Below are 54,573 nucleotides of genomic sequence, written 5' to 3'. Positions count from 1 at the left end.
GGCCGACCCGGCGTCGTTGCCGGTGATCGACGACAGCCCGCTTTCCGCCTGCACCAGAAGGTCATAGGCCTTGAGCCTGGCATAGGGCCCTTCGTCCCCGTAGCCCGAAATCGACACGGTGATCAGCCGCGGATAGGTCTCGCGCAGCTTTTCCATCCCGTAGCCCAGCCGGTCGATGGCACCGGGCGCAAGGTTCTGCACGAAGACATCGGCCGACCCGAGCATTCCGTCCAGAACCGCCCGATCCGCATCCTCCCGCAGGTCCAGGCAGACCGATTCCTTGCCCCGGTTCAGCCAGACGAAATACGCGCTCTCCCCGTGGACGAGGTGGTCGTATTCGCGGGCAAAATCCCCTTCGGCGCGTTCGATCTTGATGACGCGCGCCCCGGCTTCGGCAAGGCGGCCGGTCAGGTAGGGGGCGGCGACGGCCTGTTCGATGGACACGACAAGCAGTCCGCTCAGGTCTCCGGGCATGGGGGGTCCTTTCTGTCTTTGCGGTCTTAGAGCACGAAACGCTGGTCATCGGGAAATACGACATGCCGAAGACGGGTATCGGAAAATCGAATAACAGACGTGGTCTGACCCGCCAGCTATCGTAACCGTCTATGGCGCCTTTCGGGAATGGCTATTGGACGGCTGGCACCCGCCGTGATCTGACCGGGACATCAGGAAAGGCTTCCCATGGACAAGATCGCATTCCCCCTATTTCTGCCCGGCCTGCGGATGGACCGGTTCGACAAGGCCGCAGCTTCGGGTGCGGATGCGGTCATCGTCGATCTGGAAGACGCCGTCGCCCCGGACCAGAAGGCAACCGCCCGCGATCAGGTGGTTGCGGCCCTGAAGGGCACGACCCCGCCGGTGCCGGTCATTCTGCGGATCAACGCGGCCGGGACGGACTGGCACGCGGCCGACCTGAGGGCCTGCGCCGACCTGCCGCTGCTGGCGATCATGCTGCCCAAGGCCGAGGACCCCGTGATCTGCCAGTCCGTGGCCCATGCCACGGGCCTGCCCGTCATCGCGCTGATCGAAACCGCCCTCGGGCTGCACAACGCGGTCGAGGTCGCGAAGGCCAGCGCGCATATCGCCTTCGGGTCGATCGACTATGCCGCCGACCTTGGCATCGCCCACGACAGGCAGGCGCTGGCCCATGCCCGGTCAACGCTTGTGCTGGCCGCGCGGCTGGCAGGGCAGGGGGCGCCCTGGGATGGGGTGACGACAGATCTGAACGGCGAGGCGACGATCGAAGGCGATGCGCAACACGGCCTTGGGATGGGGTTCGGCGGCAAGCTTCTGATCCATCCGGCGCAGATCGTCCCGGCGCGTCGCGGCTTTGCGCCCGGTGACGCAGAACTGGCCTGGGCCCGCCGGGTGATGGAGGCCGCAGCCCAAGGCGGATCGGCGGTCAAGCTGGACGGCGCGATGGTCGACGCCCCGGTCATCAAGCGCGCACAGGCGGTGCTGGCACGGGCGCAATAGGCCCCGCGCGTCGGCCTATTCGGCGGCGCTTTTCAGGCTGGCCATCAGGCTGTGCACGTGTTCCACCTGAATCGCCACATGCGCGCGCAGCGCCTGCATCGCGACATCCGCCTGCCCCTGTTCCAGCGCCTCGACGATGGCTTCGTGTTCGCGCATCGACTGGGCCATACGCCCCCGTAGGCGCAGCTGGTGACGCCGGAAGGGCTTCAGCCGCCGGTGCAAGGCCTGCGCTTCTCCGGCAAGGAAGCTGTTGCCCGACTGCTGGTAGATGATCATGTGGAAGCGTTCGTTTTCCCGATAATAGGCATCGGGATCCTGCGCTTCGATCGCGGCCATGCAGCGCCGGTTCGCGTCATGCAGATCGGCCAGCGCCGCGTCGGTGATCCGCTTTGAGGCCAGCCGACCACAGACACCTTCGATCTCGGCCATGGCTTCGAACAGCTCAAGCAGTTCGACCGGACCGGGTTGCCGGACAAAGGCCCCGCGTCGCGGGATCAGCTCGACAAGACCCGACCGGGACAAGCGTTGCAGGGCCTCGCGCAGAGGGGTGCGCGACACACCGAACTGGTCGGCCAGACGCACTTCGTCAAGCCGGTCGCCATTGGCGAAGGTGCCGTCGAAAATCCGCTCCTCAAGCTCTTCGGCGATCGTATCTGCGCGTCTCTGTTCCATAAACTTTGTATACAGCAGAAGGGTTTTGCTCTCAACAACACAATTCTTGTATACAAAATATTTGACATAAAAAACACGATGTGATGGTCTGACCACATGACCGGGCCTGCCCGGCCATATCTTTGGGAGGAAAAAATGAAAACGTTGCTGAAAACCGCGGTCGCAGTCTGTGCGCTGGCCGCCGCCGGGACGGTTGCGAATGCCACCGAACTGCGCCTGTCACACCAGTGGTCCAACAAGGACGTCCGCCATCAGGTCGCCCAGATCGTCGCCGATGAAGTCGCCGCCGCCGATGTCGATCTCGAGATCAAGATCTTCGGGTCCAAGTCCCTGTTCAAGCCGCGCGAACAGTACAAGCCGCTCAGCCGTGGACAGCTGGACATGACCGTCCTGCCGTTGTCCTACGCCGGTGGCCAGCAGCCCGCCTACAACCTGACCCTGATGCCCGGTCTCGTGAAAAACCACGACCATGCCGCGCGCCTGTCGAATTCCCCCTTCATGGAGAAGCTGGAAGAAAAGATGGCGGCGGACGACGTGATGGTGCTGGTGCACGGCTACCTTGCGGGCGGTTTCGCGGGCAAGGACAAGTGCATCACCTCGCCTTCCGACGTTGACGGTCTTCAGACCCGCGCGGCCGGCAAATCCTTCGAGCAGATGCTGGCCGGTGCCGGCGCCTCCATCGCCTCCATGGCCTCGTCCGAGATCTACAACGCGATGCAGACCGGCGTTCTGCAGGCGGCAAACACCTCGTCCTCGTCCTTCGTGTCCTACCGGATCTACGAACAGGTCGCGTGCTATACCCCGGCCGGCGACGTGGCGCTTTGGTTCATGTACCAGCCGCTGCTGATGAACAAATCCACCTTCGACGGGCTGACCGAAGAGCAGCAGGCAGCGCTTCTGAAAGGCGCCGAAAAGGCCGAGGCCTTCTATCTGGAAGAAGCCAAGAAGCAGGACGCCGAATCCGAGCAGGTGTTCCGCGACGCAGGCGTGGAAATCGCCACGATGAGCGCCGAGGAATTCGAGGAATGGCGCACGCTGGCCAAGGAAACCTCGTACAAGGCCTTCGTAGAAGAGGTCGCGGACGGGCAGGAACTGCTCGACCTTGCACTGTCGGTCGAATGACCTGACCCGGCGGGATGGGCCTGCGCCCGTCCCGCCCTTTCAAATTCCCCAAACTGACAGGAGGCGTCCGTGGCTGGCCACAGTTCCGCCGTTGCGTCCCATACCGGGAACAACCCCTTTCTGCGCATCGTCGCGGGCCTTTCCACCCTGGCCGGATGGTGTTCGGCGGCCATGATCGTCGCGGCCGTCGCGATCACCTGCCAGATGATCATCGTGCGCTTCGTGCTGAACGGATCGACGATCTGGCAGACCGAGGCGGTGATCTACCTGGTGATCGGCGCCACGCTGGTGGGTCTTCCCTACGTGCAGCGCCTGCGCGGCCATGTGAACGTCGACCTGATCCCGCTGTCGCTTGCCCCGCGTGCCCGGTTCTTCATGGCGATCCTGACATCGGTCCTGTCGATCGCCATCGTCGGGGTGATGCTGTTCTATGGCTACGACTACTGGCACTTCGCCTTTGAACGTGGCTGGAAATCCGACACGGTCTGGGGCGTAAGGCTTTGGATTCCTTACCTGTCTATCCCGGTCGGCTTTGGCCTTCTGCTGCTACAGCTGATCGCCGACCTCGTTGCCGTGCTGATCGGCGTCGATAAACCCTTCGGGCTGGAGTAACCGCAATGGATCCGCTTCTTCTCGGTGGCATCGTTGCCATCGCCACCATCCTTGTGCTTTTTTCCGGCGTCTCGGTGGCCATGGGCCTGCTGATCGTATCCGCCGGGTTCCTGATCATCTTCGACGGCCCGCGATCGCTTGAACTCATGCCCGAGATCTTCTTTGGCAAGCTCGACAACTTCGCGCTGCTGTCGATCCCGATGTTCATCATCATGGGCGCCTCGATCGCCTCGACCCGGGCTGGTGCTGACCTCTACGAGGCGCTGGAACGCTGGCTGACACGCATCCCCGGCGGCCTCGTCATCTCGAACCTCGGGGCCTGCGCGCTGTTTGCAGCGATGTCGGGATCCTCGCCCGCGACCTGCGCGGCCATCGGCAAGATGGGCATCCCCGAAATGCGCAAGCGCGGCTATCCCGATGGCGTCGCCGCCGGGTCGATTGCGGCGGGCGGCACCCTCGGGATCCTGATCCCGCCGTCGGTCACCATGATCGTCTACGGCATCGCGACCGAAACCTCGATCGGGCGGCTGTTCCTGGCGGGGGTCATTCCGGGCCTTCTGCTGGTCGGGCTGTTCATGGCCTGGTCGCTTTATTCGACATGGAAATCCGGGGACGCGACGCGCCTTGGGTCGGGCAGCTACACCTGGGCCGAACGGTTCGAGATCCTGCCGCGCGTCCTGCCTTTCCTCGCGATCATCCTGGGCGTTCTTTATGCCATGTACGGCGGCATCGCGACGCCGTCCGAGACGGCGGCGGTCGGTGCGCTGCTCTGCCTGGTGATCGCCATCGTGATCTACAAGCTGTGGCATCCCCGCGCGATCTGGACCGTGCTGCGCGACAGCACCAAGGAATCGGTGATGATCCTGTTCATCATCGCGGCGGCGGGGGTCTTTTCCTACATGCTGTCGTCGCTGTTCATCACCCAGGCCATTGCCGAATGGATCGGCACGCTGGACGTGAACAGGTGGGTTCTGATGGGGGCGGTGAACATCTTCCTGCTGATCGCCGGGTTCTTCCTGCCTCCCGTTGCGGTGATCCTGATGGCGGCACCCATCCTGCTGCCGATCATCACCACCGCCGGGTTCGATCCGATCTGGTTCGCCGTCGTGCTGACCATCAACATGGAAATCGGACTGATCTCGCCTCCGGTCGGGCTGAACCTCTATGTCATCAACGGCATCGCGCCGGACATCTCGCTCAAGACAATCCTGATGGGATCGCTGCCCTTCGTGGCCTGCATGGTGGTGGCGATCATCCTGCTCTGCCTCTTCCCGGGGCTGGCCACCTGGCTGCCGAATGTCGTCATGGGGACCGCGATATGACCATCCTTGCCGATCTTTTGTCGACCGTGTTCGAACGGCGTTATCGCCGCGACACGCCCATGGCCCCGGACGGCCGTCCGCTGACGGAAATGGCGACGGATCTGGTCGGGTCCGACGGGGAAATGACCGGGCTGGCCCTGGCGAAAGAGATCCTGTCGCGCTTCGATGGCTTGCCGGATGACGAGAAGCTGGAGTTCTTCCGGTTCATCGCGACAGCCATGAACATCGACCCCGAGGCCGTTCGGTCCACCCTGGACGACTATGAACGCGCGCCATCCAAGGCCAGCTATCGCGCCTTCGCCGAGGCCGCCGAACCCCGCAGGCAGGAACTGATCCGCCGCCTCAACCGCGTCCCCGGCGCGACCGGGGCATTGGTGAACATGCGGGCGGATCTGCTGAGGCTGGGTGTGAAGGAACCCGAACTGGCCGCGCTGGACCTTGATTTCCGGCATCTCTTTGCCTCGTGGTTCAATCGCGGCTTTCTTGTGCTGCGTCCGATCAACTGGGAAAGCCCGGCGCATATCCTGGAAAAGATCACCCGCTACGAAGCCGTCCACGCCATCGACGACTGGTCCGACCTGCGCCGCAGGCTTGAACCGTCGGACCGGCGATGCTTTGCCTTCTTCCACCCCTCGATGCCCGACGAACCCCTGATCTTTGTCGAGGTCGCGCTGACCAAGGGCATTCCCGGGTCGGTGCAGGCGCTGCTGGCCGAAGATCGCCAGGCCATGCCCGCCGCCGAAGCCGATACGGCCGTTTTTTATTCGATCTCGAACTGCCAGGCGGGGCTTGCCAGCATCTCGTTCGGGAATTCGCTGATCAAGCAGGTGGCAAGTGACCTGTCGGCCGAACTGCCCGGCCTTTCAACCTTCGTCACCCTGTCGCCGATCCCCGCGCTGACCCGCTGGCTTGAGCAGGAGGGCATCGCCCACGACCCGACCGACGCCGAGGCGATGAAGGCGCAGGCCGCGCATTACCTGCTGAACGCGAAGGGGCGCGGCGGCCTGCCGTTCGACCCGGTTGCGCGGTTCCATCTGGGCAACGGCGCCATCGTTCACGCCGTCCACGCCGAGGCCGATACCTCGGACAAGGGACGCGCGCAGTCGGGCGGCACGATGGTCAACTACCTCTATGACCTGCCCCGCGTGGAAGAGACCCACGACAACTTTGCCACCACGCACGAGGTCGTCGCGACACCTGCCGTCAAGACGCTGGCACAGGCGGCCGCACGGCCCGCCGCAGAAGAAAGGTAACCCCATGGCGAACCCCCTTTACGACACGCTTTTCGGTGGCCACCAGGGCAAGACCGCCCCCTTCCTGCATCTGCCCGACGGCGGCACCGTGTCTTACGCCGACTTCCTGGCCATGGGTGCCCGCATCGCCAACGTGATGACCGGGCTGGGCCTTGCCGCAGGCGATCGCGTCGCCGTTCAGGTCGAGAAATCCCCGCAGGCGCTGGCGCTTTACGCCGCCTGCGCGCAGGCCGGTCTGGTGTTCCTGCCTCTCAACACCGCCTACACGGTCGAGGAGCTGCGGTATTTCATCGAAAACAGCGGCGCGTCCCTGATCGTCTGCGACGCCCGCAGCAAGGACGCCCTGTCGCCGATCGCGACGGATCTGGGGGCCCGGATCGAAACGCTGAACGCCGACGGCGGCGGGTCGTTGACCGACCAGGCGCAGACCCAGCCCGCGACCTTCGACACGGTCGACCGGACGGGTGATGATCTTGCGGCCTTTCTTTATACATCCGGCACAACGGGCCGGTCGAAGGGGGCGATGCTGACGCAGGACAACCTGCTGTCGAACGCCCAGACGCTGGTGAAGGAATGGCGGTTCACCTCCCAGGACGTGCTGCTGCATGCCTTGCCGATCTTCCACACGCATGGGCTTTTCGTCGCGACGAACATCACGCTTGCCGCGGGCAGCAGCATGATCTTCCTGCCGAAATTCGACCTCGACGTCATGATCGACCGGATGCGGGACGCCACCGCGATGATGGGTGTGCCCACATTCTACACCCGCCTTCTGGGCGACGACCGCTTTACCCGCGATCTGACGGGGCACATGCGGCTCTTCGTGTCGGGGTCGGCCCCCCTGCTGGCGGAAACCCACGTCCAGTTCGAAGACCGCACCGGCCATCGCATCCTGGAACGCTACGGGATGACCGAAACCAACATGAACACCTCGAACCCCTACGACGGCGAACGGCGGGCCGGGACGGTTGGCTTTCCGCTGCCGGGGGTCGAGCTCAAGATCACCGATCCAGACACCGGGGCCGCGCTGCCACAGGGCGAGATCGGCCAGATCGAGGTGCGCGGTCCGAACGTCTTCAAGGGCTATTGGCAGATGCCCGAGAAGACCGCCGCCGAACTGCGCGCGGACGGGTTCTTCATCACCGGCGATCTGGGGCGCATCGATGCCGATGGCTATGTCCACATCGTCGGGCGCAACAAGGATCTGATCATCTCGGGCGGGTACAACATCTATCCCAAGGAAATCGAACTGGTGCTGGACGACCAGCCCGGCGTGCTGGAAAGCGCGGTGATCGGCGTGCCGCATCCCGATTTCGGCGAAACCGTCCTTGGTGTCCTCGTGGCCGCCCCCGGTGAAACCCCCGACACCGACACCATGATGCAGGCCGTCCGCACCACGCTGGCCCGGTTCAAGCACCCGCGCGATCTGGTGATCGTCGACGAACTGCCCCGCAACACCATGGGCAAGGTGCAGAAGAACATCCTGCGCGACGCCTACAAGGACAGGTTCGCGGGCTGATCCGGGATCTTCGGTTTTAGGGGGGGATCTGGTAGCGGAGGAGGGACTTGAACCCCCGACACGCGGATTATGATTCCGCTGCTCTAACCAACTGAGCTACTCCGCCAGACCGGGGCCGTTTAGGCCAAGCACGAAGACAGGTCAAGCGGGAAAACCCCGGTTTTCCGACAGGATGCCTCCCTTGTCCTTCCGCTGGCCCCGGCGCATGATCCCCCCGCTTGTGAGGAGAGCCAGATGATCGACCAGCTTCGGGCCATAGTCGGCGCCGCCAACGTGCTGACCGGCGCGGATACCGCATCCTATGCCGTTGATATTTCGGGACAGCGTGAAGCCACGCCAATTGCTGTGGTCCGGCCCGCGACCACGCAGGAGGTCTCGGAGGTGGTGAAGCTGGCCAATGCCACGCCTTTCCCGGTGATCCCCGTCGGCGGTCGCACCGGCCTGTGCGGCGGTGCGATCGGAGAGGCGGTGATCCTGTCCTTCGAACGCATGTCGAAGATCCGCGAGATTCGCGCCGAGGCGCAGCTGGCCGTGGTCGAAGCCGGGGCGATCCTGTCGGACATCCACGATGCGGCGGATGCCCGGAACCTTGTCTTCCCTCTCAGCTTCGGGGCCAAGGGGTCGGCCCGTGTCGGCGGGTTCCTGGGCACCAATGCCGGGGGGTCGAACGTCCTGCGCTACGGCAACACCCGGGATCTTGTCCTCGGGATCGAAGCCGTGCTGCCGACCGGAGAGATCGTCGACCTGATGAGCGGCCTGCACAAGAACAACTCGGGCTACGACCTGCGCCACCTGTTGATCGGGTCGGAAGGAACGCTTGGCATCATCACCGCCGCGACGTTGAAACTGCATCCCAAGCCCGGGGCCTATGCCACCGCGATGGTCGGCATGCAGAACCTGTCCGACGCCCTGCCGCTGCTGAATGAAATTCAGCGCGAAACCGGCGGGCAGGTCGAGGCCTTCGAATACATGCCGCAAAGCTACATCGACGATCACGTCGCCCTGAACCCGGCGCACAAGGCCCCCTTCGACGGCCCGCATCCAGTCAACATCCTGATCGAGGTCGGCGCGCTGGCCCCCAAGGATTGCGCTCCCGATGACACCGGCGAGATCCCGATCGTCAGCCACCTTGAGGAAATCCTTGTCCGCTATCTGGAAGACGGTCTGATCGACGACGCCATCGTCGCGCGCACCGAAGCGCAGCGGAAGGACATGTGGGCCCGCCGCGAGGCTGCCGCCGAAATCGCCTATAGCCGGGGTGCGCGCCTGACCAATGACGTCGCCGTGCCGCTGGACAAGGTCGAAACCTTCCTGACCCGCGCCGATGCCGCCCTGCAGGAGGTCGACCCGGGCGCCTCGACCTCTGTGGTGTCGCACCTTGGCGACGGCAACGTGCATTACACCGTCTTCCCGACCACCGGGTCTGATGAGCTCAAGGAGCGGATCATGGAACGGGTCGAGGATATCGTGCTGACCCTGGGCGGATCGTTCAGCGCCGAACACGGGATCGGCACGGCCAAGCTCAGCTCGATGATCCGGCGCAAGGACCCGGCCGCGCTGGCGGCGATGCGCGCGATCAAGGCGGCACTGGATCCGAACGGAATCATGAACCCGGGCAAGCTCGTGCCCGCAGGGGGGGCAAGCTGATGCTGACCAACTTCTCGACGACGCAAGAGACCCGGAAGCGCGTAACAGAGACGCAATCGGGTGTCGTCGCCTCCCAGCACAGCCGCGCGGCCCGGGCGGGGGCCGAGGTGCTGAAGGCCGGGGGTGATGCCATCGACGCGGCCATCGCCACGGCCTTTGTGCTGGGCGTGGTCGAGCCGTGGATGAGCGGCCCGGGCGGCGGCGGCGCCATGGTGATCTGGCGTGAAAAGGAACAGCGTGCCTATGCGCTGAACTTCGGGATGCGGTCTCCGGCGGCGCTGGATGTCGCGGACTATCCGCTGACCGGGCAGGGCCGGGTGTCCGACCTCTTCCCCTGGCCCGCCGTCAAGGACGACCGCAACGTCCACGGCGCCACCGCCATCGCCGTCCCGGGCCATGTCGCCGGGATGGAGGCCGCGCATCAGCGGTTCGCCACCATGCCCTGGGCCGATTTGCTGGAGCCGGCGATCGCCATGGCCAAGGAAGGCCCGCTCGCCGACTGGTATTCCGCGCTGCTGACGACATCCTCGGCCCGGCTGATCGCGCAGGACCCCGACCTGGCAAAGATTTTCCTCGACGAGGGCACCTGGCCCAAGATCGGCGGCTGGACGGCCAGCGGGCAGCAGCACCTCGATTTCTCGGGCATGGCCGCCACGCTGGAGCGGCTGGCATCCCACGGCGCCCGCGATTTCTACGAAGGCGACATTGCCCGCGCGCTGGTGTCGGATGTGCAGGGCAAGGGCGGCAGCCTGTCGTTGCAGGACCTCGCCGATTACCGCGCGGGGGTCTTTGAACCGGTCAGCATCGCCCGTGGCGGCGCGACCGTGTACACAACGCCCGGCCTGACCGCCGGCCCGAACCTTGCCGATTATTTCGACCGTCTGCCCGTCAGTGCGACCCCGGACATGCCCGCCATGGCCGCCGCGCTGAAGGCGGCCTATGACCACCGCCTCGCCACCATGGGCCACGATGGCGAAACCCACACAAGCCCGGGCTGCACCACCCATTTCTCGGTCGTGGACCGCGAGGGCAACATGGTCGCCGTGACGCAGACCCTATTGTCGATATTCGGGTCGCGCGTGCTGTCGCAATCGACCGGCATCCCGATGAACAACGGCATCATGTGGTTCGACCCGGAACCGGGCAAGCCGAACTCCCTCGCTCCCGGGCAGCCCTGCCTGATGAACATCTGCCCGGCGATTGTCAGGGACGAAACCGGCGGGTTTGCCGTCGGGGCGTCTGGCGGGCGCAAGATCCTGGGCGCGGTGGCGCAGCTGTCGACGATGATGACGGACGCGGGCCTGACGCTGGAAGACGCCTTTCACCACCCCCGCATCGACATCGCGGGCGACACGCTGATCGCCGATGCCGCACTACCCCAAGGCACGCTCGACACGCTGGCCGCGCAGCATGACACGCAGGTGCGCCCGAATGCGGTCTATCCCTTTGCCTGGGCCTGTCCATCGGCCGTGCGGCGGGTGAACGGCCGGAATTCCGGCTGTACCGAGGTCATGTCGCCCTGGGCCGATGCGATCAGCGAAGACGACGTCTAGGGCAGGGGATCGGTGCGGTAGAGTTTGACCTTCAGCCCGCCGTGATCCACCGCCCGCCCAGTCGGCAGAAATGGCAGCCCGGTCGCCTTGGCCAGCCCGCCGTCGTCGGTGATGATGCCCACGCGCCAGCCGCTGAAACGGGTCATCAGAACCTCGCCCATGGTACCGTGCAGGGCGAACAGCATCTTGCGATTACCGATCCGCCCGCCATAGGGCGGGTTGATCATGACGAGGCCCGGCGCGCCCTCGGGCGGCATCAGGTCGCTGATCGGCGCGCGGGCAAAGGTGCAGTAGTCGGCCACCCCGGCACGTTCGGCATTCTTCTGGCTGTTGGCCACGGCGCCGTCGTCCCGGTCAAAGCCATAAAACCGCAGATCAGTGTCTGTTTTGGTGTCCCGACGCAGCGCGGCAAAGGCATCCGCATCAAAGCTTGCGAGATCCTCGAAGGCGAACCGCCGCGACCGCCCCGGCTGCATCCCAAGCGCGATTTCCGCCGCCTCGATCGGGAAGGTCCCGGACCCGCACATCGGATCCACCACCGTTTCGGACCCCGTGAACCCGCACTGTCGCAGGAAAAGCGCGGCCAGCGTTTCGCGCATCGGCGCCTTGCCGACCGCCGCCTTGTGCCCGCGCTTGTGCAGCGACTCGCCCGTGGTATCGAGGCTGAAGGTCACCAGGTTGTCCTCGATCCGCACCATCACGCGCAGCTTGGCATCCTTGGTGACCGGCGCGCCCAGTTCCTCGGCGATCGCCGTCGCAACCCGCTGCGCCGCCGCGCGGTCGTGATAGATCTTGGATCCCTTGCAGGTCGCCTCAACGCTGACCGGAACGTCCGGGCGCAGCACGTCGCCCCAGGGAAACTTGCGCGACCGCTTGTCGAGCTGCGCAAGATGCACCGCCGGGAACCCGCCGATCCGCACAAGCACCCGCGTCGCGCCCCGCAGATCCAGGTTGGCCCGCCAGACGTCGGACCAGGTGCCAGAGATCTCGACCCCGCCCGACACAGCCTTGGCACCGGCGAATCCCGCCGCCGCGGCCTCGTCCTTCAGGACAGGCTCAAGCCCGGGGTTGCAGACGAGGAAAATGTCGAAGCTGTCGGTGGTCATGCCGCTGCCTAGCCGGAATCGCGGCCACAGGCGACAGGAAAGCGTCGGAAGGCCCGGCCACGGGATCGAACTGGCAAGAGGTCAAAACAGAGGTCGCTGGCGCTAAAGGGGCGCCGGACAACGGACCGACGCCCCAATCCACTGACTGAACTCAATCAGCTTTGGCGGCGCCGCACAAAGCCCAGACCGCCCACTGCCGCGCCCAGCAGGAGGACGCTTGCCGGAAGGGGGACCGGCGATGCGGTTGCTGTAAAGTCATCAATGAAGACGCGGTCGTATCCACCCGCGACGGAGGTTGATGGTCCAAAGATATTCGGAAGCAAGTTGAATCGCGTGAACGCCGTGTCCGAGATGATCCCGATAAAGTCGAACGACGTGAACTGCAGAGCCTGACCCAATGAAGTTCCTGACGAGTCGTACAACTCTGCGCCTTCAATGGAGCCGCTCAGGATTTTAAAGCCCATTGCGATGGTGTCTCGGTAAAGCACCCCTTCAAGTATGCCCACGTTATTGACGGTCGAGGGATCACCGGTGTCGCCGATGTAGTTGTTGATGTTCACAAGTGCAGGGTTGGTCGCGCCGATCGTATTGAAATTGACTTGGTCCGGAAAATCCCCGTCCACACCCGGATAGTTGTCGCCATTCGGATCGTTGAAATCGAGGAAGAACGTCGGCCCGGTAACCATGGCGCTGACGGCCGTCTCATATGTGCTTCGATCATTGTAAAGTGTGAACGAAGCAGCCGTGGCCGCGCCGGCAGTTATCGCCAGCGCGAGACTCGAAATCAAAATTGTCTTCATAACTCTCTCCAAATTTTTAGGTGATTGCCACGTCGTGGCCATCTCAGGGTATCCGGAGGTGACGTAAGGGCAACTAGGGTATTCCTGACCTTTTCTGTGAAATCGATGGATGAATGTGAGGTGGATAAATGCCTGCCCGTGGGCTGAGTGAGCACAGCACGACAAGGGGCCCTGAAACGACAAAGGCCGCCCGAAGGCGGCCTTTTGGTCGAAATCCCGAAAGGGATTTGGTGGAGCCTAGGGGGATCGAACCCCTGACCTCTTGCATGCCATGCAAGCGCTCTCCCAGCTGAGCTAAGGCCCCGTAGTGCACGAGTGATTTGACCCGTGCGGCGCTGTCTAGGGGAAGGCGGGGGGCGGATCAAGCGAAAAATCCATGCGCCCCGTTGGCCCCCAGATCAGGCCCTGACTCAGTCGTCGTCGTTGTCCGCAACGTCCGCCAGTTCGTCGAGCGAGACGTTGTCGTCATCGTCGTCTTCTTCCAGCAGATCGTCGTCGATATCCACGTCGACATCATCATCGTCCAGCACGACATCTTCGTCGTCGGCCTCTTTGGCCTTCTTGCTGGCCGCATCTTCCGCGTCCGCGGCGATCATGCGGTTCTTGGTCTCGTCAAACTCGACCACCTCGCCCGTGTAGGGGCTGACGATCGGGGACTGGTTGAGGTCGTAGAACCGTTTGCCGGTGGTGGGGCAAACGCGCTTTGTACCCCATTCTTCCTTGGGCATGTGTGTTCCCTTTCAGATGACATCTCTTGCCGACGATCCGCGTCCCCTGCCATAAGCATCAGTGGGTGTCAAAGGCTTTCGGCCTGACGCCCGAAGCGGCGCAGGCGGGTGGCCTCGCGGATGATGGGGCAGATATGGGCCAGCATGTCCTGCCGGGCAACCCCCCGGTGGAAATCAATCTCAAAAGGTCGGGTCGGGCGCGGCGGATTTCCCTGCGCGTCTCGGCGCTGGACGGGCGCGTGACGCTGACCCTGCCCCGTGGCGTCACGGAAAAGGCAGGTCTGGCCTTTGCGGCGGAAAAGGCCGACTGGCTGCGGCGCAACGCGATGCGCCACGGCGATGTCACCCTCGTGGCCCATGGCGCGGTGATCCCCGTCGAAGGGCGCGCGCTGACCATCGCGCCCGGCGCGGGCCGGTCGGTGCGGATCGACGCTGACCGCATTCTGGTGCCCGGCGATCCCGACCGTCTGCCCGCGCGATTGTCCGGTTATCTCAAGACCCTGGCCCGGGATCGGCTGGCGTCGGCCTCGGACCTTTACGCCGCGCGGTTGGGGCGCAACTACACCCGCATCACCCTGCGCGACACGCGGTCGAGATGGGGCAGCTGTGCATCGGATGGATCGCTGTCGTATTCTTGGCGGCTGATCATGGCCCCGCCCGAGGTGCTGGCCTATGTCGCCGCCCACGAGGTCGCGCATCTGGCTGAAATGAACCATTCCGACCGCTTCTGGGCGCAGGTGGAAAAGATCCACGGCCCCTACAAGGCGCAGCGCAACTGGCTGCGCAGCGACGGCACCGGACTGCACCGCATCAGGTTTGATCCCAGCTGAGGCATCTTGACCTTGCGCGTGGATGTGATCACAAAACCATGCATGTTGATCCAGACCCGTCCCGATCCCTCGCCCGCCGCCCATGAACGCGTCTATCGCGGTCTGCGGACCCGCATCATGCACGGAGAGATTCCGCCGGGCGAATCTCTGACACTGCGCGGCATCGGCAAGGAATTCGGAGTCTCGATGACCCCCGCACGCGAAGCGATCCGGCGGCTGGTCGCCGAAGGCGCACTGACCCTGTCGGCTTCGGGTCGGGTCTCGACGCCCGAGATCACCAATGAACGGATCGAGGAACTGGCCGCCCTGCGGGCCCTGCTTGAGGTCGAGCTGGCCTCGCGCGCGCTGCCCCGGGCCCACATCGCGCTGATCGACCGGCTTCAGACGATCAACTCCACGATCTCGGAAGTGGTCGAGCGCCACGATGCCGTCGGCTATATCCGGACCAATCTGGAATTCCACCGCACGCTGTACCTGCGCGCCCAGGCGCCCGCGATGCTGGCTATGGCGGAAACCGTCTGGCTGCAGCTGGGGCCGACGATGCGCAAGCTCTACGGGCGACTCCACCGCAAGGAATCCCCGCATTTCCATAGGCTTATCATAGCTGCGCTGAAGGCGGGCGACGAACCGGGCCTGCGGCTTGCGGTGCGGTCGGACGTGACGCAGGGCCTGCGGATGCTGCAGACGTGAGGGTCGCGCGTCAGTCCTAGCCCAGGAACACCTGCGCTTCGGGGTAGCGGACGCGCGGCACCATGCGGGTGGCCAGCAGAAAGCCCAGTGTCAGCGGACCGACGCGGCCGATGAACATGATCAGGATCAGCACGATGCGGCCTGTGGTGTCCAACTCTCCGGTCGATCCGCGCGACAGGCCGGTGGTGCCGAAGGCCGATGCGACCTCGAAGATCAGATCGAAGATTTCCCCGTCGTGCGAGATCGAGACGATGAAGATCCCCGACAGCACGATCAGCATCGACACCGCCGTCAACGCCATCACCCGGAAGACGGATTCGAAGCCGATCGACCGGTTGTAGATCCGCAGGTTCGTGCGGCGCCGGAAAAAGGCGACGATGGTCAGAAGCAGCACGAAGAAGCTGGTGACCTTGATCCCCCCGGCGGTCGAGGTCGACCCGCCCCCGACCAGCATCAGCAGGATCACGATCAGCGAGGTGGAATCGTGCAGCCCGCCGATATCGACCGAATTGAACCCGGCGGTGCGCGGGCTGACCCCCTGGAAGAACGACCCCAGGATCTTGCCGCCGAAGCTCAGATCGCCAAGCGTGCGGGGATTGTGCCATTCAAGCACCGCGATCGACACCCACCCCCATAGGATCAGTCCAAGCGTGCCGACCAGCATCAGCTTGGAATGCAGCGACAGCGGCCGCCATTTGCGATGTTCCCAAAGGTCGCCGATGACGATGAAGCCGATGCCGCCGACGATGAACAGGGCCGAGATCGGCAGGATCACCAGCGGATCGTCGACATACCGCATCAGGCTGTCGGACCAGAGCGAGAACCCCGCGTTGTTGAAGGCCGACACCGTGTGGAACAGCGCCGCCCAAAGGCCCTCGGCAACCCCATAGTCCCGGATGAAGGGCACCGACAGGATCAGGACGCCGCCCGCCTCGCAGACCAGCGCGACGCGGAACACCAGCGACGCAAGGCGCATCAGGTCATGCAGCGACGACTGCCCCAGTTCTTCGCGCAGCACCACGCGCTGCGGCAGGCCGACCGACACGCCAAGCGCCGCCAGTAGCAGCACGGCAAAGGTCATCAGCCCCAGCCCGCCCAGCTGGATCAACACCAGAACGACGCATTGCCCGAAGAAGGTCAGGTCGGTCCCGGTGTCCAGCACAGCAAGCCCCGTGACCGTCACCGCCGAGGTCGAGGTGAAGATGGCATCCATCCAGCTGATCGGCCGCGTCGTGGCCCAGGGCGTCATCAACAGCAGGGTGCCCGCCAGGATGAACCCGGCATAGGCCAGCGCCAGCATCTCGGGCGCGGGCATCCGGGTGAACCGCGCGATCCGTTTCAGCATCCGGTCCAGTGACATGGGATCAGATCGAATCCGCGAAGGCACCGAAATTCAGACGGGTGCCCAGCACGATCAGCCGGTCCCCCGGCGCCAGCGTGCAATCGCCCGAGGCATCGCACAGAAACTCGGTTCCGCGCATCACGCCCAGGCAGCGGATGTCGTGCTTGTCCTTCAGGTTCAGCTCGGTCAGGCGCTTGCCGTCCAGTTCCTCGGGCGCCTGCAGATAGAAGACGTGGCTGCCGTTGCCCAGGCTGACATAGTCGCGCACGAACTGGTTGTTCATCACCTGCGCAACGTGGCGACCCATTTCCTCTTCGGGGTGGAACACGCGGTCGACGCCCAGCTTGGACAGGATGCGGTGGTGCGCCCGGTTCACCGCCTTGGCCCAGACCAGTTCGACCCCGATCATCTTGAGGTTGATGGCCGTCAGCACCGAACTTTCCAGGTCTTCACCCATCGAGATCAGCGCCGCATCGCATTCGCCGACCCCGGCTTCCCGCAGGGCCTGTTCGTCGCGACTGTCAAGGATCAGCGCCTGGCTCAGCTCTTCGGCAAAGTTCGACACGATCTTCTCGTCGCGGTCGATGCCGATCACGAACTTGCCGTATCGCACCAGTTCCGACGCGACGGTGCCGCCGAAATTTCCAAGGCCGATGACTGCGAAGTTACGTCGGTTGTGGCGCATGTCCGCCCCCTATGCCCAAGTCGGGCATGGTGGGGTGAAGTGCAGGGGCGTCAAGGGGTCAGCCGCCGATCAGGCGGCCAGACCCTTGGATCCCATCGACAGGAACTTGCCGCGCCGATCCTTGATCAGCTTGTCGCGGGAATGACCGGTGACCTCGCCCAGCATGGTGCCGATCGCCTTGCCGACCGCGTCGTACGACGCCTTGCGGTCGCGGTGCGCGCCGCCAAGCGGTTCGGGGATGATGCGGTCGATCACGCCCAGGTCCAGCAGGTTCTGCGCGGTCAGGCGCATCGCCTCGGCCGCTTCGCGCATCTTTTCCGAATCCTTCCACAGGATCGAGGCGCAGCCCTCGGGCGTGATGACCGAATAGACCGAATGCTCCATCATCGCGACGCGGTTCGCCGTGGCAAAGGCCACAGCCCCGCCGGAACCGCCTTCGCCGATCACCACCGACACCAGCGGAACGCCGATCTGCAGGCATTTCTCGGTCGAGCGGGCGATCGCCTCGGACTGGCCGCGTTCTTCCGCGCCCTTGCCGGGATAGGCGCCGGGCGTATCGACGATGGTGATCACGGGCAGGTTGAACTTGTCCGCCATCTCCATCAGGCGCACGGCCTTGCGGTAGCCTTCGGGGCGCGCCATGCCGAAATTGCGTTCGATCCGGCTTTTCGTGTCATTGCCCTTCTCATGGCCGATCACCATCACCGGCTGGTCGTTGAACCGGGCCAGCCCGCCCATCACCGCCAGGTCGTCGGCAAAGTTCCGGTCGCCCGCCAGCGGGGTGAATTCCTGGAACAGCGCGTCGATGTAGTCGCGGCAATGCGGCCGGTCGGGGTGACGCGCGACCTGGCATTTCCGCCATGGCGTCAGAGACTTGTACAGATCCCGCAGCATGGTCGCGGCCTTGGCGTCCAGCGCCTTGGCCTCGTCTTCCATGTCCACGCCTTCGTTCTGCCGGGCCATCGCCCGCAGCTCGCGCGCCTTGCCTTCGATTTCCGCCAGCGGCTTTTCGAAGTCGAGATAGCTGCTCGGCTCGGTCGTGGGGCGGTCGGATTTGGGTTCGGACATCAGGATACCTCCGGGCTTGGGGGGGTATATGCCTATGGGCCGGGGGCTTTGCAACTCCGCAAGATTTGCCGGACGATCCCGTGCGAGGTCCCGGTTCAGGAAAGGCCCACCATGTCGAACAGCTATGAAACCCGCCTGTTGCGCGTCATCGACCATATCTTCGCCAACCTCGACGGAGATCTGTCGCTGGATGCCTTGGCCGATGTTGCCGCGATGAGCCGCTTTCACTGGCACCGCGTCTACCGCGCCATGACCGGCGAAACCTGTGCCCAGACGGTCCGGCGGATCCGGCTGCATGTCGCGGCCAGTGAACTGGCACGGACCGACGCGCCCGTCGACCGGATCGCACGGCAGGTTGGCTATGATGACCGCGACAGCTTTGCCCGGGCCTTCCAGTCGATCTATGGCATGACCCCGATCGCCTTTCGCGCCCGGGGGGTGCCGACCCCTTTCGTCAAGCAAAAGAAGGACCCGGCGACCATGTACCCCGTCAAGATCCAGGACCTGCCTGCCCGACACCTGATCGGCCTGCCACACCAGGGCGCCTATTTCAGGATATCCGAGGCCTTTTCCCGTCTCGACGTCACCATCGCCGCCCGGGGTCTTTATCCGCAGACACGCGGCATGATCGCGGTGTTCTACGACGACATCTCGGTCGTGGCCGAGCCGGACCTGCGCAGCTTTGCCGCCTTTGAGGTCGCCCCCGATCTACCCTGTCCCGAAGGCCTTGAATCTCGTGATCTGCCCGGCGGACCGCAGGCCGTTTTGACCTATCGCGGGCCCTACGCCAACCTGCCGTCCGCCTACGACTACCTGTTCGGAACCTGGTTGCCGTCCTCGGGGCGCGACCCGGCAGAGGCGCCGTCGTATGAAAAATACCTTAACACCCCGATGGACACAGCGCCCGAAGACCTGCTGACCGAAATCCATCTGCCGCTGGTGTGACGCCATGACCAAGCTGGACGTCAAGAAATCCGGAAAAGCCCTGTATTCGGGTCGAAACGGAGTGTGGGAGGAGATCACGGTTCCGCCCATGCTCTATCTCACTGCCACGGGGCGCGGTGATCCCGATGGCCCCGCCTTTGCCGCCGCGACGCAGGCGCTGTATGCCCATGCCTATCCGCTGAAGTTCGCAGCGAAAGACGCGGGCCGGGACCATGTCGTGCCCCCGCTTGAGGCGCAGTGGTGGGCTGATGATCCCCGTGCGTTCACCACCGCACGCCGGGCCGACTGGCAGTGGAAGGCCATGCTGCGACTGCCGGTTCCGGTGACCGAGGCGATGATTGCGGCGGCCCGCGCAAAGGCGGCGGCAAAGCTGGGCGCGGATGCGCCGGACGTCAGCATCGAAGAGATCGCCGAAGGCCTGTGCCTGCAGTGCCTGCACATTGGGCCCTATGCCGATGAAGCCCCGGTGCTGGCGCAATTGCACGACCGGATCATGCCAGAGCGGGGCCTGACCTTTGGGCTGCCGCATCACGAGATCTACCTGTCCGACCCGCGTCGCACCGATCCGGCAAAGCTGCGCACCATCCTGCGGCAGCCGGTTGTTCCGCTGACCTAGGGGGGGATGGCCTAGTGGAACACGACCGGTGCCAGTGACGCGACCAGCAGAAGCGCCATGCCCCAGTTGAATATCCGCAACCGTGCGGGGTTGGTCAGGAACCGCCGCATCTGCTGCCCAAGCACCGTCCAGACCGACACGCAGGGGATGCAGACGGCCGCGAACATCGCCGCGACGACCAGGATCGCCAGAAGGCTGCGGTCCGCCGCGTAGAAGGTGATCGCCGACAGTGCCATCGTCCAGGCCTTGGGATTGATCCACTGGAACGCGGCCGCCTGCAGGAAGGTGAAGGGGCGGGCGTTGGCCTCGACCTCACCCTCCGGGGCGGTCGAATTTGCGATCTTCCACGCCAGCCACAGAAGATAGGCCGTGCTCGCCACGGTCAGGATCGTGTGCGTGACGGGAAACAGGTCGAACACCTGCATCAGACCAAGGCCGACCAGCACCGTCATCAGGCCGAACCCCACGGCAATCCCCAGCATGTGCGGCAGCGTCCGGCGGTAGCCGAAGTTCGCGCCCGAGGCCATGACCATCAGGTTGTTCGGCCCGGGGGTCAGGGTCGAGACGAGGCAGAAGAGGAACAGCGCGATGAGGATATCAGGTGTCATGGGGATCGTCCTTGGTGTCACGCAATCCTATGTGGCGCAGAGCGGCGAAGGGTTGCATAATCAGCCGACATGTGGCCGCACTTAGCAATGATTGACATCAATGGATGATCTGAACCGAAAGATATTGCGCGAACTGACCCGAAATGGCCGGATCTCGAACCTCGAACTGGCGGATCGGGTGGGGCTGTCGCCCTCGGCCTGCCTGCGCCGGGTGCAGGAGCTTGAACGGTCGGGCGTGATTACCGGCTATCGCGCCGTGCTGGATCCGGTGAAGAAGGGCATCGGCTTCACCGCCTATGTCACGGTCGGCCTGAACGCCCACACCAAGGCCGCGCAAGAGGCCTTCGAGGCCGCCATCGCCCATTCGCCCGAGGTCGTCGAATGCCACAACATCACCGGATCCTGGGAATACCTGATGCGGATCGAGGCGGCGGATCTGGCCGCCTACAAGGCCTTCCATACCGAGGTTCTGGGCACCGTCCCGCAGGTCAGCGCCATCACCTCTTACGTCGTCATGGCATCGCCCAAGGATGACCGTGCCTGATCAGCGGCAATAGGCGGCCTGTTCCCGGATCGCCTGTTGCGCCCCCGTCAGGTCGACCGGCAGGGTCTGGCCTTCGATGGTCAGCATCCGCGCCGACCCGATCCGGGTCAGGAAGGCATCCCGCGCGGCAGCATCGGCAAAGTCGAGCTTGTAGCCAAAGATATTGCCCCGCACGAAATGCGGATCCTTGGTGCGGCCGGTAAAGCTGGACGGCGCGCGCATCTCGGTCCCGTCGACGATCAGGCCAAGATCCTTGCCCGACCGCCGCTTGGGAAAGGCAACCCGTACGGACGGCGCGCCCGCATCGCAGCGGATCGAGAAATATTCACCGACCTCGGACCGTTCCTGCGTCAGGTACATCAGGATGCCGTTCTGCGACGGATCCTTGGATTGCACCCATTTGCCTTCGAACACCTTCATCGCATCGTTCTCGACGATCTCGGCCCGCAGTGGCAGGGCGGCCAGGGTGGCAAGCAGGAAGGGGATCAGAATGCGCATGTCTCTCTCCGGTCGTGGTCCCCCTGTTTTAAGCCGTGATGGGGGGCTGCCAAGGGCAGAGGGGCGCGCAGGGGTCAGAATGTCGTGATCTTTGGCGGTCGCACTCGCCACGAAAAAGCCCGCCGGGGAACCGGCGGGCGTCAGTGTCATCAGCCCGAAGGCTCAGGCCATGGAGGCGATAAGCTCGGCCTGTTTGACGATCACCTCGGCTTGCTTGATCGACGCGATGTCGACCAGTCGGCCCTTGTAGACCACCGCGCCGGCGCCGGTGCGCTGCGCCTCTTCCATCGCGGCAAGGATTTCCTTCGCCTCGGTCACCTTGGCTTCGGGCGGGGTGAAGACCTCGTTCGCCAGGGCGATCTGGTTCGGATGGATCGCCCATTTGCCGACCATGCCAAGCGTCGCCGACCGCAGCGCCTGCGCCTTGAAGCCTTCGGGATCCGAGAAATCGCCAAACGGCCCGTCGACAGGCAGCACACCGTGGGTCCGGCAAGCCGCGACGATGGCGGTCTGGGCCCAATGCCACGGGTCGGACCAGTACTTCTGACTTTCGCGCAGCATGTAGTAATCTTCTTGCGTGCCACCGATGCCGGTCGTCTGCATCCCCATGGAGGCCGCGAAGTCGGCCGCACCAAGGCTCATCGCCTCAAGCCGGGGAGAAGATGCCGCGATTTCTTCGACATGCGCGATGCCGGCGGCGGATTCGATGATGACCTCAAGCTTCAGGCGCTTCTTGCGCCCCTTGGCGGCCTCGATCGAGGAAATCAGCGCGTCTACGGCATAGATGTCCGCCGCGCAGCCGACCTTGGGGATCATGATCATGTCGAGCCGTTCGCCCGCCTGTTCGACCAGATCCACCACGTCGCGATACCAGTAGGGCGTGTCGAGCCCGTTGATCCGCACCGACAAGGTCTTGTTGCCCCAGTCGATGTCGCCAATGGCTTCGATGATGTTCTTGCGCGCCTGCGGCTTGTCGTCGGGGGCCACCGCGTCTTCGAGGTCGAGGTTGATCACATCCGCCGCAGACGCCGCCATTTTCGGCGGCAGCTTGGTGTTCGACCCCGGGCCAAACAGCTGGCAACGGTTGGGACGGGCGGGCGGAGTCGGCTGGATGCGGAAGGACATGACATCTCCTCGGGTAACGATATTTCGTTTTTTCTGGTCTGACAGGTATTAAATTACGCGAGGTAGGGCAACCTGATATTGCGATGCGGCGAAGCTGTTAACCTTCCGCAGGATCGGGCGCTGGACCTGCGCGATCCGCAAGAATTTCGCGCAAGGATGTGATTGCGTCGAATATTTTCCCGGCCACGGCCTTCGCAGCTGCGGAAAAGCAAAGCCTTCCCTCGGGAATCGCGGCAGACTGTCCCAAACGACGGAGCGAACGATGATCGAGACCCCATATCTACTGTTTCTTGGCGATGCGCCGGACAAGCTTGCTGCGAAAGTGGCGCAAGGCATCCGCGACTGGCGTCCCGACAACGCGGTCGGCCAGTTCCGGATGGAGGGCTGCAAGGCCGACATGGGCCTGCCCGACATGACCCTGGCCGAGGCCAAGGCCGCCGGTGCGAAAACCCTGGTGATCGGCGTGGCCAACCGTGGCGGCGTAATTTCCCAGGCGTGGAAAAAGGTGCTGGTCGAGGCGCTGGAGGAAGGCTTTGACCTGGCCTCGGGCCTGCACAACCTGCTGCGCGATGAGCCTGAACTGAAGGCCGTCGCCGAAGCGACCGGCCGCCAGCTGCACGACGTGCGCATCCCGTCGGTGAAATACCCGATCGCGAACGGAGAGAAGCGGACCGGCAAGCGTTGCCTGGCCGTCGGCACCGACTGTTCGGTCGGCAAGATGTACACCGCGCTCTGCATGGATCGCGAGATGAAGGATCGCGGGCTGAAATCCTCGTTCCGCGCGACAGGCCAGACCGGGATCCTGGTGACCGGCGAAGGCGTGCCGCTGGATGCGGTGATCGCCGATTTCATGGCAGGCTCGGTCGAATGGCTGACGCCCGACAACGACGCCGACCACTGGGATCACATCGAAGGTCAGGGCAGCCTGTTCCACGTGTCCTATTCCGGCGTGACCATGGCGCTGATCCACGGCGGCCAGCCCGATGCGCTGGTCCTGGCGCATGAACCCACGCGCGAACATATGCGCGGCCTGCCCGGCTATGCGCTGCCCTCGCTCGAGGCGCTGCGCGACACCGCCCTGCCGCTGGCGCGTGTGGCCAACCCCGATTGCCAGGTGATCGGCGTTTCGGTGAACACCCAGAACATGTCGGACGAAGACGCCAAGGCCTACCTGGCCGAGGTCGAGGACCGCATGGGCCTGCCCGCCACCGACCCCTACCGCTATGGCGCAGGGAAGCTGGTGGATGCGCTTCTGGCGCTCGGGTAACGTGATTTCGGTCGGGGGCGCCTCTGCGCCTCCGGCGGGAGTATTTTCAGCAAGATGAAGGGGACGGGCGTGGAGCTTTCGGTCACGGCGGACACATTTCCTTTGGCAGAGGTCTTTACCATCAGCCGCGGCAGCCGGACGGAGGCGCATGTGCTGAGCGTGCGTGTGACCGACGGTGCGCATACGGGCTGGGGCGAATGCGTGCCCTATGCGCGCTATGGGGAAACGCTGGAAAGCGTGACGGCCGAGGTCGCGGGCCTGCCGTCGTCGTTCGACCGATCCGACCTGGCGGGTCTGTTGCCTGCGGGCGCGGCGCGGAACGCGGTGGACTGCGCGCTGTGGGATCTTGAAGCGAAGCGCGCGGGCAAGCGCGCGTGGGAGCTGGCAGGGCTGGACCGTCCCGGGCCGGAGATCACGGCCTTTACCCTGTCGCTGGCGGACCCGGATGTCATGGAGGCCTCGGCCCGAAAACATGCGCATCGGCCCCTGTTGAAGATCAAGCTGGGCACGCCCGACGACATGGCGCGGCTTGAGGCCGTCCGGCGCGGCGCGCCCAATTCGCGTATCATCGTCGATGCCAACGAAGGCTGGTCAGCAGCGGTCTATGCCGATCTGGCACCGCATCTGGTCCGACTTGGCGTGGCGCTGGTCGAACAACCCCTGCCCGCGGGCGAGGACGAGGCCCTGATCGGGATGGAGCGGCCCGTTCCGGTCTGCGCGGATGAAAGCTGCCATGACCGTGACAGCCTGCCCGGGCTGAAGGGCAAGTACGACGTGGTGAACATCAAGCTCGACAAGACCGGCGGGCTGACCGAGGCGCTGGCCCTGCGCGACGCCGCCCTGGCCGAAGGCTATCGCATCATGGTCGGCTGCATGGTCGGGTCTTCGCTGGCCATGGCCCCGGCGGTTCTGGTGGCGCAGGGTGCGATGATCACCGATCTTGACGGACCGCTTCTGCTGGCCCAAGACCGCGATCATGCCCTGAAGTTCGACGACCGGGGCGTGCACCCGTCCGAACCCGCCCTCTGGGGCTGACCTGCCGACAAGGAGACCCCGATGACCCGCACCGTTTACGTGAACGGAGAGTACCTGCCCGAAGCCGACGCGAAGATCTCGATCTTCGACCGGGGGTTCCTGATGGCCGATGGCGTCTACGAGGTGACGAGCGTGCTGGATGGCAAGCTGGTCGATTTCGACGGTCATGCGAAGCGGCTGGAACGGTCGCTGACCGAACTGGACATGGCCTCGCCCGTGACGATGGACGAACTGCTTGAGATCCATCGCGAACTGGTCCGGCGTAACGACCTGACCGAAGGCGGCATCTATCTTCAGATCACCCGTGGCGCCCCTGCGGACCGCGACTTTGCCTTCCCCGACCCAGAGGAAACGCCGTCGACCATTGTGCTGTTCACCCAGGTCAAGAACCTGGCGAACGCGCCGGCCGCGACCAAGGGCATCAGCGTGATTTCCATCGAGGATCAAAGGTGGGCGCGTCGGGACATCAAGACGGTGCAGCTGCTCTACCCCTCCATGGGCAAGATGATGGCCAAGGCCGCCGGTGCCGATGATGCCTGGATGGTCGAGGACGGTCAGGTGACCGAGGGGACCTCGAACAACGCCTATATCGTGAAGGACGGCAAGATCATCACCCGCCAGCTGTCCAACGACATCCTGCACGGGATCACCCGCGCCGCCGTTCTTCGGCTGGCCAAGGAGGCGCAGATGGTGGTCGAGGAACGCGGCTTCACCATCGAAGAGGCGCAGCAGGCGGACGAGGCCTTCATCACCTCGGCCACGACCTTCGTGCAGCCGGTGGTGAGCATCGACGGTGCGACCGTGGGCGAGGGGACGCCGGGCCGGATCGCCCTGCGCCTGCGCGAGATCTACATCGAGGAAAGCCGCGCCAAGGCGATCTGAGTACGCGCAACGTGCGACGACATGGCCCGGGGTCTGCACACCCCGGGCCTTTTTCGTGTGGGGTGCCGATGCCTCGCCGCCGGGACCGCGAAACCCGCCTTTTCATTTCCGCCTGTAGGAATACTCTTCCACGAAAGGCGCGTTGCGGTATCCTCCCTGCAGGGAGGACATCATGACATACGAAAAGACGACGCATATCCACACGGACGAGGCCTGGCTGGCGAAACTGAGCGAGGAGATCCTGGATCCCGACCTCCCTATCATTGACCCGCATCATCACCTCTGGGACCGGCTTGGCCCCTACTATGCGGACGAACTGCTGGCTGATCTGACCAGTGGCCACAACATCCGGAAATCGATCTTCGTGCAGTGCCGCTATGGCTACCGCGCCGACGGCCCCGAGGAGATGCGGCCGGTCGGAGAGACCGAATTCGCCGTGGGAGTCGCCGAGGATGCGGCCGAGAAGAACCCCGACATCGTGGCCTGTGCCGGCATCGTGGCCCACGCCAACCTGATGCTGGGCGACGGTGTGCAGCCGGTTCTGGATGCGCACAGGCAGGCGGCCAAGGGGCGGTTGCGCGGCATCCGGCATTACACCGCCAGCGGCGGCGACGCCTTTTCCGGCGCGGTGCCGAATTCGCCGCTGCGGATGATGTACGACGATGCCTTCCGTGCGGGGTTCGCCAAGCTTGCCGAAAATGGGCTGAGCTATGACGGCTGGCTCTATCACCCGCAGATCCCGGATTTCACCGACCTTGCGCGGGCCTTTCCCGAAACCACGATGATCCTCGATCACTTTGGCGGACCGCTTGGCATCGGGCCCTATCGCGGCAAGGGCGACGAGGTCTTTGCCGAATGGAAGCGGCACATGACCGATCTGGCGACCTGTCCGAATGCCCATGTGAAGATGGGCGGGCTTGCGATGGACGTCAACGGCTTCGACCTGCACCTCGAACCGCTGCCGCCGTCGTCTGGGGAATGCGCGCGGCTCTGGCGGCCCTATGTCGAGACGACGATCGAGCTGTTCGGCGCGGATCGCTGCATGTTCGAAAGCAACTTCCCCGTCGACAAGGGGGCCGTGTCCTATCCGGTGGTCTGGAACACCTTCAAGCGGATCACCGCAGGCGCCAGCGACGACGAGAAGGCCAAGCTGTTCCACGACACCGCCGCGAAGGTTTACCGCCTTTGAGTCGGTGTTTCAGAAAGTGCAGTCTTTTCAAATGCCTTGTTTAACACCGCGCTAACACCTTCGACCTATCCCTGATTTTGGGTGAAAGACGAGGTGAGTGGATGAGCGCGCAGTCAAATGCGGCGCCAGTCATCATCAAGCGGAAAAAGGTCGTCGGTGGTGATGGACACCACGGCGGCGCCTGGAAGGTTGCCTATGCCGACTTCGTGACGGCGATGATGGCCTTTTTCCTGCTGATGTGGCTGCTGAACGCGACAACGGAAAAGCAACGCAAGGGCATCGCGGATTTCTTCAGTCCGACGATTCCGGTCAACCGGATTTCCGGGGGCGGCGACGGGGCCCTGGGCGGCGACAGCGTCTTCTCGGAAGACACGATGGCCCGCAACGGTGTCGGCGCGACCTCGATGCGGGCGACCGAACAGGACAAGGCGCGGGGCAGCAGCGGAAGCGACGCTGACGCCGAAGAAAAGGCCGCCGCCGAAGCGCAGATGCTTGAGGCGGTGGATGCCCTGCTGGCCGGCCGGTCGGGCGAAAGCGACGTGGCTGAAGGGCTGAAGAAGCACATCGTGACGCGCGTCACCGACGAAGGTCTGGTGATCGAACTGTTCGATCTGCCGGGCGAGCCGCTGTTCGACGGCTCCGGGGCCAAGGCCACCACCCTGCTGGAAGACCTCGCCGCCATCCTGACGCGGGTGACGGGCATCGTCGCCAACCCGCTGGCGATCGAGGGTCACCTGGCGGCCCGCCCCGTGGTCCTGACCAACGCGGCCATCTGGGAAACTTCGGCCGCGCGGGCCAATACCTTCCGCGAGCTGCTTCAGGCGCAGGGCATGGAGGGGGGGCGGATCGCCCGGCTGACCGGACATGCCGATCGTGAACCGGTGGTGCGCAATCCGATGGCCGCACGGAACAACCGGCTCGAGGTCATCATCCTGAGGGAAAACATCTGAGATGGGTCGAAACGCAGAGAATTTTAGCCGTTAGGCCCATCTTAAGGCCCTGCGCCTAGAACTGCAGCCGACGAAATGTCGGTGCAGCAGAAAGGCGTATACATGACCATTTCCTCCTCCCTCAACGCCGGTGTCGCGGGTCTGCAGACCAATGCGACGCGGCTGGGCACGATTGCGGACAATATCTCGAATTCGTCCACCTACGGCTACAAGCGGGTCGAGGCCGACTTTCATTCGATGGTGATCGGCGAAAACGCGGGGGGCTATACCGCCGGTGGCGTTCGGGCGACCACCATGCGGATGATCGATGAACGCGGCCCGCTGGTCACGACGTCGAACGCCACCGACCTCGCGGTACGCGGACGCGGCCTGATCCCGGTCGCCCCGGCCTACCAGGTGGAAAATACCGGGTCCTTCGACGACATGATGCTGACCACGACCGGGTCGTTCCGCGCCGATGAAGACGGCTATCTGCGCACCGAATCCGGCCTTGTGCTGCTGGGCTGGCCGGCTGACAGCGACGGCACCATCCCGCTTCTGCCGCGCGACACATCCGACGGGCTGGCACCGGTCCAGATCAACCCGAACCTCTTCCAGGGTGAACCGACGACCTCGATCACCCTTGGCGTCAACCTGCCTGCGACCGAGACCGAGGCCGGCTCCACCGGCACCGCGCAGCAGCTGTCGGTCGAATATTTCGACAACCTGGGCAAATCCGAATCGGTCACCATCAACTTCACGCCGACCATTCCGGCCACGGGGGCGTCGAACGAATGGACCATGACGATCACCGACAGCGCCCAGGGCGGCGCGCTGATCGGCGAACATACCCTGACCTTCACCGACAGCCGGACCGCCGGCGGCACTCTGGCCAGCGTGGCGGAAACCACCGGCGGCGCCTATGACCCGGCGACCGGCAAGATCATCGTCAACGTCCAGTCCGGGCCAATGGAAATCGACCTCGGCCTGATCGGTGGCACCGGCGGTCTAAGCCAGCTGTCCGACGTCTTTGCGCCGTTGTCGATCAGCAAGGACGGATCGGCCGTCGGCAACATGACCGAGGTCGAGGTGGACGCGAACGGTTTTGTCCACGCCTACTTCGACACCGGGGTGAAGCGCACCATCTACCAGATCCCGCTGGCCGACATGCCGAACGTCAACGGCATGATCGCGATGGATCACCAGACCTATCGCCCCAGCCCGGAAAGCGGCGCCTTCTTCCTCTGGGATGCCGGTGACGGCCCGACCGGCGACATCGTGAGCTTTGCGCGCGAGGAATCCGCAACGGACGTGGCCGCGGAACTGACCGACATGATCCGCACGCAGCGCGCCTATTCGACCAACGCCAAGGTGTTCCAGACGGTGGATGAGATTCTGCAGGAAACCACGAACATCAAGCGCTAAGGGCAGGCGCCCTAGGCGCCTCCCCCCTTCCTTCAGAAAGGTCAGGTCATGAGCATCTCTGCCGCCCTCTCGAACGCCCTCTCCGGCCTCACCGCCTCGTCGCGGTCCGCGAACGTGATCTCCTCCAACGTCGCCAATGCGATGACGGAAGGCTACGGGCGGCGGGACGTGGAACTGACCTCGCGCATCGCCGGGGCGTCGGGTGGGGTGCAGGTGGCCGCGATCACCCGCCATTCGGACCCTGCACTGACCCACGACCTGCGCGCAGCCGACAGCGACCTGAATTACTCCGACACCATCGCGACCTTCCGCACGAGGATGGAGGATATCCTCGGCACGCCCGAAGACAGTTTCTCGCTCTCCGCGCAGGTCGTGAGCCTCGAGAATTCCCTGATCACGGCTGCCAGCCGACCCGACCTTCCCGAACGGCTCAGCGCGGTATTGACCGCGTCGCAGCGGCTGGCCACGACATTCAACGACGCGTCGGGCGGTATCCAGAAGCTGCGCGAGGAAGCCGACGCCGAGATCGACGCCGCAGTGACCCGACTCAACGAGATGACCAAGCAGGTGGACGACCTGAACGATGCCATTTCCCGCGCGCGCTACACCGGCGGCGACACGGCAGGCCTGATGGATCACCGCCAGAAGGTCATCGACGAGATCGCGCAATACGTCCCTGTACGGGAGGTTCAGCGCGAAGGCGGGGCGGTGGCCCTGATGACGCCCGGCGGCGCCTTTCTGGTCGACGGCACAGCCGCAGACCTGAGCTTTACACGCACCAATATCATCACGCCCTACCAGACGGTCGACGCCGGCCAGCTGTCGGGGCTTGAGCTGAACGGCAACCCCGTGGCGACCAGCGGCGGCGTCAGCGCCCTGGGCGGCGGGCGCCTGGCCGCGCTATTTTCCGTCCGCGACGACCTGGCTGTCGAAGCTCAGTCGCGCCTGGACACCGTCGCGCGGGATATGGTGGAACGGTTCCAGCAGTCCGGCCTGGACGCAACCCGTGGCCCCACCGACCCCGGCCTCTTCACCGACGGCGGCGGCGCATTCAATGCGGCTGACGAGGTTGGCATTTCGGCCCGCATCTCGGTCAACGCCCTTGTCGACCCGGCGCAGGGCGGCGCGACCTGGCGGCTGCGCGATGGTCTGGGCGCCGCAACCACCGGATCACCCGGCGACTCCAGCCTGTTGAACGACCTTAACGCCGTCCTGTCGGAACGTCGCATTCCGCCGTCGGGCAGTTTCGGCACCGCCGGCATCACCGCCTCAGGCCTGTCCTCGTCGTTGCTGTCTCTTGCCGGAACGGAACGCCAGCTCTCTGAACAATCGATGGCCTACGACAAGACGCGTCACAGCGAACTGCAGGAACGCTTTCTCGCCGATGGTGTCGACACCGACGACGAGATGCAGCGCCTGATGCTTGTCGAACAGGCCTATGCCGCCAACGCCCGCGTCATCCAGACGATGGACGATCTTCTCAACATACTCATGGGACTCTGATCCATGTCGATCAACACTATTGGCGACCTCGCCCAATCCTACCTGCTGCGCCGCCAGAACGGCGATCTGAAGGCCCAGATGGGTACCCTGATCGAAGAACTGTCAAGCGGCCGGACCTCCGATGTCGCGCGTCACCTGTCGGGAAGCTATTCCTATCTCGCCGACGTCGAACGCAACCTGTCGCTGCTTGAAGGTTACGACAGCGCCACGAACGAGGCGCGGTTGTTCACCGATACGATGCAGAACGCGCTTGAAGGATTTCAGAAGGTTGCATCCGACCTCGGGCTCGATCTGATCACAGCGTCACAATCCAACATGGCGCCGATCATTACCGCGATCTCGGACAGGGCTGCGGGCGATCTGGACGTCATGCTCAGCAAGCTCAACACCAATATCGGCGGCCGGTTCCTGTTCTCGGGCATCGACACCGATGTGGCGCCGGTGACCAACGCCGACACCATGCTCACCGCCTTGCGGACCGAACTCGCGGGCGCGACCGATCTCGCCGACATCCAGACGCGGCTCGACACTTGGTTCGGACCGGGCGGCGGTTTTGAAACAGTCACCTATCAAGGTTCGACGACCTCCCTGGCACCATTTGCGCTCGGCCGCGGTGAAACCGTGGATCTGGATCTGCGCGCCGATGATGCCTCGACCCGAGCGCTGTTGAAACACACCGCGCTGGCCGCGCTGGCCGCCGACGATGTTCTCGTCTTTCCCGCCGACCTGCGTCAGCAGATGATCGACGCTGCCGGCAAGGGCCTGAGCTTCGAGCAATCGGGCGTGACCCAGATCCGCGCGGATCTGGGCTATGCCCAGTCCCGGATCGAGGAAAGCGCGACCCGGATATCGGCAGAACGCACGTCGTTCCAGACCGCCCGGACCGAGCTTCTGGCCGTCGACCCCTATGAAACCGTCACCCGGTTGGAGGATGTGCAGTTCCAGCTTGAAGGCCTCTACACGATAACCGCACGCCTGTCCCGTCTCTCGCTCACGGATTACCTGGCATGATCCGGTCCCTGCTCAGCGCGCTGCTGATTGTCCTGTCCCTGCCCGTCGCCGCCGACCAGATCCGGATCAAGGATCTGGTGGAATTCGATGGTGTGCGCGGCAACGATCTTGTCGGCTACGGGCTCGTGGTGGGCCTCAACGGCTCCGGCGACGGGATCCGCAACGCACCTTTCACCGAAGAAATCATGTCGAATATCCTTGAACGGCTTGGGGTGAACGTCACGGGCGAACAATTTCGACCCAAGAATGTCGCGGCTGTCTTCGTCACCGCCGAACTGCCGCCGTTTTCGCGCGCCGGTAGCCAGATCGACGTGACGGTGTCGGCCATCGGGGATGCCAAAAGTCTTTTGGGCGGCACATTGATCATGACGCCGCTGAACGCGGCAGATGGCCAGATCTACGCCGTCGCCCAAGGCACCATCATCGCCGGAGGCGCCACCGCCGAGGGGGAGGCCGCAACCGTTACCCAAGGCGTCCCAACGGCAGGGGTGATCCCTTCCGGTGCCCGGGTCGAGCGTGAGATTGACTTTGATCTCAATGCGCTGCGCACGCTGCGGCTGGCCCTGCGCACCCCGGACTTCACCACCGCCGGCCGTATCGAGCAAGCAATCAACCGCACCTTCGGCCGGGGCGTTGCGCGGATGCTGGATGCCGGGACGGTCCGGCTGGATATCGCCGCCACCAAACTGCCCTCTCCGGCCCATGCCCTTGGCCGGATCGAAAACATCACCGTCGCGCCGGAGCGGCGCGCACGTGTGGTGGTCGATCAGCGGTCAGGCACGATCGTGATGGGTGAAGACGTGCGCATCAGTCGCGTCGCCGTGTCACAAGGCAATCTGACATTGCGGATCGAGGAAGCACCGATCGTGATACAGCCCAATCCCTTCAGTGAGGGTGAGACGGTCGTCGTCCCACGCTCCCGCGCCGAGATCGAGGAAGAGCCGGGGACCGGACTTGCCGAGGTGCCCGGAGGCACGTCGCTGTCCGAAGTCATTGCGGGCCTGAATGCCCTCGGCGTCTCTCCGCGCGACATGATCGACATCCTGAAAAGCATCAAGGCTGCCGGGGCCCTGCATGCCGAGTTCGTCGTACGATAAGGCAAGGTTCAGTATTCAAGCTGTTGTCGGGTCGCCAAACAGGCGGCCCTTTCTTGCGCGCCATAATTTCGGAAGTGATGCACCCAGGTGCATTGGCCACGCAGAGGCTCGCGTCGGTATCCATGGCCGATACGCCACAGTATGGCCACACAGGTGATCTCGTGGAAGGTCAGAACGTCTTGTCATCCCAAGACCGGCAAACGTCGCCGGATAATGTTGTCTTAACCCAGCGTACCACGTGTACGCAGGATCACGTTGGCAACGGACACCCTTCCAAAGCCAATAGAAGTGCCGCCCAATGGATCGCTCCACTGGCCGGTGTGCAGGTGACGAAGAGGGTCACTAGAAGTAGCTGCGAACCAGGCTGCCCGCGATCAGAGACCAGCCGTCTGCCACGACGAAAAAGGCCAGTTTGAACGGCATCGAAACGATCGCCGGCGGCACCATCATCATGCCCATCGACATCAGCACAGCCGAAACGACGAGGTCGATGATCAGGAACGGCAGGTAGACGAGAAACCCGATCTGGAAGGCGCGGGCGACCTCGGACAGCATGAAGCTGGGGATCAGGACGGAAAGCGGCGCGTCCTCGCCCCGGTTCATGGTGGCGCCGTCAGGCCGCAGCGCCGCAAGTGTTTCGAAGGTTTCTGCGTCGACGCGGCCCGCCATGAATTCGCGAAACGGCTCAAGCGTCGGTGGCAAGGCGGCTTCAACCGTCAGTTGCCCTTCGACCAGGGGCCCGATGCCATTGGCCCAGGCGGTCAGGAATACCGGCTCCATCACGAAATAGGTGAGGAACAGCGCCAGCGAGATGATCAGCATGTTCGGCGGTGATTGCTGCAATCCAACGGCCTGCCGAAGGATCGACAGAACCGTCACCACAAAAGGAAAGCACGTCACCATGATCGCCAAGCCCGGCGCGATCGATAGCACCGTGATCAACGCGATCAGCTGAACGGAACGTGCGGTCAGAGAGTCTCCGTCGCCGAGGTCCAATGTCAGCTCTTGCGCGCCAACGGATTCCGCGGCCATGACCAAGCCCGCCGTCATTGCGGCGATCCAAACGGAACGGGTCATGGGGTCAGAGTCCGTCCTGAAGGTTGGCAACTTCAGTCAGACGCACGCCAAGCTGTCCGGCCTGGGCGCCGTCCAGCTCTTCCAGTTCGCCGCGCGCGATCAGCCGATCCCCGACATAGAGCTCAACCGGATCTTCGACCCGTCGGTCCAGGGGCAGGACCGCATTGTTCTCCATCGCGAGGAGGTCGCGGATCAGCGGCCGTGCCTTGCCGACCGAAATCGTGATCTCGATCGGAACCGAGGCAAACGGATGCCCTTTCTCACCAGCGGGATTATCCATGCTTCAACGTCCTTTCACTTTCTTCCATCAGCCCCGCCACGGCTTGGCGGATGCCGGACATCATCGACTCCATGTCGATCTGCCGTTCCTCCTGCGCCATCCGCAGGAACACCTGCCCTTCACCCAGTGTATCGTCAGCCTGCGCCGTGACCGGGAAGCCAAAGTCCTGATCCAACAGCGCTTCGACAGCGGCCTGATCCGCAGGAGATGTCACGATTTCAATGGTTTGCGATCCGTGATCCCGCGCCATTTCGGTCAATTGTTCAACCAGGCGTGTGCCCATGGTGTCGCGCACGACCTCGGGAAGGACCTTGTCCACGATGTCCTGCAGCAGCGATCCCATGGCCTGCATCACTTGGGCCTGCGCTTCGTGATAGGTGAACGACAGGTCCTGCAGGTTCCGCGCGAAATCGCCCGAGATCTGCGCCTGTTCTCCGTCCCGGGTTTTCAAAGCGTCTTCCCATCCGGCTTTGTAACCGTTTTCAAAGGCTTCCAGCTTCAACCCCTCCAGGTCTACGTCTGACAGGGCCGGCGTCGCGACCGCCTGGGGCGATCCGAAATCCTCCAGCAGATGCGCGATGCTCATCTTGCCGTCTCCTCACGGTCTTCCAGCCAGCCGCGCAGGATCTCGACCGTTTCATCACGCCGCTCGCCGATGAGGGCTTTCAGCCGGTCGACGGGGTCGGACGAGTCGCTGTCATCGAATCCCGGCACCCCGGCGGTGTCGAAATTTGAGATGATCGGCAGATCCGGGAGGCTGAAATCCTCTTCGGTGATTTCGCCGGTCAGGGCCGCATCTCCGATCGCGGGAGAAGTGCCGTCGGGGTCCGGCGCAGGCAGGCCCGTCGGCATCGCGGCGGATGGCGCACGTAGCACCGGACGGACGACGAACAGACCCAGTGCGATTGCGACAAGTGCCAGGATTCCCATTTGGATCAAAGCCATGGCGTCCAGTGCAATCATGTCGGTCCAGCTGCTGGTCGCAAGGCTGCCTTCGGGCACGATTTCCTCGAAGACCATGGATTTGATCGTGATCACATCACCCCGCGCCTCGTCAAAGCCGACGGCCGAGGCTACCAGATCGCGCAGCGCGGCGAGTTCCGCGTCCTCTCGTGGGGCCATTGCAGCCCCCTCGCCGTCGGTTTCCGGCAGACCGTTGACCAGCACTGCGACGGTCAGCCGCTTCACGGCCCCGGCGGCGCGGATGACCTCTCTCTCCGTTTCCGAGACTTCGTAATTCACCCGCTCGCGCGTTTCCGACGATTGCGACGAGGATTCGTTGCCACCGGCCGCGTTGCCGTCTGGCAGGTTCGACGCGACGGTCACATCATTCGCGGTGTTTTGCGACGTACCTGTGCGTTCTTCCGTTTCGGTGGAAATCGCGATGCGGCTTTCGGGATCGAACGTGCGCTGACGGATCGATTCGCTCTCCGTGACGGTGTCGACACTGACCTCGACCACGGCGTTGCCAAAGCCGACCCGCGCCTCCAGAAGTCTCTGAACACGTTCCCTCAGTTTGTCGGCACGATCGTCGCTGGTCGTTTCCGCCGTCGCGTCGGCATCCCCGGCCAGCAGTTCGCCAGAGCTGTCGATGATCGCGACGTCTTCGGGGCGAAGACCCGCAACCGCAGACGCCACAAGGAATTTCAGCGCCCGCACCTGGCCAGACGACAGGCTGCCCGACCCCGTGACGGAAACCGAGGCCGTCGGCTTCAGGTCGCGCTGAAAGGGGTTCGAACCGACGTTGGCGATATGCACCCGCGCCGCCTGGATCTGTGGACCGGAGGCGATGGTGCGCGCCAGCTCGCCTTCCTTGGCGCGCCAATACGCAGCGTCGAACATCTGCGAGGTCGTGCCAAAGCCGGTCAGCGTATCCAGCAGCTCGTAGCCTTGGGAATTGTTCCGCGGCAGCCCTTCGCTGGCCAGCGTCATCCGCAGTTCATCGCGGCGGGACCCATCGACGTAGATCGCGCCGCCACGCACTTCGTACGGGACGCCACGCTGTTCCAGCGACCGGACAACTTCGCCTGCCTGGCCGCTTTCAAGACCGGAATAGAGCAGCGCCAGCCCGGGCTGGGTCGCCATCCGCGTCAGCGTCATGACCGTCACGAGAAGGGCGACCATCGAAAGAACCGTCACGATTCGACGCCGAGGATCCATACCCGTCCACAGTGTTGTTATCTGCTGCACAAACGCCTCCTGTCAGGACAATCTTCTACCGCCCCGTGGATGTCGTTTTCGCCGATCGGCCTTAACAATCGGTTAGTTCCTGAGGGGTTATACCGGAGGAAAGCAAAGAATCTCCGGACCCAAGATGGCTGAAGACGTATCTGAAGAAATCGAAGGCGAAGACGACGCGCCGAAGAAGAAATCCAAGTTGCCGCTGATCCTGGGCCTTGTTCTGGCCTTGGTCGGCGGGGGCGGCAGTTTCTTCGCCATATACAGCGGCATGCTGTTTGGCGCCCCGGCCGAGGACACCGAGGCTGAAGAGCCGGAGGAGGTCATCGCGGGCCCCGAGGTTGAATTCGTGGCGGTTGACCCGATGACCATCTCGCTTGGCGCTGCGGCCGACAATCGGCACCTGCGATTCCGCGCGAATCTTGAGGTGCCGAAAGGCAAGGAAGATGGGGTGACGACCCTGCTGCCGCGCGTGGTGGATGTTCTGAACTCCTACCTCCGCGCGCTCGAGGTTGCCGATCTTGAAGACCCTGCCGCCCTGACCCGTCTACGGGCCCAGATGCTGCGGCGGATCCAGGTGGTGACGGGGCCGGGGCAGGTCAACGACCTGCTGGTCATGGAATTCGTGATGAACTGAGAGGACGCAATGGACTTTATCGCCGATATTCTTCTGGTAGCCGGGGCTCTGGGGGCTGGGTTCTACTGTTTTATCCTCGCCAAACGCCTGACACGCTTCAACGATCTTGAAAACGGCGTGGGCGGGGCCGTCGCGGTGCTGTCGGCCCAGGTCGACGACCTGACCCGGACGCTGGCCGCCGCTCAGGAAACGGCCACGGACAGCTCTGCCTCACTGACTGCGCTGACGACCCGGGCCGAAGATGCTGCGCGCAAGCTCGAACTGCTGGTTGCTTCGCTGCACGATCTGCCGGATGCCGAACGCGCCGCGCCCAAACCACCTGAGGCCGATCCCGATACGTTGATCTTCTCGCGACGCCGCGCGGGCGCTGGCGGCTGACCGATGCGCGTGTTCAAGAAAAAGACGGCGCGTCCAAGCGGACGACGCCCGGCACGTGGCACACTGATGCTTGTCGCCTTCCTCCTGATTTCCTCTGCTGCGGTCAGGTTGAGCGATGACGCCGGTCGCGCCTTCGCGGTGACGAATTCGGCCCACCTTGCCGAGACCGAGAGTGAGCCTGACCCGAAAGCCGCCCTCGCGCAGGACCCCGCCAGTTGCGATCCTGCACCCGACGTTGCGGCGATGCTGACAGCCTTCCGTGACCGCGAAGATCGGTTGAAACAGCGCGAGGCACAGATGCAAGACCGGATGCAGGCCCTTGCGGTGGCGGATCGCGAAATCGAACGCAAGCTCGCGGCATTGTCCCAGGCCGAGGATGACCTGCGTGCGACCCTCGCGCTCGCGGACACCGCAGCGGAAGACGATCTATCCCGCCTGACGGCTGTCTATGAAAGCATGAAACCCAAGGATGCGGCCGCGCTTTTCGAACAGATGGATCCGGACTTTGCAGCCGGATTCCTAGGCCGCATGCAGCCCGCCGCCGCCGCCGGTGTCATGGCCGGGCTTACCCCGGAAACCGCCTATACCGTCAGCGTGATCCTCGCCGGTCGCAATGCGAATGTTCCCAAAAACTGACCGCAGCATGACCCTTTCTTTACCACTGTCGTCCCAGAATGGCCCCATGAGTCCCCAACGGAGCGTCCCTCGATGATCGGATTTGTCGGAATCGGCGTCATCTTCGTGATGGTGTTCGGCGGATATATCCTTGCCGGCGGTAAACTCGGTATCATCCTCAAGGCTCTGCCGTTCGAGATGATGATGATCGGCGGCGCGGCCGTCGGCGCGTTTTTCGTCGCCAACGACATGTCTGCCGTGAAGCACACGGTCAAGGACATCGGGAAGGTCTTCAAGGGCCCCAAGTGGCACTCGCAGGACTACCAGGAACTGCTCTGTCTGCTGTTCGAACTGATCCGTCTGGTCCGCCAGAACCCTGTCGCGATCGAAGAGCATATCGAGAACCCCGAGGAGTCCTCGATCTTCTCGAAATACACCAAGATCATGAGCGACAAGGAAGCCGTTGGTCTGATCTGCGACACCATGCGGTCCGCTTCGATGAACTACGATGATCCGCATCAGGTAGAGGAGGTGCTGGACAAGCGGATGGAGGCGAACCTTCACCACGCCCTGCACACCAGCCATGCGTTGCAGTCGGTCGCCGACGGGCTGCCCGCCTTGGGCATCGTCGCGGCCGTTTTGGGCGTCATCAAGACCATGGGGTCAATCGACCAACCACCTGAAGTGCTGGGTAAAATGATTGGCGGCGCGCTTGTGGGAACCTTTCTGGGCGTGTTCCTGGCCTACGGTCTTGTCGGGCCCTTCGCGGGCAAGGTGAAAGCCGTGGTCGAGGAAGACGGTCACTTCTATCACCTTATCCGTGAGGTACTTGTCGCCAACCTGCACAACCACGCGACCAACATCTGCATAGAAGTCGGTCGTCAGAACACGCCGTCGCATCACCGCCCCAGCTTCTCCGACCTGGAAGAAGCGCTGAAATCCGTGAAGCAGGATGCCGCATGAGGGTGCTTTGGCTCATCTTGGTGTGGGTGGTGACGGGCGTGTCGTCCGCCTTGGCGCAGCCTGTCACCGTGCGATCGGGTGGCCACGACGGTTTCGCACGGTTGGTATTTTATCTTCCCGAGGGCACCGCCTGGACGCTCGACGAAAGTGATCAAGCCGCCGTCCTGGCCACCACGCCGCCTGAATCATTTGACCTCTCGACAGTCTACGATCGAATTGCGCGCGATCGGCTTGGGGACATTCGCGTCGGGGCTTCGCCGGGCAAATTGACCTTGGAGATGGCCTGCGACTGCTACTTCCGAACGGAAACGTTGGTGGGCAATGCACTTGTCTTGGACATCGTGGATGGTTCGGCTCGACCCGAAACAAACCGCGTGACCCCGCCTGAGCGGCCAGCGGACCTGACACCGCTGGAACGTCTTGTGGTCGGGCCGCCGGTCGCATCATTGGCGCCGCGCCCTGCAACCATCGCGAATGCACGACGTCTCACCGAAACCTTGGCGCTTCCGTCCGATGACGTGGCGCGCAAGGAGTCTCTCGATCGCAGCAAACGCTTGGCTGAAGTCGAGAACCGGATACTCGAGGAGGTCGCGCGCGCGTCGACGCAAGGGTTGCTGACGCCTAAACCGCCACTGCCAGAGCCCAAGAAAGACTCGAAGCCCGTTGAGGGCAAAGCAGAGCCGCTCCCGGTGCCGAAGCCCGACGCGCCGCCCAGTGCGCTTGCGCATTCCGCGATGATCAACGCGGGTCACGAGAGGCCAAAACTCACAGCCGATGGCGCTGGCTGCCTGCCCGACAGCGATTTTGACCTGGCGGGTTGGGCCGGAGAAGACGGGTTTGCCACGGGCTTGGGGCGTCACCGTGCGGCGTTGATCGGTGAATTCGACCGAACCGAAAAAGCCGCCATCCGAGATATGGCCAGATTCTACATCGCCTACGGTTTCGGGGCCGAGGCCATGGCGATCCTCAAGCTGGACCCGAAGGGCGTCGATTACGCGAACTTGGCCTCGATGGCCCGAATTTTGGATCATGGGCACGACCCGCATCCGTCCCCTTTCAACCATCAAGCCGACTGCGATACCTCCGCAGCGCTTTGGTCTCTCTTGGCGAGCAAACAACTGGACCCATTGGAGGATCCCAACGTACAGGCCATCCTTCGTACGCTGAACGCGCTGCCAGCTGCCGTGCGTGACTATCTTGGCGTGCTGGTCGCCGAACGCCTGCTCGCCTCCGGCAAACCTGATCTTTCGCGCACCATCCTGCGGGTGCTCGATCGCAGTGGACCGGAGATCGATGAGCGTCAGCAACTTGTCGAAGGCCAGATGGAACTGGATCACGGAGACCCGGAGGTCGGACGAGAAACGCTGGAAGACGCTGCGGAAAAGGACAGGGAGCCTTCACCCGAGGCGCTGATCGCCCTGGTCAATCACGACCTCGACACCGGGACGCCCATCACAAGCGAATTGGCGGAACTGATAGGAGCCTACGTCTTTCAATATCGATCAACCCCGCTGGCCGAGACCCTGCGCGGCCTGGAGATCCTCGCCCGTGCCAGCGCAGGGCAGATCGACACCGCGTTTCAACTGCTCGATCAGCACGAACTTGAAGATCAACTCGGTCCTGAGGCGATAAACCTCCGTGATCGCGCAACGACGTATCTCATCGCCTCACTTGACGACGTGCTTTTCCTGCGCCTTGCGATGCAGCAGATCACGGATCGGCCTGAGGCTCTCGGGCCACCGACAAAACGTGCCCTTGCGGAACGTTTCCTGACCCTCGGTTTCCCGGAGTTGACGCAAGATGCACTCTCCCGGATCGCACCGGAAGACCAGACCTCGGATGATGCGCGGTTGCGCGCGCGCGCAGCAATCGAACAAGGGCGCCCGCTCCAAGCGATTGCGGCCTTGGGGACGCTGGATGACGCTGAGGCTATGGCACTTCTGGCCAAGGCAAAGGCAATGGCGGGCGATCATGCGGACGCGAGTCAGGCCTTCGCGAGGTTGAATATGGACGAAGAAGCAAACCGGCAGGCTTGGTTGGCGGGTGAATGGTCGCGCCTTGCCGAATCCGGAGATGATCTGGACACCGCGCTTGACGCATTGTTGCGGGATGAGGCGGTCGCGACAGGTCCCGAACAGGGTCCGCTGGCTAGAAATCGACGGCTTCTACAGGATAGTGTGTCATCCCGGTCTACTCTGGAAGGACTGTTGGATCGCTACTCGGTGGCCGTCCCTCCATCAAACTGACATAGGCCAACCCTCTGGCTTCTCTGTTCAAATTCGCCGACGTGCTTACCATTCGTAAATGCTTGGGACGTTAAAAAGGATCATCTTGCAGAAAGCGGATGATCGACATGATTCACCAACGGCGACCCCGATCACACCGGGGCAGGGTATCGGGATTATTTCCAAAGGCACTTCTGTGCCTGAGCCTTTGGGTGTCGCAGGCGGCTGATGCCTTCGCCGCGTTCCAATCTGACGACGACCTATGCGACCACACCGCGCGAACCGCGGCGTCAGACCACGGGATACCGGTTGATCTGTTGCGCGCAGTGGCCGAAGTGGAATCTGGGCGCTATCACAAACCCCATGTCACGGCCTGGCCGTGGACGTTGAATGCCGAAGGGCGCGGACAGCGCTTTTCTTCCCTGAATGACGCGGCGGCCCGAGTGCAGGATCTGGTCGCTCAGGGCGTCACGAATTTCGACGTCGGTTGTTTTCAGATCAACTATGCTTGGCACGGGCGGGCCTTCGCGTCGGCCCAGCACATGCTGGACCCGTTCGCCAACGCCGACTACGCGGCCCGCTTCCTGAAATCGCTGCATGAGGAGTTCGGCGACTGGACCACGGCAACGGGGGCCTATCACTCCCGCACCGATGCGCTCGCCGACAGATATCGGTCAAGAATCGTCGATGTGCTTTCGCGATTTCTGCCTGACCATCAGATCACGCCAACCCCGCAACCCGCGCCACAGGCCCCGAAGCCCAACACCTATCCCTTGCTGGCAAGCGGGTCCGGCCACGTCACACCCGGATCGTTGATGCCCGTGGCAAACGGGACGGCCGCGCGCCGCCCGATGTTCTGAGGTCTCCTGAATGCCGAACCTGTCCCGCGCGGCGCTCTTCCAGCCGACCGTTCTACTGGCCGTCGCTCTCATGGCGATCATCGTCATGATGATCCTGCCCATGCCGGCGATCGTGCTCGACATCGGCCTGGCAGGCAGCTTTGCCTTGGCCATCCTGATCTTCACCGTGACGTTGTTCATCGACCGACCACTGGATTTCAGCGCCTTCCCGACGATCCTGCTGGCGGCGCTGATGCTGCGCCTGTCGCTGAACGTGTCGTCGACCAAGCTGATCATCGGGCAGGGCCACACCGGTACGGGCGCGGCGGGGGATGTCATTGAAGGATTTGCCAATTTCGTCATGGGTGGCAGCGTCTTCCTGGGTCTTGTCGTCTTCGGTGTCCTGCTGATCGTCAACTTCATGGTGATCACCAAGGGCGCTGCACGCATGGCCGAGGTCGGCGCGCGTTTCGCCCTGGACGGCATGCCCGGCAAGCAGCTGGCGATCGACAGCGACATGTCCGCAGGCGCCATCGACCATGCCGAGGCGAAGGCGAGGCGCGAGCGGGAACAGCAGGAAACGACCTTCTTCGGGTCACTCGATGGTGCCTCGAAATTCGTGAAGGGCGATGCGGTTGCCGGCCTGCTGATCACGCTTCTGAACCTGGTCATGGGGTTGATCATGGGGATTGTCGTGCATGGGATGCCTATGGGTCAGGCCTTTGAAACTTATGCAATTCTCACGGTCGGGGACGGTCTGGTCACGCAGATCCCCGCGGTCATCATTTCCATCGCCTCCGCCCTGTTGCTGGCGCGAGGCGGCACGACAGGCGCCACCGATCTGGCGTTGGTCGGGCAGCTGGGCAAGCATCCCGCAGCCTTGGCGACTGTCGCCGTGCTCATGATGCTGTTCGGACTGGTCCCCGGTCTGCCATTTCTGCCGTTCATGGCCGGTGGCCTGACCCTGGCGGGCGCCGCCTGGGTGGTCTGGAAGGGCGATCAGGATCGACCCGAAGAAACCCAAGTCGAAGCCGACGAAGACCCGCGCCCCGCCAATCGGCCGATCGGTGATCTGCTGGATCTTGATGATATTCATGTCGAATTCGCTCCGGACCTTGTCGACATGGTGCTGGATCCCGGCACGGGCCTTGATGCGCGGATCGCCAACATGCGCAATCACGTGGCCAGCCATTTCGGGCTGATCCTTCCGGAAATCCGTCTGACGGACGATCCGTCTTTGCCCACAGGCACTTACCTTGTCCGCCTGCAAGGGGTCGAGGTCGCGCGCGCCGCGCTCAAGCAGGATCACGTGCTGGCGCTGCTGCCCGAAGGCGGCAACACCCTCCCGAGCGGAGAGGACGTCAGCGAACCGGTCTATGGCGCGCCTGCGCGGTGGATTCCGGAAGGCGATCAGGATCGTGCGATGTTGTCGGGTGTCACCATGGTCACGCCAACCGAAATCCTGGCGACCCATCTGCTTGAACTGATCAAGCGAAACCTGCCGCGCCTGCTGAGCCTGAAGTCACTGCGTCGCCTGCTGGAGGAGATGACCCATCTGTCCGACAAGGCCCGGTCAGACGCAAATCGCAAGCTGCTGGACGAGATGATACCAGACCGCGTGCCGATGGATCTGCTGCACCAGGTGCTTCGACTTCTGCTGGAAGAACAGGTCTCTATCCGCAATTTGCCACTGATCCTCGAAGCCATCGCCGAAGCGCGGATGACCACCACCCAGCCCGAGGGGATCTGCGAACAGGTGCGCCAGCGCCTTGGATTCCAGCTGGTGGGCAACCTGCGTCGCGACGATGGTACGATCCCGCTGATCCAGCTCGCGCCAGAGTGGGAGGAGACCTTTGCCAGCTATCAGATCGAAAGCGATCGCGGCGGCATCGACGTGGCGCTGCCCCCCGATCTGTTCAACACCCTCGCCGCGAATATCGCCGAAAAGGTCAGCCAGGCCGGGGATCGGGGCGTCTTCCCGGCGATCGTAACCTCGACCCGTCGGCGCCGGTTCCTTCGCATGGTGATGAGCGCCAAGGCCATCGGCAACCCGGTCCTCGCCTTCGAGGAAATCGGGCTGGATGCGCGGCCGTCGCTCGTCGGTGTGGTGGCCGCATGACCGCCGCGGCCGAGCTTATGACCCTGGCGCAAACCGGTCTTTGGCAGGCCCTTTTGGTGTTCTTGCGGGTCGGCGCACTGATGGCCCTGCTTCCCGGCTTCTCGGAAGAGGTCGTGCCCGTCCGCATCAAGCTGGGTCTTGCGGTTGCGCTGACGGTCGTGACAATTCCGGCGGTTCCCGAGATGCCGCTGGAAAAAGCTTGGGAATTCTGGGTCTTCCTGCGATTTCTCGCCACTGAAACCATTGCGGGCCTGGCGCTTGGCATCGCCCTTCGCCTGATGATCCTTGCGCTTCAGACAGCTGGATCGATGGCCGCCCAGTCATCCTCGCTGTCACAGATCGCGGGCGGCGCGGCGGCAGAGCCATTGCCGGCCATGGGCCATATCCTTGTCATCGGCGCGCTGGCGCTCTTGATGATGATGGGCCTGCATGTCCGTACCGTCGAATTCCTGATCGAAAGCTACCGCGTCTTGCCAGCGGGCCACTTTCCGTCGCCGTCGGACCTGACGGAATGGGGCATCGCAGGCGTGTCGCGCGCATTTGCCCTGGCCTTCACGCTGGCGGCACCCTTCGTCATCGTTTCGGTCATTTATAACCTTACACTTGGCGTCATCAACCGGGCCATGCCGCAGCTCATGGTGGCCTTCGTCGGCGCGCCGGTCATCACCTTTGGCGGCCTCGCGCTGCTGTTTCTGCTGGCGCCCACCATGCTTGTGGTCTGGCGTGACACCTTCATGTCCGTCCTCGCCAACCCGTTCGGAGCGGTGCCGTGAGCGACGACGACAACGACAACAAACCGCACGAGCCGACGCAGAAAAAGCTCGATGATGCGCGCAAGAAGGGGGAGATCCCGCGGTCGCAGGACGTTTCGACCGCCGCAGTTTACGGCGGGCTGATCCTGGCGGCGACCGCAGTTGGCGGCAAAAGCCTGTTGGAGCTTGGGACCGCCCTGCAAACCCTGCTGGGCCAGGCCGATCGCATGGCCGAACTGATGGTAACCGACGGCGCCGCGCCCTTGATGGGCGGGCTTTTCACACGCGTCGGCACGTTGGTCGCGCCCTTCTTCGTCATTCCTGCCATGGCCTCCATCCTGGCGATGATCGTGCAGCGAAGCTTTACCGTGACCCCGTCCAAGCTGATGCCCAAGCTGTCGCGGATCTCTCTGATCTCGAATGCAAAGAACAAGTTCGGACGCAATGGACTGTTCGAGTTCGGCAAGAGCTTTACCAAGCTGCTCATCTACTCCGTCATCCTTGGCATGTTTCTGGTTCAGCGCCTGCCCGACATGGCCGGCACGATCCGGACGGATCCAACTCTGGCGACCGGTCTCCTCCTCAGGTTGAGCATCGACTTCATGCTGGTGGTGCTTCTGGTCGCGCTTGTCATCGGGGGTATCGATTTCCTGTGGCAACGCGCCGAACACCTGCGCAAGCATCGGATGTCAGACAAGGAGATCCGCGACGAACACAAGGAGGCCGAGGGCGACCCGCATATGAAGGGCGAGCGGCGTGCGCGCGGGCAGGAAATCGCGATGAACCAGATGATGGCGGATGTGCCCCAAGCCGACGTCATCATCACCAACCCGACGCATTATGCCGTCGCCCTGAAATGGACACGTGAACCCGGCGCCGCCCCGATCTGTGTCGCCAAGGGGACGGACGAAATTGCCGCCAAGATCCGGCAGGTTGCCCAAGAAAACGCCGTGCCGATCCATCCCGATCCACCGACGGCGCGGGCGCTTTATGCCACCACCGACATCGGCCATGAGATCTCCTCCGACCACTACCGCGCCGTGGCCGCTGCGATCCGGTTCGCCGATCAGATGCGCGTCCGGGCAAGGAAAAGCTGGCGATGACAACAGATTACCGCGATCTCTGCCGCGTGACCGACGCGGCTTACCAAGGCGATCTTGCCAAGATGCAGGAGATGGCGCGTGAGGAATCCAATCTTCGCGCCACGCTCGACGATCTTGACCGCCAGTTGCGCGAAAGCCTCGGAGGCGCGATTGAGGGCGACGCCCCCTGGCGCGCAATCGGCGCGGACGAGGCTTGGCGCAAGTGGCTCATGCGGCGGCGGGCCGAAGTGAACATGCAGCTGGCCCGGGTGCTGGCCCGCAAGGCCGAGGCCGTCGCGACGCTTAAGCGCAGCTTTGCCCGCAAGCAGGTGAGCGAGGACATCCTGGCAATGAAACAGGAAGAGGCCCGGCTGCAGGCGCGCCGGGCCTATTGATCCGAACGTCACGCAACAAGCGCCTGATCGCGGCGCCCACTGCGTCTTGACCGCCTAATTGTCCTGCCGGGCAATATCCGTGATCAGCACATCCAGAAGTTGATCTCCTAGCACGTCACCACCGGCCTCCATCAGCATGTTGCGCAGGACGTCCAGCGTGTTCGATTGGGTAAAGACACCTGCGAAGCCACCTTGGTTGGCATAATCGAACAGCTGCTGCAGGAAGACGTCACGCAGCTTGGGTTCACGGGAAAACACCGTTTCACGGGCGCCAAGCTTGACCTCGACGCTCAGCGCCAGAACGACCAACGCCTCGACCCGCCCTTCACCCACGACCGGTACGATGAACTGGTTGTTCAGCTTCACGTATTCCCGGTCTTCCGGAAGAACCTCTTCCTCCTCTTGCTTCAAAGGTGTCGTGTCATGCGGGACCTCACCGCAGGGGTTTTCCAGCGCGGGATCCGGCGGCGGGGGTTTCAAAAGGAAACCCGCCCCCGCGCCGCCTCCGACGCCCAGGATGATGAGGATCAGGGGAAGAAGTTTGCCCATCTCGTGCCTCCGTCAGAACGGCAGGACCGCGTCGACGACCTGCTGGCCGATCCGCGGTTGCTGCATGTCGGTGATCTGCCCGCGCCCGCCATAGGACACCTTGGCCTGGGCGATCTTGTCGTAGGTGATCTCGTTCTGGCGCGAGATATCCTCGGGCCGGACATAGCCGGACAAGACAAGTTCGCGCAGTTCGAAGTTCACGCGCACCTCCTGCGCGCCTTCGATATGCAGCACGCCGTTTGGCAGGACCTCGACAATGGTGGCGGCGATCCGCAGGGTCAGTTTTTCGTTGCGCCGGACGGATCCATCCCCGCTCGCGTCGGACGAAGATCCAAGCTCGACCGCATTGGCCGATGTCGCGCCTTCGGGCAGTACACGGTCAACGATCTGGGGAATTCCAAAGAGTTGCGGGACCGACAGGCTTTCGCTGCCGCTGCGCGACCGGCTTGTGGAATTGGAAATCTCGGCCTTGTCGTCAATCTCAACCACCACGGTCAGGATGTCACCGCGCCGCATCGCCCGCCGATCCCCCAGCAGCGACTGCGGATGGTTGTTCCAAAGCGAGGCCGAATGGACCAGCGGCTCTTTCTCGGTGCTGAACGGCAGGCCGGGATCCATCATTGCGGCATGCTCCAGGCTTTTCATCGAGGGCGTGAAGCTGGGTTCCTTGCCAAGGTGATCCTGGCGTCCGCAGGCGGTGAGAAGGCTGAGCGACAGCGCAACAAGAGTCAGGCGACGCATCGCATCCTCCTTGATGATATTGATGTTTCATTCGACGACGACGGTGCCGTCGTCCTGGACGCGCCCGGTCAGGGTCGCGCGGGATTGCAGGTTCATCACCCGAACTTTCTCTCCGACCCCGGCGCGGGCCAGCGACCGCCCTTCGAGCCGGATGTTGAGCCCGGATCGCGCATAGGCGAGTGTCACGATCTGGTTGCGTTCCACCAGGGCCGGGGGTCCGATGTCTTCGGGCAGCACGGGTCGCCCGGCATAAAGGACCACCCGGGTCTCCTGGCCGATCAGCGCATCCGGCCCGGTGAAACCACCGGGAAAGTCGCTGTCCTGCACCGCCAGGTCGGCGGCGGTGAGGATCGACTGCGGCCGGATCGTGCGTGTGGCCACGACCGTATCCGCCGCAACAGGTGCGGCCAGGCAGGTGAGAAAGGCGATCAGGCGTATCATCATCGGATCTGCGTCGTGGCGCCAAGCATCTGATCCGCGGCGGAAATCACCTTGGCGTTCAGCTCGTATCCGCGCTGCGCCTCGATCAGTTCGGTGATCTCACGCACCGCGTCGACAGAGCTGTCCTCAAGGTACCCCTGCCGAACCGTACCCAGCCCGTCGAGCCCGGGGGTCGAGACGTTGGCGGGCCCAGAGGCCTCGGTTTCGGTGAACAGATTCGACCCGATCGCCTCGAGCCCCTTGGGGTTGCTGAAACCCGCCATGTTCAGCTGACCCAGCAGCTGCGCAGGCGTGCCTGCGTCGAAGTAGCCGTAGATCTCTCCGTTCGGATTGATCGCGATCGACCGCGTGTCGGGGGGGATCACCACCTCGGGCGCGACCGGATAGCCGTCCGAGGTCACGATCAACCCTTCGCCGTTGCGCTTCAACGCGCCGTCGCGGGTAAAGGCGGCCTGGCCCGACGGCAGCGTGACTTCAAGGTATCCCTTGCCCTCGATCGCCACGTCCAGGTCGCCGCCGGTTTGCGACAGCGCCCCCTGGGCCAGCTGCATGGACACGGCCGCGGGCCGCACACCAAGGCCAAGCTGGATGCCCGTCGGCAGCACCGTGCCATCGGCCGAATTGATCGTGCCCGCACGTGCAAGTTGTTGATAGTGCAGGTCGGCAAAGTCGGCGCGCCGGGCGTTGTACCCGGTGGTGGACATGTTCGACAGGTTGTTCGAGATCGTCTCGACCCGCATCTGCTGAGCGGCCATGCCCGTGGCCGCGATCTTCAGGGCTCTCATCGGCCTCTCTCCTTATTTCATGAGCGTCTGGATGGCAGAGCGCAGGCGCTCGTTCTCGGCATCCAGAAAGCTCTGCCCCATTTCATAGGCGCGCTGGACGCTGATCATCCGCGCGATCTGTCCGACCGGATCGACGTTGGATCCTTCAAGAAACCCCTGCGCGACGTGCGGGTTTTCAACGGGTTCAAAGCCCGCAACGGGGTCGAACATCACCCCGCCTTCCCGCCGCATCTCCAGCGGGTCGGTCGGCTGGACGACACCGATCTGCGCCAGCGGCTGCCCGTTCACCGACAGCGTGCCGTCCGAGGCGGCCATGATCTGCCCCTCGGCAGGCACAAAGATCGGCGCCCCCCCGGCATCCAGCACGCGATAGCCATCGTTGGTTACAAGATCGCCCTCAGCCGAGGGTGAAAAGCTGCCCGAACGGGTCAGTCGCTCACCTTGCGGTGTTTCAATCAGGAAGAACCCGTCGCCCTCGATCGCGAAGTCGAAGCTCGCGCCGGTTTGTGTCAGCGTGCCCTGCACCATCGAGGTGTCGTGCACCCGCGCGGTCGCCATGGACACCGACGGGCCGTTGGGCACGGGCTGCACGAATTCGGAAAAAATCACGCCCTCCTGCCGGAACCCGGTGGTTGCCGCATTGGCGATATTGTTGGCGACCACCTGCATTTCGCGCATCAGGCCCACCTGACGGGTCAGCGTCGTATAGGTCGTGTTCTGCATCTTCAGCCTCCGATGATCAGCGGGATGATCTGGTCGTGGAAAAACGACACCAGCGTCTGGGTCATGAACCCCATCGAGATCCAGAAGACCCCTACGATGGCGACCAGTTTGGGCACGAAGGTCAGGGTCATTTCCTGCACCGATGTCAGCGCCTGGAAGAGACCTATGGCGAGGCCGACGACCAGCGCCACCGTCAGGATCGGGACCGAGGTGACCACGGCGACCCAAAGCCCCTGCCGGAGTGTGTCGAAGAAGATGACCTCTTCCATCATGGCTCAGACCGGCATTCGCAGGATTTCCTGATAGGCCTCGACCACCTTGTCGCGCACGGTGACGGCGGTTTCGACGGCCAGTTCAGTCTGGCTCAGCGCCTGCACCAGCGCATGGGGGTCCGCCTGGCCGACCATGGCGGCCTTCGCCAGCGTCTCACCCTCTTGCAGGGTGGAGGCGAAATCCGACATGGCAGTACCAAGGACCGATCCAGCGCCGGGGACGCCGGTCGGGTCGGTTGCAGCCCGCGAATTTGCGTATTTCTGGGCCGCGTTGATCGCACGAATATCCATTCTGGAGGTTCCTTATCTGCGCAGAAGTCCCATCAGGTCTGACGACATTTGCCGCGACTGTTCGAACATCTTGAGGTTTGCTTCGTAGCTGCGCTGCGCTTCGCGCGCGTCAGCGATCTCGATCACCAGGTCGACGTTTGATCCATCGTAGTGACCGGTCGGACCGGCAAGGGGATGCGTCGGGTCATAGACCTGCGCCAGCGGCGACCGGTCGAGTTTCACCCGACCCGTCTTCACCAGTCCCGCGGCACCATCGGCGGCCGCAACGTTTTCAAACGGCACGGTTTTCCGCCGGTATCCCGGGGTATCAGCATTCGCGATATTTTCCGACACATGGCGCAGACGCTGCGCCTGGGCTTTCAGCCCGCTGGCCGATACCGCCAGGGAATTCTTGAAATCAGACATGGGTTACCTCCGCCCGAGGGAGGCGCGCAAAACGGTCATGCCGTTGCGATAGATCGCCAGCGCGCGGTCGTGTTGCTTGCGGACCTCGACGCCGTTGAGCATCTGTTCCTCCAGCGACACGGTATTGCCGTTCGGGCTGGAATCGCTGCTGTCGGCGAAGATGACGTCCGGCTGGGACGTGGAGCCGCCACCAAACATGTGGCCCGCCCGGGTCGCCTGCATGCGGGTCGCGCCCTTTGACCGATACATTTCGGTAAAGGGGGTGACATCGCGGGCGCGATATCCGGGCGTGTCGGCATTGGCCATGTTGGCCGCAATGACCCCTTGGCGTTTCCCGGCATGCGAAGCCATGGCAGAGGCCATGCGGAGGACGTCTATCGATTTGAACATCGGGGTTTCTCCCTCGATTGGTTTCAATCAAGGCTTAACTCCGATTCCTTTAGAAACCGTTTGTGCCGAACGAAGGAATCGCAAGATGCAGCAGAACGCCCTGGCTGGCCTGAAGGCCGAACTTGAAAACCTGTCACCGATCCGCCGGATCGGCCGGATCGATGGGGTGGAAGGCGCGGCGCTGCGCATCGCCGGGCTTGGCGCCACCGCCAGCATGGGCGATCAGGTGCGGGTCGCGCGCAGTGACGGCACCTTTCTGGGCGGAGAGGTGATCCGCATCGATGGCGATCATCTCACTGTTCTTCCTGACGATTCCACGGATGGTATCGCCCGCGGCGACCGCGTGACGCTGATCGGCCCGGCCCGAATCGCGCCGCATGACGGATGGATCGGTCGCGTCATCGACCCCTACGGCGAACCGCTGGATGGACGCCCGTTGATGCGCGGTCACGCCCCCCGGGCATTGCGCGCCGCGCCGCCGGCCCCCGCGACCCGCGGCCGGTTGGGCGCGCGGCTTGAGACCGGGATGGCCGTTTTCAACACCATGTTGCCGATCGTCGATGGCCAGAGAATCGGGCTCTTCGCCGGATCCGGTGTCGGGAAATCCAGCCTGCTCGCGCATTTTGCCGGTCGGATGGAGGCCGATGTCGTCGTCATCGCGCTGATCGGCGAACGCGGGCGGGAACTGAAGGATTTCGTCACCGACGCCCTTGGCGATCTGGGGATGGCGCGCGCGGTTGTCGTTGCTGCCACGTCGGACAGGTCGCCTCTGGTGCGCCGCCGCTGTGCCTGGACGGCAATGTCGGTGGCCGAACACTTCCGCGACCAGGGCAAGCACGTCCTGTTCCTGGCGGACAGCATCACCCGGTTCGCCGAAGCGCACCGCGAAGTCGCCGTTGCGGCGGGTGAAGCCCCGGCGCTGCGGGGCTATCCCGCCTCGACCTCGCATACCATCATGCAGCTCTGTGAACGGGCGGGGCCGGGGACCGAAGGCAGCGGAACGATTACGGCAATTTTGTCGGTACTCGTGGCGGGGTCCGACATGGAGGAACCGATCGCGGATATCCTGCGTGGGGTCCTGGACGGGCACGTGGTTCTGGACCGCAAGATAGCCGAGCGGGGGCGCTTTCCGGCAATCGACGTGTTGCGATCCGTGTCGCGCAGCCTGCCCGCCGCCGCCGATGATCAGGAGAACGAGGCGATCGGCCATGCCCGAAAGCTTCTTGGGGCCTATGCGCAGAACGAACTGATGATTCGCGCAGGCCTCTATTCCGAAGGCAGCGATCCAGATTTGGACGCGGCGATCCGCGCCTACCCCGAGCTGGACGGGTTCCTGTCGGAGAAAGAGGCGCAGAACACGACCAATTCTTTCAACCGGTTGCGGTTGATCCTGCGTCGCTCGGGCACCGCGCGTCCGGCGTCACAGTCGCATGCCACACGTCCGGCAGCGCCGCGACGTGAAGGCCAGCCGCCTGCTCTGCCGAAGGTTGGCGGCTGATCACCCGGCCCTGAAGGACTTTGCCAAGCTGACCGCCCCCTGCAGCATCGAAATGGCGATGCTGCCAGAGCTGGCAGTTTGGAATTCGCTGACCTGGCTGCGCAGAAGGAACCGTTGAACAAGCTTCGTCATCATCTCGGGATCCGCCAATTCCGAGACCTCCGCCGTTCCAAGTTGCCGATCGGCCCGGTCCTGAAAGATCTCAAGCTGCTGGTCGATGTCCAACTGGCCAAAGCTTGAAGGCATCCCAAGCGCGCCCTCGAAGACCTGACGCAGGGCGGGCGTGCCCATGATCTGCAGCCATTTCGTGGTATTCGACACCTTACGCGCGGCGAGGTCCACGATCTCGCGCTCGGCGTTGAGGGCAAGACGCAGGGAGTCGTCCTGCTCTCCGACCGCGATCTCGAAGCTATGCCTGCGAAATTTCTCGGTGATCTTGGGTCCGAAGTCGGACAGTACGGTACTTGGCGTATCGAAATCACCGAAACCGAACGCCTTGGCGAAGGCCTTGTAGCGGCTGTCGGTCAGCCTGTTGGCCAGCGCATCATCGTCGATGGTGCCACCTTCGAGCACGCGCTGAATGAACGCCTTGTTGTTGATGTCATCGCCCAGCCCGAACGCCCCAAGGGCAACCCGCAGGAGGCGGCGGTCGGAGACAAGCTCCTCCGCCGATTTGATCTCACCGATTTTGGCTTCGAAATAGTCGGTGTCCCGCACGATCTGGGGGCTAGCATCGAAGGTCTTCCGCTGCACATCCATCGTTTTGTTGAGGATGTTCCAGCCGACGATGCCGCTGCCCGCGAGGATCGGTTGGTAGGTCATGCCAACCTCGGGCTCAGCAGGCGTTCTTCGCGTGGAAGAAGGGCACGCAGGGCCTTGAGACACTTGTAGTGTTCGCTGGCCAGGACGGCCTGGGTCGCATCTGTCAGCAATTTGCGGCTGTCGTGATCCGTGAGGATCTGACTCAATTCCTCAATCCGGCGCAGAAGTTGCAGTTCGGTGTCCTCGGCATCGGCATCGCCGGTCAGCACAAGCTGCGCCAGGTAGCAGACGCGCCGCACCGGCGTGTTGGCATCATCCGGGTGGATCGCATCGCGCAGGCGCAGGATGTTGACGTTCGGCGTCATGATCGACAGACGCGACCGGCGGTCGCCGTTTTCAATCACGGCACCGTTGATCAGGACCCGTTCCTTCGGACCAAGTTTCAGGACAAGTCCGCCCATTACGCTCCTCCATCTTTCCTGAGGCCGCGCATCACGGCGGTGTTGACTTCGATCAGCGGGGCCACGGTCGCCTCGCGGCGCAGGACCTTCCGGCTGTGAACCTGGGTGAATTCGGCCAGGTAGAAAATCCTGGCGCGCAGGTCCTGGGGCAGGGGATTGGCGGTGTCGGCGACATCCGCAGCAAGGATCGTCCAAAGCTGCCGGTTGTCGTGAATGGCACGGGAAAGTTCGGCAAAGCCTTTGCGGCCTTTGCGGGCACCGGCGATCAGCCGGTGTGTCACGCGCGCCATGACGTCGTATTCGGTGCCACGAGGGGTCCGAGTGGGCGCCGCGGCCTCACTATAGGCGCGCTGCGCCAGGGAATGTACGGTCACGTTCTGTCCTTCCGGGTATCAATAAGGGTCGGGGCGGCGAAGGGCGGGCCCATTATGCGGCCCGCCCAAGGGCCCTTACCGGAAGAGCGAGAGCAGAGCCTGCGGCGCCTGGTTGGCGATCGACATGGCCTGGATCGACAGCTGCTGCTGAACCTGCAGGGCCTGCAGGCGGGCCGACACCTCTTCCATGTTCGCGTCGACCAGCGACCCGATCCCGGACTTGAGGCTATCGGTCAGCTTGC

The 54,573-nt window shown here is 63.7% G+C and carries 61 protein-coding genes and 2 tRNA genes (2 of these 63 cut by a window edge); 33 read left to right on the top strand and 30 right to left on the bottom strand.

Going from position 1 to position 54,573, the window contains the following annotated elements; translation table 11 throughout:
* Positions 1–474, bottom strand: the 5' end (the start) of a protein-coding gene (locus E4S58_RS08725; protein WP_136636030.1) for a CaiB/BaiF CoA transferase family protein. The gene continues 657 nt to the left of window position 1, outside the view; 474 of the gene's 1,131 nt are visible here — the first part of the coding sequence; the start codon lies at positions 472–474; the stop codon falls past the left edge of the window.
* 207 nt (positions 475–681) lie between these two features.
* Here E4S58_RS08725 and E4S58_RS08720 point away from each other — a divergent pair, with 207 nt between their 5' ends.
* The gene (locus tag E4S58_RS08720) at positions 682–1,476 is read left to right on the top strand and encodes an HpcH/HpaI aldolase/citrate lyase family protein (protein ID WP_136636029.1); all 795 of its coding nucleotides are present in this window, start codon (positions 682–684) and stop codon (positions 1,474–1,476) included.
* 15 nt (positions 1,477–1,491) lie between these two features.
* Here E4S58_RS08720 and E4S58_RS08715 read toward each other — a convergent pair whose 3' ends face one another.
* The gene (locus E4S58_RS08715) at positions 1,492–2,148 is read right to left on the bottom strand and encodes a GntR family transcriptional regulator (protein WP_136636028.1); all 657 of its coding nucleotides are present in this window, start codon (positions 2,146–2,148) and stop codon (positions 1,492–1,494) included.
* 135 nt (positions 2,149–2,283) lie between these two features.
* Between E4S58_RS08715 and dctP the strand changes: the two genes are divergently transcribed.
* From dctP to E4S58_RS08690, 5 genes are all read left to right on the top strand, one after another.
* A complete protein-coding gene (dctP, locus tag E4S58_RS08710; RefSeq protein ID WP_136636027.1) occupies positions 2,284–3,270 on the top strand; it encodes a TRAP transporter substrate-binding protein DctP in 987 nt (328 codons plus the stop codon).
* Positions 3,271–3,339: 69 nt separating this feature from the next.
* Entirely contained in the window at positions 3,340–3,882 is a 543-nt protein-coding gene (locus E4S58_RS08705; protein ID WP_136636026.1) for a TRAP transporter small permease, read from the top strand.
* A 5-nt stretch (positions 3,883–3,887) separates the two neighbouring features.
* Positions 3,888–5,204 (top strand): TRAP transporter large permease, encoded by a 1,317-nt coding sequence (locus E4S58_RS08700; RefSeq protein ID WP_136636025.1) that lies wholly within the window; start codon positions 3,888–3,890, stop codon positions 5,202–5,204.
* Positions 5,201–6,457, top strand: coding sequence for a malonyl-CoA decarboxylase (locus E4S58_RS08695; protein ID WP_136636024.1), 1,257 nt, complete (start codon positions 5,201–5,203; stop codon positions 6,455–6,457). The genes E4S58_RS08700 and E4S58_RS08695 overlap by 4 nt, the downstream gene beginning before the upstream one ends.
* Positions 6,458–6,461: 4 nt before the next feature.
* Positions 6,462–7,976, top strand: coding sequence for a malonate--CoA ligase (locus E4S58_RS08690; protein ID WP_136636023.1), 1,515 nt, complete (start codon positions 6,462–6,464; stop codon positions 7,974–7,976).
* A gap of 29 nt (positions 7,977–8,005) precedes the next feature.
* Here E4S58_RS08690 and E4S58_RS08685 read toward each other — a convergent pair.
* Positions 8,006–8,082 (bottom strand) — tRNA-Met (locus E4S58_RS08685).
* Between the two features lie 128 nt (positions 8,083–8,210).
* Between E4S58_RS08685 and E4S58_RS08680 the strand changes: the two genes are divergently transcribed.
* Both E4S58_RS08680 and E4S58_RS08675 read left to right on the top strand, forming a co-directional pair.
* Complete coding sequence (locus E4S58_RS08680; RefSeq protein ID WP_136636022.1) at positions 8,211–9,623, top strand: FAD-binding oxidoreductase; 1,413 nt, start codon at positions 8,211–8,213, stop codon at positions 9,621–9,623.
* Entirely contained in the window at positions 9,623–11,176 is a 1,554-nt protein-coding gene (locus tag E4S58_RS08675) for a gamma-glutamyltransferase (protein WP_136636021.1), read from the top strand. The genes E4S58_RS08680 and E4S58_RS08675 overlap by 1 nt, the downstream gene beginning before the upstream one ends.
* Here the strand turns inward: E4S58_RS08675 and E4S58_RS08670 are convergent.
* From E4S58_RS08670 to E4S58_RS08655, 4 genes are all read right to left on the bottom strand, one after another.
* The gene (locus E4S58_RS08670) at positions 11,173–12,282 is read right to left on the bottom strand and encodes a THUMP domain-containing class I SAM-dependent RNA methyltransferase (RefSeq protein WP_136636020.1); all 1,110 of its coding nucleotides are present in this window, start codon (positions 12,280–12,282) and stop codon (positions 11,173–11,175) included. The genes E4S58_RS08675 and E4S58_RS08670 overlap by 4 nt on opposite strands.
* Positions 12,283–12,437: 155 nt before the next feature.
* Positions 12,438–13,082: a VPLPA-CTERM sorting domain-containing protein gene (locus E4S58_RS08665; protein WP_169052641.1), complete on the bottom strand. Its 645-nt coding sequence runs from the start codon at positions 13,080–13,082 to the stop codon at positions 12,438–12,440.
* Positions 13,083–13,310: 228 nt separating this feature from the next.
* Positions 13,311–13,386: transfer RNA gene (locus E4S58_RS08660), tRNA-Ala, on the bottom strand.
* A 106-nt stretch (positions 13,387–13,492) separates the two neighbouring features.
* Positions 13,493–13,810 (bottom strand): TIGR02300 family protein, encoded by a 318-nt coding sequence (locus tag E4S58_RS08655; RefSeq protein WP_136636018.1) that lies wholly within the window; start codon positions 13,808–13,810, stop codon positions 13,493–13,495.
* Positions 13,811–13,944: 134 nt separating this feature from the next.
* Between E4S58_RS08655 and E4S58_RS08650 the strand changes: the two genes are divergently transcribed.
* Both E4S58_RS08650 and E4S58_RS08645 read left to right on the top strand, forming a co-directional pair.
* Complete coding sequence (locus E4S58_RS08650; protein ID WP_136636796.1) at positions 13,945–14,640, top strand: M48 family metallopeptidase; 696 nt, start codon at positions 13,945–13,947, stop codon at positions 14,638–14,640.
* Between the two features lie 42 nt (positions 14,641–14,682).
* Positions 14,683–15,330: a GntR family transcriptional regulator gene (locus tag E4S58_RS08645; RefSeq protein WP_136636017.1), complete on the top strand. Its 648-nt coding sequence runs from the start codon at positions 14,683–14,685 to the stop codon at positions 15,328–15,330.
* Between the two features lie 16 nt (positions 15,331–15,346).
* On the opposite strand, the gene E4S58_RS08640 is transcribed toward E4S58_RS08645, so the two are convergent.
* The 3 genes from E4S58_RS08640 to E4S58_RS08630 all read right to left on the bottom strand — a co-directional run bounded on the left by E4S58_RS08640 (position 15,347) and on the right by E4S58_RS08630 (position 18,425).
* A complete protein-coding gene (locus tag E4S58_RS08640) occupies positions 15,347–16,690 on the bottom strand; it encodes a TrkH family potassium uptake protein (RefSeq protein WP_240789512.1) in 1,344 nt (447 codons plus the stop codon).
* A 4-nt stretch (positions 16,691–16,694) separates the two neighbouring features.
* The gene (locus E4S58_RS08635; RefSeq protein WP_136636016.1) at positions 16,695–17,357 is read right to left on the bottom strand and encodes a potassium channel family protein; all 663 of its coding nucleotides are present in this window, start codon (positions 17,355–17,357) and stop codon (positions 16,695–16,697) included.
* 69 nt (positions 17,358–17,426) lie between these two features.
* Entirely contained in the window at positions 17,427–18,425 is a 999-nt protein-coding gene (locus E4S58_RS08630; RefSeq protein ID WP_136636015.1) for an acetyl-CoA carboxylase carboxyltransferase subunit alpha, read from the bottom strand.
* A 111-nt stretch (positions 18,426–18,536) separates the two neighbouring features.
* On the opposite strand from E4S58_RS08630, the gene E4S58_RS08625 reads away from it, so the two are divergent.
* Together E4S58_RS08625 and E4S58_RS08620 are read left to right on the top strand one after the other, a co-directional pair.
* Entirely contained in the window at positions 18,537–19,370 is an 834-nt protein-coding gene (locus E4S58_RS08625; protein ID WP_136636014.1) for an AraC family transcriptional regulator, read from the top strand.
* Positions 19,371–19,374: 4 nt separating this feature from the next.
* On the top strand, positions 19,375–19,986 hold the full coding sequence (locus E4S58_RS08620; RefSeq protein WP_136636013.1) for a GyrI-like domain-containing protein: 612 nt from the start codon (positions 19,375–19,377) through the stop codon (positions 19,984–19,986).
* 11 nt (positions 19,987–19,997) lie between these two features.
* On the opposite strand, the gene E4S58_RS08615 is transcribed toward E4S58_RS08620, so the two are convergent.
* Positions 19,998–20,594, bottom strand: coding sequence for a LysE family translocator (locus tag E4S58_RS08615; protein ID WP_136636012.1), 597 nt, complete (start codon positions 20,592–20,594; stop codon positions 19,998–20,000).
* Positions 20,595–20,694: 100 nt separating this feature from the next.
* Between E4S58_RS08615 and E4S58_RS08610 the strand changes: the two genes are divergently transcribed.
* Complete coding sequence (locus E4S58_RS08610) at positions 20,695–21,138, top strand: Lrp/AsnC family transcriptional regulator (RefSeq protein ID WP_136636011.1); 444 nt, start codon at positions 20,695–20,697, stop codon at positions 21,136–21,138.
* On the opposite strand, the gene E4S58_RS08605 is transcribed toward E4S58_RS08610, so the two are convergent.
* On the bottom strand, positions 21,139–21,636 hold the full coding sequence (locus E4S58_RS08605; RefSeq protein ID WP_136636010.1) for a hypothetical protein: 498 nt from the start codon (positions 21,634–21,636) through the stop codon (positions 21,139–21,141).
* A 162-nt stretch (positions 21,637–21,798) separates the two neighbouring features.
* Complete coding sequence (locus E4S58_RS08600; protein ID WP_136636009.1) at positions 21,799–22,761, bottom strand: L-malyl-CoA/beta-methylmalyl-CoA lyase; 963 nt, start codon at positions 22,759–22,761, stop codon at positions 21,799–21,801.
* 262 nt (positions 22,762–23,023) lie between these two features.
* Here E4S58_RS08600 and dgcN point away from each other — a divergent pair, with 262 nt between their 5' ends.
* The 9 genes from dgcN to E4S58_RS08555 all read left to right on the top strand — a co-directional run bounded on the left by dgcN (position 23,024) and on the right by E4S58_RS08555 (position 33,099).
* Positions 23,024–24,028 carry an N-acetyltransferase DgcN gene (gene dgcN, locus E4S58_RS08595; protein WP_136636008.1) on the top strand — a complete coding sequence of 335 codons (1,005 nt, stop codon included), beginning with the start codon at positions 23,024–23,026 and terminating at the stop codon, positions 24,026–24,028.
* Positions 24,029–24,097: 69 nt separating this feature from the next.
* Positions 24,098–25,063 carry an N-acetyl-D-Glu racemase DgcA gene (gene dgcA, locus E4S58_RS08590; protein ID WP_136636794.1) on the top strand — a complete coding sequence of 322 codons (966 nt, stop codon included), beginning with the start codon at positions 24,098–24,100 and terminating at the stop codon, positions 25,061–25,063.
* Between the two features lie 21 nt (positions 25,064–25,084).
* Entirely contained in the window at positions 25,085–25,945 is an 861-nt protein-coding gene (locus tag E4S58_RS08585; protein ID WP_136636007.1) for a D-amino-acid transaminase, read from the top strand.
* 172 nt (positions 25,946–26,117) lie between these two features.
* A complete protein-coding gene (locus E4S58_RS08580; RefSeq protein WP_136636006.1) occupies positions 26,118–27,134 on the top strand; it encodes an amidohydrolase family protein in 1,017 nt (338 codons plus the stop codon).
* Positions 27,135–27,235: 101 nt separating this feature from the next.
* Positions 27,236–28,084 carry a flagellar motor protein MotB gene (locus E4S58_RS08575; protein ID WP_136636005.1) on the top strand — a complete coding sequence of 283 codons (849 nt, stop codon included), beginning with the start codon at positions 27,236–27,238 and terminating at the stop codon, positions 28,082–28,084.
* 102 nt (positions 28,085–28,186) lie between these two features.
* A complete protein-coding gene (locus E4S58_RS08570; RefSeq protein WP_136636004.1) occupies positions 28,187–29,488 on the top strand; it encodes a flagellar hook protein FlgE in 1,302 nt (433 codons plus the stop codon).
* A gap of 48 nt (positions 29,489–29,536) precedes the next feature.
* Positions 29,537–30,991, top strand: a complete 1,455-nt coding sequence (gene flgK / locus E4S58_RS08565) for a flagellar hook-associated protein FlgK (protein ID WP_136636003.1) — start codon at positions 29,537–29,539, stop codon at positions 30,989–30,991.
* A gap of 3 nt (positions 30,992–30,994) precedes the next feature.
* Positions 30,995–32,002, top strand: a complete 1,008-nt coding sequence (locus tag E4S58_RS08560; protein ID WP_136636002.1) for a flagellin — start codon at positions 30,995–30,997, stop codon at positions 32,000–32,002.
* Positions 31,999–33,099, top strand: coding sequence for a flagellar basal body P-ring protein FlgI (locus E4S58_RS08555; protein ID WP_136636001.1), 1,101 nt, complete (start codon positions 31,999–32,001; stop codon positions 33,097–33,099). Before E4S58_RS08560 ends, E4S58_RS08555 begins: the two co-directional genes overlap by 4 nt.
* A 342-nt stretch (positions 33,100–33,441) precedes the next feature.
* Here E4S58_RS08555 and fliP read toward each other — a convergent pair whose 3' ends face one another.
* Genes fliP through fliF form a run of 4 tightly spaced genes read right to left on the bottom strand, consistent with a single transcriptional unit; the run spans position 33,442 to position 36,646 of the window.
* On the bottom strand, positions 33,442–34,176 hold the full coding sequence (gene fliP, locus E4S58_RS08550; protein WP_136636000.1) for a flagellar type III secretion system pore protein FliP: 735 nt from the start codon (positions 34,174–34,176) through the stop codon (positions 33,442–33,444).
* A 4-nt stretch (positions 34,177–34,180) separates the two neighbouring features.
* Entirely contained in the window at positions 34,181–34,456 is a 276-nt protein-coding gene (locus tag E4S58_RS08545; protein ID WP_136635999.1) for a FliM/FliN family flagellar motor switch protein, read from the bottom strand.
* A complete protein-coding gene (locus E4S58_RS08540) occupies positions 34,449–35,042 on the bottom strand; it encodes a FliH/SctL family protein (RefSeq protein ID WP_136635998.1) in 594 nt (197 codons plus the stop codon). The genes E4S58_RS08545 and E4S58_RS08540 overlap by 8 nt, the downstream gene beginning before the upstream one ends.
* Positions 35,039–36,646 carry a flagellar basal-body MS-ring/collar protein FliF gene (gene fliF / locus E4S58_RS08535; RefSeq protein WP_136635997.1) on the bottom strand — a complete coding sequence of 536 codons (1,608 nt, stop codon included), beginning with the start codon at positions 36,644–36,646 and terminating at the stop codon, positions 35,039–35,041. The genes E4S58_RS08540 and fliF overlap by 4 nt, the downstream gene beginning before the upstream one ends.
* Positions 36,647–36,770: 124 nt before the next feature.
* Here fliF and E4S58_RS08530 point away from each other — a divergent pair, with 124 nt between their 5' ends.
* The 10 genes from E4S58_RS08530 (at position 36,771) to E4S58_RS08485 (ending at position 46,639) form a co-directional block, all read left to right on the top strand.
* On the top strand, positions 36,771–37,271 hold the full coding sequence (locus E4S58_RS08530; protein WP_136635996.1) for a flagellar basal body-associated FliL family protein: 501 nt from the start codon (positions 36,771–36,773) through the stop codon (positions 37,269–37,271).
* 9 nt (positions 37,272–37,280) lie between these two features.
* Positions 37,281–37,649, top strand: coding sequence for a hypothetical protein (locus E4S58_RS08525; RefSeq protein WP_136635995.1), 369 nt, complete (start codon positions 37,281–37,283; stop codon positions 37,647–37,649).
* 108 nt (positions 37,650–37,757) lie between these two features.
* Positions 37,758–38,285, top strand: a complete 528-nt coding sequence (locus E4S58_RS08520) for a MotE family protein (RefSeq protein ID WP_338101524.1) — start codon at positions 37,758–37,760, stop codon at positions 38,283–38,285.
* Between the two features lie 72 nt (positions 38,286–38,357).
* Complete coding sequence (motA, locus tag E4S58_RS08515) at positions 38,358–39,227, top strand: flagellar motor stator protein MotA (RefSeq protein ID WP_136635993.1); 870 nt, start codon at positions 38,358–38,360, stop codon at positions 39,225–39,227.
* Positions 39,224–41,473, top strand: a complete 2,250-nt coding sequence (locus tag E4S58_RS08510) for a hypothetical protein (protein ID WP_136635992.1) — start codon at positions 39,224–39,226, stop codon at positions 41,471–41,473. Before motA ends, E4S58_RS08510 begins: the two co-directional genes overlap by 4 nt.
* A 98-nt stretch (positions 41,474–41,571) precedes the next feature.
* On the top strand, positions 41,572–42,312 hold the full coding sequence (locus tag E4S58_RS08505; RefSeq protein ID WP_136635991.1) for a lytic transglycosylase domain-containing protein: 741 nt from the start codon (positions 41,572–41,574) through the stop codon (positions 42,310–42,312).
* A gap of 10 nt (positions 42,313–42,322) precedes the next feature.
* The gene (gene flhA / locus E4S58_RS08500; RefSeq protein ID WP_136635990.1) at positions 42,323–44,410 is read left to right on the top strand and encodes a flagellar biosynthesis protein FlhA; all 2,088 of its coding nucleotides are present in this window, start codon (positions 42,323–42,325) and stop codon (positions 44,408–44,410) included.
* On the top strand, positions 44,407–45,183 hold the full coding sequence (locus E4S58_RS08495; protein WP_136635989.1) for a flagellar biosynthetic protein FliR: 777 nt from the start codon (positions 44,407–44,409) through the stop codon (positions 45,181–45,183). The genes flhA and E4S58_RS08495 overlap by 4 nt, the downstream gene beginning before the upstream one ends.
* Complete coding sequence (gene flhB / locus E4S58_RS08490) at positions 45,180–46,265, top strand: flagellar type III secretion system protein FlhB (RefSeq protein WP_136635988.1); 1,086 nt, start codon at positions 45,180–45,182, stop codon at positions 46,263–46,265. Before E4S58_RS08495 ends, flhB begins: the two co-directional genes overlap by 4 nt.
* Positions 46,262–46,639: a hypothetical protein gene (locus E4S58_RS08485; RefSeq protein ID WP_136635987.1), complete on the top strand. Its 378-nt coding sequence runs from the start codon at positions 46,262–46,264 to the stop codon at positions 46,637–46,639. Before flhB ends, E4S58_RS08485 begins: the two co-directional genes overlap by 4 nt.
* A gap of 54 nt (positions 46,640–46,693) precedes the next feature.
* Here the strand turns inward: E4S58_RS08485 and E4S58_RS08480 are convergent, their stop codons facing one another.
* From E4S58_RS08480 to E4S58_RS08440, 9 genes are read right to left on the bottom strand one after another with little or no spacing between them, the layout of a single operon-like run.
* On the bottom strand, positions 46,694–47,188 hold the full coding sequence (locus tag E4S58_RS08480; RefSeq protein WP_136635986.1) for a flagellar basal body-associated protein FliL: 495 nt from the start codon (positions 47,186–47,188) through the stop codon (positions 46,694–46,696).
* Between the two features lie 12 nt (positions 47,189–47,200).
* On the bottom strand, positions 47,201–47,929 hold the full coding sequence (gene flgH, locus E4S58_RS08475; RefSeq protein WP_136635985.1) for a flagellar basal body L-ring protein FlgH: 729 nt from the start codon (positions 47,927–47,929) through the stop codon (positions 47,201–47,203).
* Between the two features lie 27 nt (positions 47,930–47,956).
* On the bottom strand, positions 47,957–48,373 hold the full coding sequence (gene flgA / locus E4S58_RS08470; protein ID WP_420821277.1) for a flagellar basal body P-ring formation chaperone FlgA: 417 nt from the start codon (positions 48,371–48,373) through the stop codon (positions 47,957–47,959).
* Positions 48,370–49,155, bottom strand: coding sequence for a flagellar basal-body rod protein FlgG (gene flgG, locus E4S58_RS08465; RefSeq protein WP_136635983.1), 786 nt, complete (start codon positions 49,153–49,155; stop codon positions 48,370–48,372). The genes flgA and flgG overlap by 4 nt, the downstream gene beginning before the upstream one ends.
* 12 nt (positions 49,156–49,167) lie before the next feature.
* On the bottom strand, positions 49,168–49,878 hold the full coding sequence (locus E4S58_RS08460; RefSeq protein WP_136635982.1) for a flagellar hook-basal body complex protein: 711 nt from the start codon (positions 49,876–49,878) through the stop codon (positions 49,168–49,170).
* Between the two features lie 2 nt (positions 49,879–49,880).
* Positions 49,881–50,150 carry a flagellar biosynthetic protein FliQ gene (locus tag E4S58_RS08455; protein WP_136635981.1) on the bottom strand — a complete coding sequence of 90 codons (270 nt, stop codon included), beginning with the start codon at positions 50,148–50,150 and terminating at the stop codon, positions 49,881–49,883.
* A gap of 3 nt (positions 50,151–50,153) precedes the next feature.
* A complete protein-coding gene (gene fliE / locus E4S58_RS08450) occupies positions 50,154–50,441 on the bottom strand; it encodes a flagellar hook-basal body complex protein FliE (protein WP_136635980.1) in 288 nt (95 codons plus the stop codon).
* A 12-nt stretch (positions 50,442–50,453) separates the two neighbouring features.
* Positions 50,454–50,846: a flagellar basal body rod protein FlgC gene (flgC, locus tag E4S58_RS08445; protein ID WP_136635979.1), complete on the bottom strand. Its 393-nt coding sequence runs from the start codon at positions 50,844–50,846 to the stop codon at positions 50,454–50,456.
* 3 nt (positions 50,847–50,849) lie between these two features.
* Positions 50,850–51,236, bottom strand: coding sequence for a FlgB family protein (locus E4S58_RS08440; RefSeq protein WP_136635978.1), 387 nt, complete (start codon positions 51,234–51,236; stop codon positions 50,850–50,852).
* 85 nt (positions 51,237–51,321) lie between these two features.
* Between E4S58_RS08440 and E4S58_RS08435 the strand changes: the two genes are divergently transcribed.
* Complete coding sequence (locus E4S58_RS08435; RefSeq protein WP_136635977.1) at positions 51,322–52,734, top strand: FliI/YscN family ATPase; 1,413 nt, start codon at positions 51,322–51,324, stop codon at positions 52,732–52,734.
* On the opposite strand, the gene E4S58_RS08430 is transcribed toward E4S58_RS08435, so the two are convergent.
* From E4S58_RS08430 to E4S58_RS08415, 4 genes are all read right to left on the bottom strand, one after another.
* The gene (locus tag E4S58_RS08430) at positions 52,735–53,556 is read right to left on the bottom strand and encodes a DUF1217 domain-containing protein (RefSeq protein WP_136635976.1); all 822 of its coding nucleotides are present in this window, start codon (positions 53,554–53,556) and stop codon (positions 52,735–52,737) included.
* Positions 53,553–53,957, bottom strand: a complete 405-nt coding sequence (gene flbT, locus E4S58_RS08425) for a flagellar biosynthesis repressor FlbT (protein WP_136635975.1) — start codon at positions 53,955–53,957, stop codon at positions 53,553–53,555. The genes E4S58_RS08430 and flbT overlap by 4 nt, the downstream gene beginning before the upstream one ends.
* A complete protein-coding gene (gene flaF, locus E4S58_RS08420; RefSeq protein WP_136635974.1) occupies positions 53,957–54,331 on the bottom strand; it encodes a flagellar biosynthesis regulator FlaF in 375 nt (124 codons plus the stop codon). The genes flbT and flaF overlap by 1 nt, the downstream gene beginning before the upstream one ends.
* Before the next feature lie 75 nt (positions 54,332–54,406).
* A protein-coding gene (locus E4S58_RS08415) for a flagellin N-terminal helical domain-containing protein (protein ID WP_136635973.1) crosses the window boundary here: on the bottom strand, positions 54,407–54,573 show its final stretch. Its footprint extends 1,384 nt past the window's final position; only the last 167 of its 1,551 coding nucleotides appear in the window; its start codon lies off the right edge, out of view; its stop codon occupies positions 54,407–54,409.

The organism is Pseudooceanicola onchidii (genome assembly GCF_004959925.1).
In the GTDB taxonomy this organism is placed as follows: domain Bacteria; phylum Pseudomonadota; class Alphaproteobacteria; order Rhodobacterales; family Rhodobacteraceae; genus Pseudooceanicola; species Pseudooceanicola onchidii.
The sequence above is the reverse complement of the archived record's forward strand: the minus strand, read 5'-3'. Positions and strand labels throughout refer to the sequence as shown.

Coding starts and splice junctions, on each gene's coding strand:
- E4S58_RS08720 (WP_136636029.1), top strand. CDS start 682: ATGGACAAGATCGCATTCCCCCTATTTCTGCCCGGCCTGCGGATGGAC.
- E4S58_RS08715 (WP_136636028.1), bottom strand. CDS start 2,148: ATGGAACAGAGACGCGCAGATACGATCGCCGAAGAGCTTGAGGAGCGG.
- dctP (WP_136636027.1), top strand. CDS start 2,284: ATGAAAACGTTGCTGAAAACCGCGGTCGCAGTCTGTGCGCTGGCCGCC.
- E4S58_RS08700 (WP_136636025.1), top strand. CDS start 3,888: ATGGATCCGCTTCTTCTCGGTGGCATCGTTGCCATCGCCACCATCCTT.
- E4S58_RS08695 (WP_136636024.1), top strand. CDS start 5,201: ATGACCATCCTTGCCGATCTTTTGTCGACCGTGTTCGAACGGCGTTAT.
- E4S58_RS08690 (WP_136636023.1), top strand. CDS start 6,462: ATGGCGAACCCCCTTTACGACACGCTTTTCGGTGGCCACCAGGGCAAG.
- E4S58_RS08680 (WP_136636022.1), top strand. CDS start 8,211: ATGATCGACCAGCTTCGGGCCATAGTCGGCGCCGCCAACGTGCTGACC.
- E4S58_RS08675 (WP_136636021.1), top strand. CDS start 9,623: ATGCTGACCAACTTCTCGACGACGCAAGAGACCCGGAAGCGCGTAACA.
- E4S58_RS08670 (WP_136636020.1), bottom strand. CDS start 12,282: ATGACCACCGACAGCTTCGACATTTTCCTCGTCTGCAACCCCGGGCTT.
- E4S58_RS08665 (WP_169052641.1), bottom strand. CDS start 13,082: ATGAAGACAATTTTGATTTCGAGTCTCGCGCTGGCGATAACTGCCGGC.
- E4S58_RS08655 (WP_136636018.1), bottom strand. CDS start 13,810: ATGCCCAAGGAAGAATGGGGTACAAAGCGCGTTTGCCCCACCACCGGC.
- E4S58_RS08650 (WP_136636796.1), top strand. CDS start 13,945: ATGGGCCAGCATGTCCTGCCGGGCAACCCCCCGGTGGAAATCAATCTC.
- E4S58_RS08645 (WP_136636017.1), top strand. CDS start 14,683: ATGTTGATCCAGACCCGTCCCGATCCCTCGCCCGCCGCCCATGAACGC.
- E4S58_RS08640 (WP_240789512.1), bottom strand. CDS start 16,690: ATGTCACTGGACCGGATGCTGAAACGGATCGCGCGGTTCACCCGGATG.
- E4S58_RS08635 (WP_136636016.1), bottom strand. CDS start 17,357: ATGCGCCACAACCGACGTAACTTCGCAGTCATCGGCCTTGGAAATTTC.
- E4S58_RS08630 (WP_136636015.1), bottom strand. CDS start 18,425: ATGTCCGAACCCAAATCCGACCGCCCCACGACCGAGCCGAGCAGCTAT.
- E4S58_RS08625 (WP_136636014.1), top strand. CDS start 18,537: ATGTCGAACAGCTATGAAACCCGCCTGTTGCGCGTCATCGACCATATC.
- E4S58_RS08620 (WP_136636013.1), top strand. CDS start 19,375: ATGACCAAGCTGGACGTCAAGAAATCCGGAAAAGCCCTGTATTCGGGT.
- E4S58_RS08615 (WP_136636012.1), bottom strand. CDS start 20,594: ATGACACCTGATATCCTCATCGCGCTGTTCCTCTTCTGCCTCGTCTCG.
- E4S58_RS08610 (WP_136636011.1), top strand. CDS start 20,695: ATGGATGATCTGAACCGAAAGATATTGCGCGAACTGACCCGAAATGGC.
- E4S58_RS08605 (WP_136636010.1), bottom strand. CDS start 21,636: ATGCGCATTCTGATCCCCTTCCTGCTTGCCACCCTGGCCGCCCTGCCA.
- E4S58_RS08600 (WP_136636009.1), bottom strand. CDS start 22,761: ATGTCCTTCCGCATCCAGCCGACTCCGCCCGCCCGTCCCAACCGTTGC.
- dgcN (WP_136636008.1), top strand. CDS start 23,024: ATGATCGAGACCCCATATCTACTGTTTCTTGGCGATGCGCCGGACAAG.
- E4S58_RS08585 (WP_136636007.1), top strand. CDS start 25,085: ATGACCCGCACCGTTTACGTGAACGGAGAGTACCTGCCCGAAGCCGAC.
- E4S58_RS08580 (WP_136636006.1), top strand. CDS start 26,118: ATGACATACGAAAAGACGACGCATATCCACACGGACGAGGCCTGGCTG.
- E4S58_RS08575 (WP_136636005.1), top strand. CDS start 27,236: ATGAGCGCGCAGTCAAATGCGGCGCCAGTCATCATCAAGCGGAAAAAG.
- E4S58_RS08570 (WP_136636004.1), top strand. CDS start 28,187: ATGACCATTTCCTCCTCCCTCAACGCCGGTGTCGCGGGTCTGCAGACC.
- flgK (WP_136636003.1), top strand. CDS start 29,537: ATGAGCATCTCTGCCGCCCTCTCGAACGCCCTCTCCGGCCTCACCGCC.
- E4S58_RS08560 (WP_136636002.1), top strand. CDS start 30,995: ATGTCGATCAACACTATTGGCGACCTCGCCCAATCCTACCTGCTGCGC.
- E4S58_RS08555 (WP_136636001.1), top strand. CDS start 31,999: ATGATCCGGTCCCTGCTCAGCGCGCTGCTGATTGTCCTGTCCCTGCCC.
- fliP (WP_136636000.1), bottom strand. CDS start 34,176: ATGACCCGTTCCGTTTGGATCGCCGCAATGACGGCGGGCTTGGTCATG.
- E4S58_RS08545 (WP_136635999.1), bottom strand. CDS start 34,456: ATGGATAATCCCGCTGGTGAGAAAGGGCATCCGTTTGCCTCGGTTCCG.
- E4S58_RS08540 (WP_136635998.1), bottom strand. CDS start 35,042: ATGAGCATCGCGCATCTGCTGGAGGATTTCGGATCGCCCCAGGCGGTC.
- E4S58_RS08530 (WP_136635996.1), top strand. CDS start 36,771: ATGGCTGAAGACGTATCTGAAGAAATCGAAGGCGAAGACGACGCGCCG.
- E4S58_RS08525 (WP_136635995.1), top strand. CDS start 37,281: ATGGACTTTATCGCCGATATTCTTCTGGTAGCCGGGGCTCTGGGGGCT.
- motA (WP_136635993.1), top strand. CDS start 38,358: ATGATCGGATTTGTCGGAATCGGCGTCATCTTCGTGATGGTGTTCGGC.
- E4S58_RS08510 (WP_136635992.1), top strand. CDS start 39,224: ATGAGGGTGCTTTGGCTCATCTTGGTGTGGGTGGTGACGGGCGTGTCG.
- E4S58_RS08505 (WP_136635991.1), top strand. CDS start 41,572: ATGATCGACATGATTCACCAACGGCGACCCCGATCACACCGGGGCAGG.
- flhA (WP_136635990.1), top strand. CDS start 42,323: ATGCCGAACCTGTCCCGCGCGGCGCTCTTCCAGCCGACCGTTCTACTG.
- E4S58_RS08495 (WP_136635989.1), top strand. CDS start 44,407: ATGACCGCCGCGGCCGAGCTTATGACCCTGGCGCAAACCGGTCTTTGG.
- E4S58_RS08485 (WP_136635987.1), top strand. CDS start 46,262: ATGACAACAGATTACCGCGATCTCTGCCGCGTGACCGACGCGGCTTAC.
- E4S58_RS08480 (WP_136635986.1), bottom strand. CDS start 47,188: ATGGGCAAACTTCTTCCCCTGATCCTCATCATCCTGGGCGTCGGAGGC.
- flgH (WP_136635985.1), bottom strand. CDS start 47,929: ATGCGTCGCCTGACTCTTGTTGCGCTGTCGCTCAGCCTTCTCACCGCC.
- flgA (WP_420821277.1), bottom strand. CDS start 48,373: ATGATGATACGCCTGATCGCCTTTCTCACCTGCCTGGCCGCACCTGTT.
- flgG (WP_136635983.1), bottom strand. CDS start 49,155: ATGAGAGCCCTGAAGATCGCGGCCACGGGCATGGCCGCTCAGCAGATG.
- E4S58_RS08460 (WP_136635982.1), bottom strand. CDS start 49,878: ATGCAGAACACGACCTATACGACGCTGACCCGTCAGGTGGGCCTGATG.
- E4S58_RS08455 (WP_136635981.1), bottom strand. CDS start 50,150: ATGATGGAAGAGGTCATCTTCTTCGACACACTCCGGCAGGGGCTTTGG.
- fliE (WP_136635980.1), bottom strand. CDS start 50,441: ATGGATATTCGTGCGATCAACGCGGCCCAGAAATACGCAAATTCGCGG.
- flgC (WP_136635979.1), bottom strand. CDS start 50,846: ATGTCTGATTTCAAGAATTCCCTGGCGGTATCGGCCAGCGGGCTGAAA.
- E4S58_RS08440 (WP_136635978.1), bottom strand. CDS start 51,236: ATGTTCAAATCGATAGACGTCCTCCGCATGGCCTCTGCCATGGCTTCG.
- E4S58_RS08435 (WP_136635977.1), top strand. CDS start 51,322: ATGCAGCAGAACGCCCTGGCTGGCCTGAAGGCCGAACTTGAAAACCTG.
- E4S58_RS08430 (WP_136635976.1), bottom strand. CDS start 53,556: ATGACCTACCAACCGATCCTCGCGGGCAGCGGCATCGTCGGCTGGAAC.
- flbT (WP_136635975.1), bottom strand. CDS start 53,957: ATGGGCGGACTTGTCCTGAAACTTGGTCCGAAGGAACGGGTCCTGATC.